General features: G+C 38.7%; 55 protein-coding genes, 1 pseudogene and 1 other annotated feature (1 of these 57 running past the window's edge). Of the genes and pseudogenes, 22 read left to right on the plus strand and 34 right to left on the minus strand.

Annotated elements, in window-relative coordinates; all coding sequences use genetic code 11:
* The first annotated feature begins 338 nt into the window (after positions 1-338).
* Positions 339-2,402 (plus strand): peptidoglycan D,D-transpeptidase FtsI family protein, encoded by a 2,064-nt coding sequence (locus tag ABES02_RS24865; protein ID WP_430140458.1) that lies wholly within the window; start codon positions 339-341, stop codon positions 2,400-2,402.
* A 19-nt stretch (positions 2,403-2,421) separates the two neighbouring features.
* Here ABES02_RS24865 and ABES02_RS24870 read toward each other — a convergent pair whose 3' ends face one another.
* From ABES02_RS24870 to ABES02_RS24880, 3 genes are read right to left on the minus strand one after another with little or no spacing between them, the layout of a single operon-like run.
* Positions 2,422-2,877 (minus strand): (2Fe-2S)-binding protein, encoded by a 456-nt coding sequence (locus tag ABES02_RS24870; RefSeq protein ID WP_430140459.1) that lies wholly within the window; start codon positions 2,875-2,877, stop codon positions 2,422-2,424.
* Positions 2,878-2,906: 29 nt separating this feature from the next.
* Complete coding sequence (locus ABES02_RS24875) at positions 2,907-3,746, minus strand: FAD binding domain-containing protein (RefSeq protein ID WP_430140460.1); 840 nt, start codon at positions 3,744-3,746, stop codon at positions 2,907-2,909.
* Positions 3,746-6,064, minus strand: a complete 2,319-nt coding sequence (locus ABES02_RS24880) for a xanthine dehydrogenase family protein molybdopterin-binding subunit (RefSeq protein WP_430140461.1) — start codon at positions 6,062-6,064, stop codon at positions 3,746-3,748. Before ABES02_RS24880 ends, ABES02_RS24875 begins: the two co-directional genes overlap by 1 nt.
* Positions 6,065-6,200: 136 nt before the next feature.
* On the opposite strand from ABES02_RS24880, the gene ABES02_RS24885 reads away from it, so the two are divergent.
* Positions 6,201-7,742 (plus strand): multicopper oxidase family protein, encoded by a 1,542-nt coding sequence (locus ABES02_RS24885; RefSeq protein ID WP_430140462.1) that lies wholly within the window; start codon positions 6,201-6,203, stop codon positions 7,740-7,742.
* Between the two features lie 143 nt (positions 7,743-7,885).
* Here the strand turns inward: ABES02_RS24885 and ABES02_RS24890 are convergent, their stop codons facing one another.
* Both ABES02_RS24890 and ABES02_RS24895 read right to left on the minus strand, forming a co-directional pair.
* Positions 7,886-8,323, minus strand: a complete 438-nt coding sequence (locus ABES02_RS24890) for an N-acetyltransferase family protein (protein ID WP_430140463.1) — start codon at positions 8,321-8,323, stop codon at positions 7,886-7,888.
* A gap of 357 nt (positions 8,324-8,680) precedes the next feature.
* Positions 8,681-9,295: a LysE/ArgO family amino acid transporter gene (locus ABES02_RS24895; protein WP_430140464.1), complete on the minus strand. Its 615-nt coding sequence runs from the start codon at positions 9,293-9,295 to the stop codon at positions 8,681-8,683.
* 91 nt (positions 9,296-9,386) lie between these two features.
* On the opposite strand from ABES02_RS24895, the gene ABES02_RS24900 reads away from it, so the two are divergent.
* Positions 9,387-9,746, plus strand: coding sequence for a hypothetical protein (locus ABES02_RS24900; RefSeq protein ID WP_430140465.1), 360 nt, complete (start codon positions 9,387-9,389; stop codon positions 9,744-9,746).
* On the opposite strand, the gene ABES02_RS24905 is transcribed toward ABES02_RS24900, so the two are convergent.
* Both ABES02_RS24905 and ABES02_RS24910 read right to left on the minus strand, forming a co-directional pair.
* Complete coding sequence (locus ABES02_RS24905; RefSeq protein ID WP_430140466.1) at positions 9,743-10,372, minus strand: TVP38/TMEM64 family protein; 630 nt, start codon at positions 10,370-10,372, stop codon at positions 9,743-9,745. The two genes, ABES02_RS24900 and ABES02_RS24905, sit on opposite strands and share 4 nt — an antisense overlap.
* Positions 10,373-10,469: 97 nt before the next feature.
* Positions 10,470-11,234, minus strand: coding sequence for a LysM peptidoglycan-binding domain-containing protein (locus tag ABES02_RS24910; protein WP_430140467.1), 765 nt, complete (start codon positions 11,232-11,234; stop codon positions 10,470-10,472).
* A gap of 374 nt (positions 11,235-11,608) precedes the next feature.
* Here ABES02_RS24910 and ABES02_RS24915 point away from each other — a divergent pair, with 374 nt between their 5' ends.
* From ABES02_RS24915 to ABES02_RS24960, 10 genes are all read left to right on the plus strand, one after another.
* The gene (locus ABES02_RS24915) at positions 11,609-12,790 is read left to right on the plus strand and encodes a TIGR04053 family radical SAM/SPASM domain-containing protein (RefSeq protein ID WP_430140468.1); all 1,182 of its coding nucleotides are present in this window, start codon (positions 11,609-11,611) and stop codon (positions 12,788-12,790) included.
* A 219-nt stretch (positions 12,791-13,009) separates the two neighbouring features.
* A complete protein-coding gene (locus ABES02_RS24920; protein WP_430140469.1) occupies positions 13,010-14,353 on the plus strand; it encodes a hypothetical protein in 1,344 nt (447 codons plus the stop codon).
* Positions 14,354-14,361: 8 nt separating this feature from the next.
* On the plus strand, positions 14,362-15,312 hold the full coding sequence (corA, locus tag ABES02_RS24925) for a magnesium/cobalt transporter CorA (protein WP_430140470.1): 951 nt from the start codon (positions 14,362-14,364) through the stop codon (positions 15,310-15,312).
* A gap of 79 nt (positions 15,313-15,391) precedes the next feature.
* The gene (locus tag ABES02_RS24930) at positions 15,392-16,414 is read left to right on the plus strand and encodes a M42 family metallopeptidase (RefSeq protein ID WP_430140526.1); all 1,023 of its coding nucleotides are present in this window, start codon (positions 15,392-15,394) and stop codon (positions 16,412-16,414) included.
* A 155-nt stretch (positions 16,415-16,569) separates the two neighbouring features.
* Positions 16,570-16,719 (plus strand): teichoic acid D-Ala incorporation-associated protein DltX, encoded by a 150-nt coding sequence (gene dltX, locus ABES02_RS24935; RefSeq protein WP_430140471.1) that lies wholly within the window; start codon positions 16,570-16,572, stop codon positions 16,717-16,719.
* A gap of 17 nt (positions 16,720-16,736) precedes the next feature.
* On the plus strand, positions 16,737-18,254 hold the full coding sequence (dltA, locus tag ABES02_RS24940; protein ID WP_430140472.1) for a D-alanine--poly(phosphoribitol) ligase subunit DltA: 1,518 nt from the start codon (positions 16,737-16,739) through the stop codon (positions 18,252-18,254).
* Entirely contained in the window at positions 18,251-19,417 is a 1,167-nt protein-coding gene (gene dltB, locus ABES02_RS24945) for a D-alanyl-lipoteichoic acid biosynthesis protein DltB (protein WP_430140473.1), read from the plus strand. The genes dltA and dltB overlap by 4 nt, the downstream gene beginning before the upstream one ends.
* Positions 19,418-19,422: 5 nt before the next feature.
* Positions 19,423-19,659, plus strand: coding sequence for a D-alanine--poly(phosphoribitol) ligase subunit 2 (gene dltC, locus ABES02_RS24950; RefSeq protein WP_430140474.1), 237 nt, complete (start codon positions 19,423-19,425; stop codon positions 19,657-19,659).
* On the plus strand, positions 19,656-20,858 hold the full coding sequence (dltD, locus tag ABES02_RS24955) for a D-alanyl-lipoteichoic acid biosynthesis protein DltD (protein ID WP_430140475.1): 1,203 nt from the start codon (positions 19,656-19,658) through the stop codon (positions 20,856-20,858). The genes dltC and dltD overlap by 4 nt, the downstream gene beginning before the upstream one ends.
* A gap of 77 nt (positions 20,859-20,935) precedes the next feature.
* Positions 20,936-21,151 (plus strand): twin-arginine translocase TatA/TatE family subunit, encoded by a 216-nt coding sequence (locus tag ABES02_RS24960; RefSeq protein ID WP_430140476.1) that lies wholly within the window; start codon positions 20,936-20,938, stop codon positions 21,149-21,151.
* A 38-nt stretch (positions 21,152-21,189) separates the two neighbouring features.
* On the opposite strand, the gene ABES02_RS24965 is transcribed toward ABES02_RS24960, so the two are convergent.
* Entirely contained in the window at positions 21,190-21,315 is a 126-nt protein-coding gene (locus ABES02_RS24965; protein ID WP_430140477.1) for a hypothetical protein, read from the minus strand.
* A gap of 219 nt (positions 21,316-21,534) precedes the next feature.
* Between ABES02_RS24965 and ABES02_RS24970 the strand changes: the two genes are divergently transcribed.
* Positions 21,535-21,945 (plus strand): hypothetical protein, encoded by a 411-nt coding sequence (locus ABES02_RS24970; RefSeq protein ID WP_430140478.1) that lies wholly within the window; start codon positions 21,535-21,537, stop codon positions 21,943-21,945.
* A 51-nt stretch (positions 21,946-21,996) separates the two neighbouring features.
* On the opposite strand, the gene ABES02_RS24975 is transcribed toward ABES02_RS24970, so the two are convergent.
* The gene (locus ABES02_RS24975) at positions 21,997-22,545 is read right to left on the minus strand and encodes a hypothetical protein (protein WP_430140479.1); all 549 of its coding nucleotides are present in this window, start codon (positions 22,543-22,545) and stop codon (positions 21,997-21,999) included.
* A gap of 291 nt (positions 22,546-22,836) precedes the next feature.
* Here ABES02_RS24975 and ABES02_RS24980 point away from each other — a divergent pair.
* Positions 22,837-24,024, plus strand: a pseudogene (locus tag ABES02_RS24980) (NAD(P)/FAD-dependent oxidoreductase).
* A 188-nt stretch (positions 24,025-24,212) separates the two neighbouring features.
* Here the strand turns inward: ABES02_RS24980 and ABES02_RS24985 are convergent.
* The 7 genes from ABES02_RS24985 to hmpA all read right to left on the minus strand — a co-directional run bounded on the left by ABES02_RS24985 (position 24,213) and on the right by hmpA (position 30,471).
* The gene (locus ABES02_RS24985) at positions 24,213-25,160 is read right to left on the minus strand and encodes a phosphotransferase (RefSeq protein WP_430140480.1); all 948 of its coding nucleotides are present in this window, start codon (positions 25,158-25,160) and stop codon (positions 24,213-24,215) included.
* A 26-nt stretch (positions 25,161-25,186) separates the two neighbouring features.
* Entirely contained in the window at positions 25,187-25,555 is a 369-nt protein-coding gene (locus ABES02_RS24990) for a VOC family protein (protein WP_430140481.1), read from the minus strand.
* 114 nt (positions 25,556-25,669) lie between these two features.
* Positions 25,670-26,650: an ABC transporter permease gene (locus ABES02_RS24995; protein WP_430140482.1), complete on the minus strand. Its 981-nt coding sequence runs from the start codon at positions 26,648-26,650 to the stop codon at positions 25,670-25,672.
* Entirely contained in the window at positions 26,643-27,557 is a 915-nt protein-coding gene (locus ABES02_RS25000; protein ID WP_430140483.1) for an ABC transporter ATP-binding protein, read from the minus strand. Before ABES02_RS25000 ends, ABES02_RS24995 begins: the two co-directional genes overlap by 8 nt.
* A 13-nt stretch (positions 27,558-27,570) precedes the next feature.
* Positions 27,571-28,347, minus strand: coding sequence for an SGNH/GDSL hydrolase family protein (locus ABES02_RS25005; protein ID WP_430140484.1), 777 nt, complete (start codon positions 28,345-28,347; stop codon positions 27,571-27,573).
* A 150-nt stretch (positions 28,348-28,497) separates the two neighbouring features.
* Positions 28,498-29,118, minus strand: coding sequence for a DedA family protein (locus ABES02_RS25010; RefSeq protein ID WP_430140485.1), 621 nt, complete (start codon positions 29,116-29,118; stop codon positions 28,498-28,500).
* A 138-nt stretch (positions 29,119-29,256) separates the two neighbouring features.
* Entirely contained in the window at positions 29,257-30,471 is a 1,215-nt protein-coding gene (gene hmpA, locus ABES02_RS25015; protein ID WP_430140486.1) for an NO-inducible flavohemoprotein, read from the minus strand.
* A gap of 244 nt (positions 30,472-30,715) precedes the next feature.
* Between hmpA and ABES02_RS25020 the strand changes: the two genes are divergently transcribed.
* Positions 30,716-31,564, plus strand: a complete 849-nt coding sequence (locus tag ABES02_RS25020; RefSeq protein WP_430140487.1) for a DegV family protein — start codon at positions 30,716-30,718, stop codon at positions 31,562-31,564.
* A gap of 82 nt (positions 31,565-31,646) precedes the next feature.
* Complete coding sequence (locus ABES02_RS25025; RefSeq protein ID WP_430140488.1) at positions 31,647-32,234, plus strand: YdcF family protein; 588 nt, start codon at positions 31,647-31,649, stop codon at positions 32,232-32,234.
* A 57-nt stretch (positions 32,235-32,291) separates the two neighbouring features.
* On the opposite strand, the gene ABES02_RS25030 is transcribed toward ABES02_RS25025, so the two are convergent.
* On the minus strand, positions 32,292-32,852 hold the full coding sequence (locus ABES02_RS25030; protein ID WP_430140489.1) for a GNAT family N-acetyltransferase: 561 nt from the start codon (positions 32,850-32,852) through the stop codon (positions 32,292-32,294).
* 255 nt (positions 32,853-33,107) lie between these two features.
* On the minus strand, positions 33,108-34,538 hold the full coding sequence (gene proS / locus ABES02_RS25035) for a proline--tRNA ligase (RefSeq protein WP_430140490.1): 1,431 nt from the start codon (positions 34,536-34,538) through the stop codon (positions 33,108-33,110).
* A 48-nt stretch (positions 34,539-34,586) separates the two neighbouring features.
* Positions 34,587-34,803, minus strand: a binding site (T-box leader).
* A gap of 144 nt (positions 34,804-34,947) precedes the next feature.
* Between proS and ABES02_RS25040 the strand changes: the two genes are divergently transcribed.
* Both ABES02_RS25040 and ABES02_RS25045 read left to right on the plus strand, forming a co-directional pair.
* On the plus strand, positions 34,948-35,091 hold the full coding sequence (locus tag ABES02_RS25040) for a hypothetical protein (RefSeq protein WP_430140491.1): 144 nt from the start codon (positions 34,948-34,950) through the stop codon (positions 35,089-35,091).
* Positions 35,092-35,202: 111 nt separating this feature from the next.
* Positions 35,203-36,093, plus strand: a complete 891-nt coding sequence (locus tag ABES02_RS25045; protein WP_430140492.1) for a cupredoxin domain-containing protein — start codon at positions 35,203-35,205, stop codon at positions 36,091-36,093.
* A gap of 52 nt (positions 36,094-36,145) precedes the next feature.
* Here ABES02_RS25045 and ABES02_RS25050 read toward each other — a convergent pair whose 3' ends face one another.
* The 6 genes from ABES02_RS25050 to ABES02_RS25075 all read right to left on the minus strand — a co-directional run bounded on the left by ABES02_RS25050 (position 36,146) and on the right by ABES02_RS25075 (position 41,659).
* Entirely contained in the window at positions 36,146-36,673 is a 528-nt protein-coding gene (locus ABES02_RS25050; RefSeq protein WP_430140493.1) for a PepSY-associated TM helix domain-containing protein, read from the minus strand.
* A gap of 112 nt (positions 36,674-36,785) precedes the next feature.
* Entirely contained in the window at positions 36,786-38,054 is a 1,269-nt protein-coding gene (locus ABES02_RS25055) for a sensor histidine kinase (RefSeq protein WP_430140494.1), read from the minus strand.
* A gap of 9 nt (positions 38,055-38,063) precedes the next feature.
* Positions 38,064-38,735, minus strand: a complete 672-nt coding sequence (locus ABES02_RS25060; protein WP_430140495.1) for a response regulator transcription factor — start codon at positions 38,733-38,735, stop codon at positions 38,064-38,066.
* Positions 38,736-38,827: 92 nt separating this feature from the next.
* Complete coding sequence (locus tag ABES02_RS25065) at positions 38,828-39,994, minus strand: ABC transporter permease (protein WP_430140496.1); 1,167 nt, start codon at positions 39,992-39,994, stop codon at positions 38,828-38,830.
* Positions 39,972-40,682, minus strand: a complete 711-nt coding sequence (locus ABES02_RS25070) for an ABC transporter ATP-binding protein (RefSeq protein ID WP_430140497.1) — start codon at positions 40,680-40,682, stop codon at positions 39,972-39,974. Before ABES02_RS25070 ends, ABES02_RS25065 begins: the two co-directional genes overlap by 23 nt.
* Positions 40,682-41,659: an efflux RND transporter periplasmic adaptor subunit gene (locus ABES02_RS25075; protein WP_430140498.1), complete on the minus strand. Its 978-nt coding sequence runs from the start codon at positions 41,657-41,659 to the stop codon at positions 40,682-40,684. Before ABES02_RS25075 ends, ABES02_RS25070 begins: the two co-directional genes overlap by 1 nt.
* Before the next feature lie 215 nt (positions 41,660-41,874).
* On the opposite strand from ABES02_RS25075, the gene ABES02_RS25080 reads away from it, so the two are divergent.
* On the plus strand, positions 41,875-43,338 hold the full coding sequence (locus ABES02_RS25080) for a TerD family protein (protein WP_430140499.1): 1,464 nt from the start codon (positions 41,875-41,877) through the stop codon (positions 43,336-43,338).
* Between the two features lie 53 nt (positions 43,339-43,391).
* Here ABES02_RS25080 and selB read toward each other — a convergent pair whose 3' ends face one another.
* The 5 genes from selB to ABES02_RS25105 form a co-directional block, all read right to left on the minus strand.
* The gene (selB, locus tag ABES02_RS25085; RefSeq protein ID WP_430140500.1) at positions 43,392-45,275 is read right to left on the minus strand and encodes a selenocysteine-specific translation elongation factor; all 1,884 of its coding nucleotides are present in this window, start codon (positions 45,273-45,275) and stop codon (positions 43,392-43,394) included.
* 71 nt (positions 45,276-45,346) lie between these two features.
* On the minus strand, positions 45,347-46,153 hold the full coding sequence (coaW, locus tag ABES02_RS25090) for a type II pantothenate kinase (protein WP_430140501.1): 807 nt from the start codon (positions 46,151-46,153) through the stop codon (positions 45,347-45,349).
* Positions 46,128-46,658 (minus strand): hypothetical protein, encoded by a 531-nt coding sequence (locus ABES02_RS25095; protein WP_430140502.1) that lies wholly within the window; start codon positions 46,656-46,658, stop codon positions 46,128-46,130. Before ABES02_RS25095 ends, coaW begins: the two co-directional genes overlap by 26 nt.
* Positions 46,659-47,308: 650 nt before the next feature.
* Entirely contained in the window at positions 47,309-47,773 is a 465-nt protein-coding gene (locus tag ABES02_RS25100; protein WP_430140503.1) for a hypothetical protein, read from the minus strand.
* Between the two features lies 1 nt (position 47,774).
* Positions 47,775-48,233, minus strand: a complete 459-nt coding sequence (locus ABES02_RS25105; protein ID WP_430140504.1) for a GNAT family N-acetyltransferase — start codon at positions 48,231-48,233, stop codon at positions 47,775-47,777.
* Between the two features lie 190 nt (positions 48,234-48,423).
* Here ABES02_RS25105 and ABES02_RS25110 point away from each other — a divergent pair, with 190 nt between their 5' ends.
* Together ABES02_RS25110 and ABES02_RS25115 are read left to right on the plus strand one after the other, a co-directional pair.
* Positions 48,424-50,079, plus strand: coding sequence for an FAD-binding dehydrogenase (locus ABES02_RS25110; protein WP_430140505.1), 1,656 nt, complete (start codon positions 48,424-48,426; stop codon positions 50,077-50,079).
* Positions 50,080-50,137: 58 nt separating this feature from the next.
* Positions 50,138-50,458 (plus strand): putative quinol monooxygenase, encoded by a 321-nt coding sequence (locus ABES02_RS25115; protein WP_430140506.1) that lies wholly within the window; start codon positions 50,138-50,140, stop codon positions 50,456-50,458.
* Between the two features lie 196 nt (positions 50,459-50,654).
* Here the strand turns inward: ABES02_RS25115 and ABES02_RS25120 are convergent, their stop codons facing one another.
* The 5 genes from ABES02_RS25120 to ABES02_RS25140 all read right to left on the minus strand — a co-directional run.
* Positions 50,655-53,792 carry an AAA family ATPase gene (locus ABES02_RS25120; protein ID WP_430140507.1) on the minus strand — a complete coding sequence of 1,046 codons (3,138 nt, stop codon included), beginning with the start codon at positions 53,790-53,792 and terminating at the stop codon, positions 50,655-50,657.
* A complete protein-coding gene (locus tag ABES02_RS25125) occupies positions 53,789-54,934 on the minus strand; it encodes an exonuclease SbcCD subunit D (protein WP_430140508.1) in 1,146 nt (381 codons plus the stop codon). Before ABES02_RS25125 ends, ABES02_RS25120 begins: the two co-directional genes overlap by 4 nt.
* 157 nt (positions 54,935-55,091) lie before the next feature.
* A complete protein-coding gene (locus ABES02_RS25130; RefSeq protein ID WP_026575162.1) occupies positions 55,092-55,292 on the minus strand; it encodes a cold-shock protein in 201 nt (66 codons plus the stop codon).
* 371 nt (positions 55,293-55,663) lie between these two features.
* Entirely contained in the window at positions 55,664-56,017 is a 354-nt protein-coding gene (locus ABES02_RS25135; RefSeq protein WP_430140509.1) for an ArsR/SmtB family transcription factor, read from the minus strand.
* A 20-nt stretch (positions 56,018-56,037) separates the two neighbouring features.
* Positions 56,038-57,671 carry the 3' portion of a SulP family inorganic anion transporter gene (locus ABES02_RS25140; protein ID WP_430140510.1) on the minus strand. The gene runs 112 nt beyond the window's last position, so the window shows 1,634 of its 1,746 coding nt (coding positions 113-1,746); the start codon falls outside the window, past its right edge; it ends in the stop codon at positions 56,038-56,040.

Raw genomic sequence — 57,671 nt, forward strand, 5'->3', positions numbered from 1 at the left:
CCCGTACTCCCGCAGGAGTCGAGCGCCCTCCGCTCCAATCAACAGAGTATAAAAATAACAATTTCGTTTAACAGAGCCTTTAAATTAAATTGATTGGTTGGTTAGTAATCTTACTAATCCTACTCATTATAATTTAAAAATTCAATTAAGGGGAAATATTAGAAAATCTTTTAGTTGACAAAAAAATTAGTTTTAAAAAAATCTGTCTACTTCTGTATATTTATCGACCAGTAATTTACGAAATAGGTAATACTTTACATAATTTTACTAGGAAACGTAAAATAATAATAATAATAATAAAGAATAATGTTTACTGGTTGTAAAAGGATGTGAAAATGGTGGAAAACCCAAAAAAGAAAAAATCTCACTTTCCCGTTCGATTGAATATACTGTTTTTTAGTGTCTTTTTCTTATTTTCTATCCTAATATTGCGACTTGGCTTTGTTCAAATTGTTTATGGGGAAAATTTTAAAAGAGATTTAGAAAGAAAAGAAGATATAACAGTTAGTAATCCGGTTCCAAGGGGTAAAATGTATGACCGTGATTTTAAAGTCATTGTTGATAACATTCCGAAAAACGCGATCACCTTTACAAATGAAGGGTTTAGCCAAAAAGAAATGCTTGAAACAGCAGAAAAATTAGCCAAACTGATTGATAAAAAAACAGATAAAGTGACGGTTCATGATCAACGGGATTATTGGTTTTTGAAACATCCAGATCTAGTTGAAGCCAAAATTACCAAAGAAGAAAAACTGTTATATGATGCCAAAAAGCTCTCCGATAGGGATTTATATAAGTTAAAGCTAGAGCGTATTTCTCCTGAAGAATTAAAGGAAACCAATCAAGCCCTTGAAGTGATAGCCCTTTATCGAGAATTTATAAACGGATATAAATACACACCGCAAATTATCAAAAATGAAAACGTAACTGAGCAGGAAATTGCAGCCGTGAGTGAGAATCTCCAATCACTCCCTGGAGTCGACACAACGACAGATTGGGACCGGGCTTACTCGTTTGAAAATACTTTGAAATCAGTCCTTGGAAAGGTAACAAAGTCTGATGAAGGTCTGCCTGCCGACAGATTGGATTATTATTTATCAAGAGGTTACAGTCGGAATGACCGAGTTGGTAAAAGTCAATTGGAACTGCAGTATGAGGATATTTTGCATGGCTACAAATCAAAAGTCAAAAATATTACAGATAAATCGGGAAATGTCATTGAAACCCAGCCAATTACGGAAGGTAAAAAGGGAAATGATCTTGTCCTTACTATCGATATGGATTTACAAATGGCCGTGGATAAAATTATTGAAGAAGAGCTTTGGGCTGCAAAGCAATGGCCCGGAACCAGTTTGACCGACCGGGCGTATGTTGTGTTAATGGACCCTCGAAACGGGGAAGTTTTAGCGATGTCAGGAAAAAAAATTGAAAGAAGTAAAGAAACGGGTAAAGTGGAAATGATTGATGATGCCCTCGGCACATTCACGACAACCTATAACGTAGGTTCTGCTGTGAAGGGAGCTACTGTACTGACGGGTTATAAAACCGGGGCCATTTCTCCTGGAACTGTTTTTGATGATGCCGGGCTGAAAATTCAAGGTACACCCCTGAAAAAATCATACGCATACCTTGGCAAACTAAATGAAATAAATGCATTAAAAAAGTCTTCCAACGTTTATATGTTCCGTACTGCTATCAGAATTGGTAAGGGACATTATGAATATGACAAACCATTAAATATTGACAACTCGACTTTTGATACAATTAGAAAATCGTTTGCCGCCTTCGGGCTCGGAACGAGAACGGGGATTGATTTACCGAATGAACAAACCGGTGTAAAGGGGCAAAGCAATCTTCCCGGCTATTTACTTGACCTTGTTATTGGTCAATATGATACGTATTCAGCGATACAATTAGCCCAGTATGTTTCGACGATTGCCAATGGCGGCTATCGGATGCAGCCCCATGTAGTCAAGCAGATTCGTGAACCTGTGGATGGGTCAAATGAACCCGGTCCTGTTGTAAAAGATATTAATCCCACAGTCTTAAATACGATTGATGCGAAAAAGATATGGATGAACCGGGTACAAACAGGCTTTAGAAAAGTCATGCAGGAGCCTGGAGGTACCGCATATAAATTTTTCAGCGATGTGACTTATTCTCCTGCAGGCAAAACTGGAACGGCAGAAGCTTTTTATGATGGACCGCTACGCAGCCATTTTGGAAAAGAGCCACCGCCAGTTATGAATCTCAGCCTAGTCAGCTATGCCCCGAGCTCAAATCCCGAAGTGGCTATGGCTGTATTAGTTCCGTGGGCATATGCTGGCAAGGAGGATAACAGAGCAAACTTGAAAATCGGCCGCCGGGTTTTGGATATGTATTTTCAAATGAAAAAGAAATAGGGTGCCGAGTGTTGGCACCCTATTTCCTATTTAACACTGATTTGACCGCCTTCTCAATTTCGGCATAACCGGTGCAACGGCAAATATTAGATTCAAGCCACTCCTTGATCGTCTCATCATCTGCATCTGGATGCTGCTCGATTAGGGAATGGCAGTTCATAATAAATCCAGGTGTACAGTATCCGCATTGAAAAGCAAAATTTTCAACAAATGCTTGTTGAATAGGAGTATTTTGCAAGCCTTCGATGGTTGTTACCTTTTTCCCAATCGCTTCCACAGCCAGCATTAAACATGATTTCATCGGCCAACCATCAATGTTGACCGTACATGCTCCACAATCGCCATTCAAACATCCGGGCTTGGAGCCTGTCAGTCCTAACTTCCCGCGCAAGGCATATAAAAGCGTGTCAGCTGACCTGACTGTAACGACCCGATTTTCTCCATTTATATTCAGCGTAATGGTAGGAAATTTCAAGTCTCTCTCACCGTCCCTCTACGAAACTATCAAACTCTTACATTTCCGAGTGCCGCCATTACATCATAGAGCAAATTCTTTAAAACAAATAAACGATATTCTGCCGAACCTTCAACATCATCTAAAATTGGATTTGGTAAGACTTCAATTGCTCCCTCCACCCTAGCCTCAATCGAGAGGCCAGAATTATTTAAAATGGACTCAACCTCCATGCTGCGAAAAGGGAACGGGCATAATCCACTAATAGCCACACGTACCTTCTCAGCAGTTTTTAATGCTGTTATGGTAATAAGCGGATAACCAGTATCCCACTGCTGGCGTCGTTTGATGCTAATATACGGTGCGCTGATTAACCGGTGGTCAGTTGCTAATTGCACTAAAAATTCGCCTCGTTTCAGCCTTAACTGCTCACGAAAAATCTCATTTATGGGGATAACCTTCTTTCCCTCAGGCCCCACAATTAATACCTGACTGTCAGCAAGCAAAAATGGCAGAACAGCCTCCCTGTAAAAAATCTGAGCACAAATATTTCCGCCCAGCGTGATTTTTCCACGGGCTGTATGATCGGCGACTTCACTGGCCGTCTTTGTTAATAACGGAAAAAGATTTGCCTCCTCAATTTCTGTTAGCGTAAGCGTGCTTCCCAGCAGTAAATGATCCCCGCTTATCTGCATGACCTTGCTTTCAGCAATATCTTTAATGTCTATGACCGCCTCTGTATAGGCTAAATCGATTCTTCCAAGCGTAATTAATTCGGTTCCACCCGAAAAAAACATTGGCTGTTGGCCCTGCTGGTCTAAATACTGAAATAAATCAACGGCCTCTTTTAATGTTTCTGGCTTATAATAATCAAAGTCAAATGGAAGCATTACCGAGACTCCTCCTTTGACTTCCAAATTAACTGAGGAATCAAAGGCAAATGGTGAATGGATACCCCTGCTGCCACTGATAAAGCATTTCCGAGGGCTCCCGGCATTCCCATTAACCCTAACTCTCCCACCCCACGGGCTCCATACGGAGAATCTAGCTGTGGGGTTTCAACAAAACCAACTAAGTATTCAGGATTTTCACCGTACCTGAGCGGACGATAGGTTCGCAGCTGCGGATTTAAAACCCGGCCGAGGTCATCAAAATAAAAGGTTTCACGACAAGCAAAGGCTATACCCATACTCATCGCGCCCATGACCTGTCCTAACGCCGCTTTTTCATTTAAAACCTTCCCAATATCGACCACAGTACAGGCTTTTATTACACGGTACGTATAATCACGTTTGTCAAATTCAATTTCCACTCCATAGGCGGCAACCGACCATTCTGGGCCAGGCTTGCCGGCACCTGTTTCTGGATCTAAATGGGTTAAATGCCTTAAAATATACTTCCCTCTACCAATGATTTGACCACCTATGGCATTGCCATTTGGATAAGTGTAGCCATAACCGAGTTCTTTAAAATGGAGTCCAATTGACGGATCATCTCTTAAAAAAACTCTACTATTAGCAATTTCAAGATCTTCTTTTGAAGCCCTTAAAACACAAGAAGCTACTTCCTTCAACTGATTGATAACATCTTCCGCGGCATTCAAAACTGCTCTGCCTGCCATAAAAGTTCCTCTGCTGGCGACCGTTTTAAAATGCTCTGGCATCGTTTGTGTATCCACTTCCATCCGAACATGGATATTATCTACATCCATTTTCAATCGTTCGGCCAGTATTTGTGCGAGGACCGTTTTGGTTCCCGTTCCTATTTCAATGACCCCTGTCATCAGATTAAGACTGCCATCATGATTAAAAGTAATAATAGCTCCTGAGGGTGCATTCGTATCGATGGTTGAGGTCTTCCAGCTGCAGCTAACTCCTTTAACTTTAATAAACCTTTCGTCTATTTCTTTAATTGGCCCTTCGTCCCAATTGATTAATTCCCTTACCTTGACGATACATTTTTGTAAATTCCCAACGTTACTTTTATTTAATCTTACCCTGGTGGGTGTGGTATTCCCTGGTCTAATGGCATTAATATATCTTAATTCAAGTGGATCCATATTTAATTTTTGGGCAAGCAGATCCATTGTTCTTTCAATTACAAATGAGAGTTCTGCGTGGCTGAAGCCCCTAAATGGTGAGGCATAGGGATGATTTGTATACATACAATAGGAATCGCACCAAACATTTTCTATATTATATGGACCTGTACAATCCACCGCTCCTGACCTTGTGACATCAATGGCTTTATCCGAATAGGCACCGCCATCCCACAAATATTGGATTTCAGCTGCCTTGATTTTTCCATTCTCGTCGGCTCCTAATTTAACGGTTGCGTCCAAACCAATATGACATGGGGAGGTAATAATATCTTCTTCCCTAGTGTTAAAAATCTTTACAGGTTTTCCACCCACTTCCTTGGAAGCTAAATAAGCGAGTATCTCGAGCTGAACGGGTGCCTTCCCTCCATATGCTCCACCCACAAATGGAGTATGGACGATAATCTTTCCTAAATCCTCACCGAAATAGTCAGAGATTAATCTTTTAACCATAAACGGCGCTTGTGAAGAGGTCATGATGATAATATTACCGTCCGGCATGATTTCTGCAGTCGCAACCCTTGTTTCCATTGCAGCATGGTCGGAAGGGGCAAACGAAAAACTAGCTTCCACTACACTATCACTTTCTGACCAGCCTTTCTCCATATTTCCTTTGCGAATTTTAATATGGGTAGCAATGTTGGTATCAGGCACCGGATGGGAATCTTCTTCTTTCTTGTACTCACCCAAGCGCTCATGGACAAGCGGTGTATCCTTTTGAAAGGCCTGTGTAGGCGAATTGACAACAGGAAGTAATTCATATTGGACCCTTATTTGATCAGCAGCTGTTTTGGCTTGTACAGGTGTATCGGCGACAACTAAGGCAACCACTTCTCCGTGATATCTGACCTTGTCAACAGCAATCGGCGGCCGGTCACGAATGGCTTCACCTGTTAATGGATAATTTCTTCCTGCAAGAATGGCCCGGACTCCAGGAACTTTCCAGGCATCCGATGTATCGATATCGATAATTTTGGCATGCCCAAAAGGACTGATAACCGTTTTACCAGAAAGCATTTGAACGGATTGATAATCATGAGTATACTTAGCTCTTCCTGTCACTTTATCAAGTGCCTCTTTCCGAATGACACTTTTCCCAATAACCTCCAACTCCACCCCTCCCTCAATTGAGACATATAAATTCCTACCTTATTTATATTAAAGAATAAGCTATTCCTAGAATGGTTAATTTTTCTTTCGCGTCATTCATAGATATTAGTAATATCAACAAAAAGGGGCGGTTTATATGAAGTTAGCAAAATTTAAAGATCCTCTGCCAATTCCCCCTGTATTAAAGCCAAAGTGGAAATCCAACCACTATACGTATTATGAAGTTTCCATGTGGGAGGCAAAACAATCGTTGCACATTGATTTGCCTAAGACCACGATTTGGGGATATGAGGGTATGTACCCAGGACCGACCTTTGAGGTTGAAAAAGGTGAAAAAGTATATGTTAAGTGGGAAAATGAACTGCCCTCCGAGCACCTATTCCCAATTGATCACACTGTTCATGGAGCAGAAGTAGAAAAACCTGAGGTCCGAACTGTCGTACATCTTCATGGCGGAAGAACCGAACCAGCTAGTGATGGTTATCCTGATGCCTGGTTTACAAAAGGATTTAAACAAACTGGTCCCTATTTTCAAAAAAAAATATATGAATACGGAAATCAGCAACGCTCACGTGCTCTTTGGTACCATGACCATGCTATCGGTATAACAAGATTAAATATCTATGCCGGACTGGCAGGATTTTATCTGATTCGAGATGAGAAGGAACGTTCCATGAACCTGCCAAGTGGACGATACGAAATTCCGTTACTACTACAAGATCGGTCGTTCCTTGATGATGGCTCTTTATCATACCCAGAACAGCCAGAAGATAGCGTTTCCGGCATCCGTCCTTCCATTGTTTCTTCTTTTTTTGGCGATAAGATTCTTGTTAATGGAAAGGTGTGGCCTTATTTAGAAGTAGAGCCGCGGAAATATCGATTTCGGTTATTAAATGGGGCTAATGCCCGCTTTTTTGGATTAACCTTGGAATCAGGGCAAATGTTTTATCAAATAGGCACAGATAGTGGTTTTCTAGAGCAGCCTATCGGTGTACCTAGGTTGCTGCTGGCACCTGCAGAGAGAGTGGACGTCATCATTGACTTTACTAATCTTGAAGGGAAATCTATTCTATTAAAAAATGATGCACCAACACATTTTCCAATTGGTGATCCGGTTGATCCTGATACAACTGGGATGGTTATGCAATTTAGGGTAAAAAAACAACTTTCAACCATTGATACCACTATGATTCCATCCCATTTGACCCGGTTTAAAAGAATGTCAGAACAGGCAGAATGGGTAACTAGATTTTTAGAATTAAGTGAGGAAAAGGATCAATACGGAAGACCGTTTTTCCTTCTGGATAAAAAGAAATGGGATGATCCGATAACGGAAAATCCCATAGCTGGTACAATTGAAATCTGGAATTTTGTCAATACGAACGGGGATGACCATCCTATTCACATCCATCTCGTTCAGTTTCAAATTCTCGATCGCCGGCCTTTTGATGTGGAATATTATAAGAAGACAAAGCAATTAATATTTACTGGCGCACCAATTCTACCGGATGTAACAGAAAACGGATGGAAGGACACGGTAAGATGTCCCCCAGGGCACATTACTAGAATTGCCATGACGTTTTTTCCCTATATAGGACAATATGTATGGCATTGCCACATGCTCGAGCATGAGGATTATGAGATGATGAGACCGTATCGTATAATTCCACAGAGTTAGTCTATATTTAGAGGCATTTCGTTTAATTTTTTGGATCTGTTAATGTTAAATTTTGATTTTTGATTAAATGTTGGGAACCCATTTTATTGGTTCCCCCCTTCTCAATAAACCCGCCTATTAGCTGTTAAATAATGATAGTTGTTTTAAATGGGCATACTCATTGTAATGGTTCTATTTTTGAATCCCAATTTTTCATACAGTTTAATCGCTTGATTTCCTGCATATACACTTAAACGAACCTCTGAATATCCATCTTGTTTAAGATGTTCGATAGCAGTCTCCATCAATCGTTTTGAAATTCCATTTCCTCTAAATTCTTCTAACACAAACAATTCATAAATAAATCCATATATTTTTTCAGTAAATTGGTCTTTACTTGACCCTATAAGAATCCAACCCATTAGATTATCGCCTTCAGCTGCTAGTAAATAATAGCTTCCTTTCAGCAATAATGGTTCAATAAGTTGTTTGACTTTTTCATCTGACAGTTTTGCCTTGCCTAATGTACCATCGAAAAAGGCTTGTGGTGAAAGTGATAAAACCTTTTTATATTCCGAATCGTTTGGTTTTCTTATTTCCATAAATTGAGTTCTCCTCTCCACCTAATAGAAAACCTCGGGACTATTTTCCCATTAATTTTTTTACTACCTCTTTCGGACTCCAGCAATCAAATTTATAAGCAGGTTTTGTATCATAGCCTAACCGGCTACACAGGTACCGCATTCCGTCAGTTTTTTTCTCCGCTTTAAAATGTTTGCAAGTAGCACAACAATGAAAATCCTTCACTTTTGTCACCTTTCTTAAACTATTAAACTTTCCTTCATAGATTGTTCATATTTATCTATTAAGATATAAATAGGTTCACGAAGAACCTAAACCTCCGCCCCCCTTTATATAGATATTTGTTTGGTACCCGGCAGTTTTGCCGGGTAATTTTTTTATTCCGGCAAAATCGAAAAAATAAGAAAAATGGCTGTCCCCCACATAATCAACGCAGAGATTTTATTTAATATTATGATAAAACGTCCTGAGTGATCCAATTTTCCCGTTAACCTTCCTGCAACGGCGAGGCTAAAAAACCAAATCCACGAAACAAGAATACAAACGAGCATAAAGGCTAATTTAACGGCCCCCATATATGATAAAGAACTGGTTCCGATAACACCAATCGTGTCCATAATCGCATGTGGATTCAATAAAGAAATAGACGCTGCAAAGGCAATCTGTTTACGGGGTGTGAAGGTTGTGCCGGTTGTCCCTTCCGCTTTCGGTTTACTTTTCCAAGTTGAATAACCCATATACAAGAGAAAAAGGACACCAATGAGGAGAATAGTCACCTTTATCCACGCGACTCCTAAAACGACTGCCGATACCCCAAAAACGGCTAATGAAATCAAAACCGTATCACAAATGGAAGCTGTCAACACAACCGGTAGGACATATACCCATTTTGACTGCGTAGCCCCTTGATTAAAAATAAACACATTTTGGACTCCCAGCGGCAGGATGAGTCCGAATGCCAAGATAAATCCATGTACTGCTGCACTAATCATAAATAACTCCCCATATGTAAAAAGAATCTTAAGGCTAAAGTATACTTCTATCCATCTCTGTCAATAACAATACCAATCAATCCATTCAGAGGTGTTATACTTGAAGGGTATTTATTTTATAAATGACCGAATTTGTATAAATGGTCGATCCAAGGAAGAAAGCCAAAGGCTGCAGGAACAATCGATAAAAAAATATATCCATAACCAAAAAATAGAAATTGTAAGACTCAATCCTTATCAACTAAATGAATTTTATACCATTCCCCATGCTCTTTTGTACGATTTGAAAAAGGAAAAAAGAGGATTCGATTGCTTTATTCATTACTCCACTGATGTTATGGAAGATTTTATTTATAGCTATCCTGCAAAATGGCTAATTTTAAAAAGCTTTTTTAAAGAAATCATCCTTGTTGATAACCTAACAAATGTAAATGTACAAAAAATCATTTAATCGATTGATTTGCTTGCCGTTCTACGATAGACAATGACAAAATTGATAACGAAAATAATTAGAATATAAACGCCATATAGTCCGAAAGAAAATAGCTTGCTGCTAGTAAATAGACTTCCAGCAAACGACAATAAAAGAATATTCGGCAGTTTTCCAAGCGCCGAAGCGATAAAAAAGGTAAGCCATTTTACTTTACTTAATCCGCAAACAATATTCACCACCGGAGCTGGAATTATTGGGATTAACCGGCATACTAGTATTGCAACGAAGGAGTTACGGTTTAGAAATTCCTCATATTCCCGGACTTTCTGATGTTTAGATAATTTCTTTTGCGCAAGATCCCGGAAGCCATATCTACTTAAGAAAAAGAGGCACATCGTTCCGACCATTGCACCAGCTAGACAAATATACGCACCTTGGAACGTTCCGAAAACACCCCCTATCATCCCAGCTAAAATTGGAAAAGGGATTACAGGAAAAAAGACACAAATGGCTACAAGCAACATGCTAATAAAAATAGAAAAGGTCCCGCCCTCTTTTATTAAATGCAGCAATTCATCTTTTTGAAAAAAACCAATTGCGATTATCAAGATTAAAATACTCAAACTTACGATTCTCTTAATCATTAGCCCTCTCCTCTTTTATTCTATTCTTCCAGTATACTAAATTTTCAAAAAAAGAAGAAGAACCCGTTTCTTTTGCGAAAAGGGTCCTTCTTCTTTTTTAAAATGCCGTTCTTGCCCCTAAATACCTTGGCTTCCAATAGGTATTTGTCATGTCAGCGATAGCTACACCATGGGAACCAGCTTGAATAAATTTATTATCACCTAAATAGATGCCAACATGTGTTGGTCCTGGTGCATACGTTTCAAAAAATACTAAATCACCTGGGTTTGGTGTGCTGATTACCTTCAATCCTGACCACTGGGTTGCTGCTGTACGCGGAATTGTTATTCCAACTTTATTGAAGACATAGCTAGTAAACCCGCTGCAATCAAAACCAGCCGGGGTATTTCCGCCCCATAAATAAGGAGTTCCGATATATTTTTTAGCTTCATCTATCACCATTTGAGACTTTGAAACAGATGGTGCCGGTATTGGTGTTTGTGCATTAACCTTTAAAACTTGTCCCACATAAATCGTATCTGATGTTAGGTTATTAATCGATTTAAGCTGTGCCACGGAAAGATTGTAACGGGTTGCTATCCCCCATAGTGAATCTCCTTTTTGCACAGTATAAGTAGAATTGGTTGTTTCATGACTATGCGGAGCTAGTAATGATAGTTTTTGATTTAAATAGATATTATCGCTAGTAAGCTGATTCCATGCTTTTAAATCAGCAACAGATACCCCATTTGCCTGCGAAATTTTCCAAAGAGTATCCCCTGATTGGACTGTATAGATATTTTCGTGCGCATATGCGGACCCACCAAAAGATGTAAACAAGATGCCGGCAGCGGCTGCGACTGTCAGTAGATGTTTTTTCATGGATGGTTACTCTCCCTTAATTTGTTGGTATTTATATCATAAAGGAGACTTATGCCTGTTTAATATGGGAAAGATATGGTTTACATTACAATACATCCCTAGGTTGGAAGTTTATTCACATATTTCCACCATAGAAATTGCCCTTAAAACCTAGTCCATACAAGGGTTAGGGTAATTTTTTCGAAGTGTTTACAAGATGTTTTTGTAACAAAATTGTAATAAATATTCGATACAACCCTATGATTAGAATTGTCGTAATGAATGTAGAAATATTGTAACAAACCAACCATGCACTCGGTAACGGGAAAATTATAATAAACCTATAGAAACAATTTATATGTTTTTAAAAATAATAATGAATCTTGGTGATGATAATGCAAGGAATTAGTAAAGGACATCCTCATGCAGCTGGACACCCACACGGAATGGGCAAGACGATTGACTACGATCAAAACCCATTTATCGTAATATGGGAAGTAACCAGAGCATGTCAACTTAAGTGCGTACACTGCCGAGCCGATGCCCAACTCACTCCGGACCCACGGGAATTATCCCATGAAGAAGGAATCAATTTAATTGACCAAATTTACGAAATGGATAATCCAATGCTCGTGTTCACTGGCGGGGATTGCATGATGAGGGAGGACCTATTTGAACTCGCTGATTACGCCATCAAAAAAGGCATGCGTGTTTCGATGACACCGAGCGCAACGCCTAATGTAACAAAAGAAAAAATGAAGCAGGCCAAAGAGGTAGGTCTCTCACGCTGGGGCTTCAGCCTTGACGGTCCAACACCAGAAATTCACGACCATTTCCGCGGGACCCCTGGATCATTTGATTTAACGCTTGAAAAAATAAAATACTTAAATGAATTAGATATGCCGCTGCAAATTAATACGGTTATTTCAAGATACAACTATGACCACCTTGAAGAGATGGCAAAGCTTGTTGGGGAATTAAAAGCCGTTATGTGGTACATTTTCTTACTCGTTCCAACTGGTCGCGGCCAATTGGATGCTTGTATTAGTCCCGCGGAGCATGAAAAAGTTTTCCGCTGGTTGTATGAACTAAGCAAAACAGCACCATATGACATTAAAACAACAGCTGCCCAACATTATCGCCGTGTAGTCTTACAGCAAAAACAACGTTACCATTTAATTGAAAAAGGTGAAATTCATTACGAAGATTCAATTACAACCGATTTTGCTTCGATGCATGACGGCTTAAAGAGAGCACCAAAAGGCGTAAACGATGGAAACGGCTTTGCCTTCGTTACCCATATTGGTGAAGTGGTGCCAAGCGGCTTACTGCCAATTGTAGCTGGAAATGTTCGTGATACTCCGCTTGCTGAAATTTATCGGGAATCCAAGGTTTTTAAAGAATTGCGTCAACCTGATAACTATAAAGGCAAGTGTGGTGTCTGCGAATATAACAAAATTTGCGGAGGGTCCCGTTCAAGAACCTATGCTGTTACAGGAGATTACTTGGAAAGTGAGCCATTCTGCGTTTATATTCCACAAGCAATGCGCAATAAAGAAATATCATCAAATGTATAAAAAAATGAGGCATTCCAGTTTTGGAGTGCCTCATTTTTTCATTCAATTAATCCTGTATCCTTTAATGCTTCTTTGGTGGACTGTATTTTATTCAATGGCATGTCCTTACCCCTAACTAACTACTTTCGTCATAATTTCCCTCAAAGATGGAATTTTATTCTAATATTTCGGGAATGTTGTTTTTAGGTACCTTTATATAGTTGAAAGGAAAAATATTGAATGAAGCAAACCGATAGAAACAAAAAACACGTATCAGCGGCACTTTTTCATTTTATTCTGCCTATTTCATATAAGGGAGAAACATTTAAAAACTTAATCTTGTTTCTACAAGAGAATCAATTCACCCGATACATATTATCCAAATCACAAAATGAATCAGGATATTATGGAACTTATCAAGTCTCTCACGATGATATGGAGACCTTTTTCCTCCCGTTAACATCTCAATATCTTTTCCCTGCATCTGAGGATGAAATAGGATTCCAAAGATATACCAAAGGATTTAGCTTGAATCGGTTGTTGATAGCAGACCATTTAAATATTCCATTTAAAATCCATTCTATAGATTTGATCATCTGTCCCTATGAGCTTGGATTTATTACAGTGCGAGCAGAAATAAATGATATCCCTTTTTCACATGCTTTAGAGTTTGCAAATAGTTTTCGGAGGAAAAATTTTGAGGACTTGCTTCCAGATTTATCGGCTTTTGTTGATTGGGATTCTCCTCCCCCTTTTTTCGAGCCTAACAAAATGCAGATTCAATCTCTCATTCATTTAACAAATGATGAGTCCATTGATGAAATCGATCTTTTCCGTTCCATTACATTATGTAATGGCGACCTAGGTAATAATGAATATATAATCAATTACGTAAATGAACACAGCTATAACCGATGGGCTCCAAATACATATATAGGTCTAAATGACCACTGTTTTACTTTTCTATCAAATAACGGCTTAGACACAAAAGCCAAGAACTTTTTCGGGGAATTTTACTATCTGCAACTTATCCATCTTTTTAATAAATTGGTTTTCTTAAAAATTGCCTATAACTATTCAGCTATTCACATCGAGAAGGATTACAATGCTATTGAAAAATTGATCTACTTTATTAATTCATTTACCTCCAATTTTTTCTTTATTGAATATCCGGCAAAAATAGAAGGCCAAGAACTCTTTAAACTATTTAAAAAAGCCTATAATGTTGACGAGTTGTATACCAACACAAAAGAAACTCTCTTTAGTTTATTTAAATATGAAGAAAATTCTGTGACGAAAAAAGACAGTATGCTCCTTTTAGTTTTAACAATTTATACTGTTATCTGTGGGATTTTCAGCATCAATCTATTTACAAAGGATTTAGCTGGAAAAATAAATTGGTCCCATTTTAAGCACTATAATCCTTTCGAATATTTCGCAGTCTTTATAGTCTTTAGTGGTATAATCGTGGTAGCGATTCTAGGAATCCAAAGTCTATTTCAAGTGTTTCAAGAGCGAAAAAATAAAAAACAATGGGATGAACAAGCTGTGCTTTCATCTAAGATTCCCAAAAATAGAAATTAGGAGTTATTATGTTACGAACGATAGCAATAAGTAAAAAAAATGAGCTAATCAAGGATTTAGACATGATGAAAGTCATTTCGGGAGATTTTAAGTGGTTTTGGATTGACTTTGATCAGCCCACTGAGGAAGAAGTTGAATTACTCAGAGACCCACTTTCCTTTCACCCATTAGCAATTGAAGATTGTATCCATCGTTTACAAAGGCCAAAGCTGGATTATTATGGAGATTATGCCTTTTTTGTTACCCAGGCACTCAACCAAGAAACATTGATAAGGGAAGAAGTCAATTTCTTTTTAAGTGGTCAGTATATCGTTACGTTTCATCATAAGCCATCAAATGAAATAAACGACGTTTGGAATCGAATCCATTCGGCCACTAATCATAAAAAGTGGGATCCTTCTCACGTTCTATATAATGTCATTGATAAAATGGTGGACAACTATTTTCCACTCGTCTATCAAATTGAGGATCGTTTAAGCGAGATTGATGAGAACTCGAAAGGAAGGTCGATGGAAGTATTATTAGAAGATTTATTTGATATACGACACCATCTCCTTTCATTACGGCATACCATAACACCCATGCGCGATCTAATTTATCGGATATTAAATTCGCAGCGGATGACGGATATTCAAGGGAAATTGGTGTACTTCTCTGATATTCATGACCATCTTCTTAAATTGGCGGAGATGATCGAAGCCAATCGCGAACTGACAACTGATATTCGGGATAGTTACATTTCGCTCAACTCTCACCAAACGAACCATGTTATGAAGGTGCTTACTGTTATTACCACTATCTTTATGCCAATGACATTTATTGTGGGTTTGTATGGAATGAATTTTCGCTATATGCCAGGATTAACCTGGAAATATGGTTTTTTCACCACTATTGCAGTCATGATTCTAGTTGCGATTGGGATGTCAATGTGGTTCAAGAAAAAAGGCTGGTTTAAATAACACAAAAATTTGATAATTAGGATGGATGTAAATTCAGAAAGGGGAACATTCTGTGCCAAATACGAAAACATCAGAAACCATGAAATTATTAACCGACTTAGTTTCTATTCCAAGCCCGTCCGGTAATACAAACAAAGTCATTACTTTTGTAGAAAAATTCCTCTCAGAGCTGCAAATTGAGACGAAAAGAAACCGCAAAGGTGGATTAATTGCTACGATTGAAGGTAGGGATCAAAGCCGCCAACGTATGTTGACCGCTCACGTGGATACACTCGGTGCAATGGTAAAAGAAATAAAATCAAATGGCAGACTCAAAATTGACCTAATTGGCGGATTTAAGTTCAACTCTATTGAAGGAGAATACTGTCAAATAGAAACAAGCAGCGGCAAAAAATATACTGGGACCATTTTGATGCACCAGACGTCTGTCCACGTCTATAAGGATGCTGGTAAGGCAGAGCGCAATCAGGATAATATGGAGATCCGGATTGACGAAAAAGTACATAATGCAGCCGATATTCGGGCACTCGGGATTGAAGTTGGCGACTTCGTTTCCTTTGATCCGCGCGTAGAAGTAACGCCAAGTGGATTTATTAAATCCCGCCATTTAGATGATAAGGCAAGCGTCGCCATCCTGCTTCAATTAATCAAGCAGATAAAAGCTGAAAATATATCACTACCATATACCACGCATTTCCTCATTTCGAACAATGAAGAGATTGGTTATGGAGGCAACTCCAATATTACCCCAGAAACTATTGAATATTTAGCCGTGGATATGGGTGCGATGGGCGATGGGCAATCGACAGATGAGTACACCGTTTCTATCTGTGTAAAGGATGCAAGCGGACCTTACCATTATGGATTAAGGAAAAACCTAGTGGGTCTTGCAGAGGCAAATAATATTGAATATAAATTGGATATTTATCCGTTTTATGGCTCCGATGCTTCTGCAGCTATCCGAGCTGGACATGATATTGTCCATGGACTGATTGGACCTGGAATCGATTCATCCCATGCCTTTGAACGCACTCATGAATCATCACTTGAAAATACAGCTAAGCTTTTGTTCCATTACATCCAATCGGATTTAGTTCTTTAAATATCCCAAAAGGCCAAGTGTCACAACTTGGCCTTTTTTTATTTATTTTTATAAATTGATAACTTAAATTTAATTCTTTTCTCATTTGTTTTTAATGCAACAAAATCAAAACGGAATTATGATATGTAAGTCAGTGGGAAAAAAGGGGGAATACCATGTTTCAAAGTTTTAAAGCATTCATGACAAATCAAAAGGTAAAGTGGTTCGCCCGCTTTTTCTATTATTTACTGATCCTTCTTTTATTATTTTTTATGTACGGTTTTAATGATGCAAGTGCCGGTGCTTATATATACAACGACTTTTAATGTGAGGTAGTTAAACCATGAAAATATTAAACACCATTAGAGACCTTGCTCGAACACAGCCAGAAACCTTAGCCTATATTTCTCCAAAAACGGAAATCACCTATTCCGAGCTTTGGAGATATTCAGAACAGGTAGCTACTAATCTATTTAATCAAGATCTTAAAAGACATTCACCGATATTGATTTATGGTCACATGGAAGCTTCTATGATTATTTCCTTCTTAGGATGTGTAAAGTTAGGTCATCCCTATATCCCGATAGATACATCCATTCCAATGGACCGTGTGGTAAATATCATTAACAATGCCGATGTAGAATTGGTCATCAATTGTTCTGGGCAAGAGATGGACTTGGATATTTCTGCTCTTTCTATCGTATCTTTCGAAGAAATTCAGTTGCTTCAACCAGCGGTACAGCAAATTGATTCGACAAACTGGGTAAACGGCGATGATAATTTTTATATCATTTATACGTCAGGCAGCACTGGGAACCCAAAGGGAGTTCAAATTTCTGCGGATAATTTAGATAGCTTTGTGAATTGGATGACAAATGATTTTCCGATTCATGGACCTCATCGTTTTTTAAATCAAGCACCATACTCTTTTGACCTATCAGTAATGGATATTTACCCTGCCCTTGTCAGCGGCGGAACCATTTTTGCGATCACAAAAGAAATGATTGCAAAACCGAAACTATTATTTGAAGCATTAAACCATTCTAAAACGGAAATTTGGACCTCCACTCCCTCTTTTGTACAGATGTGTTTAATGGATCCTTCCTTTAATGAGGATTTACTGCCAGAGCTTGCAGTGTTCTTATTTTGTGGAGAAATACTCCCTGTTGACATTTGTCGGCAATTACTGGAGCGGTTTCCCAAGGCAAGAATATTTAACACTTATGGACCGACAGAGGCGACTGTAGCCGTTACATCGGTTGAAGTAACAGCTGAAATGTTGGATTCCATTCCATTTCTACCAATTGGCAAACCGAAAAATGATACGCAGCTATTATTTTTAGATGAACATGGAGAGGAAGTTCAAACAGGTGCACTCGGTGAAATGGTTATTATCGGTCCAAGTGTCAGTAAAGGATATCTTGGTCAGCCTGAACTAACCGAAAGAGCTTTTTTTGAATATAAAGGCCAACAAGCATACCGTACCGGAGATTCCGGCTGTAGAGATAATTCAGGCCAAATTTTTTATAAAGGCCGGATTGATTTTCAAATCAAACTGCATGGCTACCGAATGGAATTAGAAGAGATTGAATACCAGATTGCCAAATCAACATTTGTGAAAACAGCTGCTGTCATTCCTATTTATCAAAAGGATAGAATTGAATATTTACTGGCAGCGATAATCCCTAACAAACATGAATTTGAAAAAGAATACCAGTTAACGAGTGCGATAAAAAAAGAGATTGGCGAGTTCCTTCCGGCTTATATGATTCCAAGAAAGTTTTCGTATCAAAAAGAGCTTCCAATCACGTCTAATGGAAAAATGGATCGGAAGGCCATTAAGGAAATGGTGTTGAAATGACACCATATGGTTCATTCACATTCTTTTTCATCCTAATCATACTTTTGGCTCCAACAGTTGTTCTAGGTTTAAGAGGAAAAAGATTTCACACCTATAATATGATTGCAACAATCATCGCACTTGGTCTAATCTTCTCTTCCTCTCTTCAACAGGCTGTTGCCTTGATAGTATTTACCATTTGGCAGGTTGTTTTAATTAAAGCTTATTTAGCTTATCGAAGAAATTCTAATAGCAATGGAATTTTTTATGGAGTTGTTTTTTTATCGATTCTTCCCTTGGTTGTTTCGAAGGTGTTGCCATATTTATCAAATGTGAACCTAATTGGATTTCTAGGAATTTCTTACCTTACTTTTAAAGGTACTCAAATCATTATGGAGATAAGAGATGGCCTTATTAAAAAGGAACTGCCGCTGTTTCAGTTACTATATTTTATTTTGTTCTTCCCGACCATTTCATCTGGACCAATTGATCGATATCGCCGTTTTGAAAAGGAATTAGAAACTCAAATAAAGGGAGACCAGTATAAGCAGCTACTTTACGACGGTATTAACAAAATCTTTCGCGGGTTTTTATATAAATATATTATTGGTTATTCGATAAATCATTTTTTTATTGCTAATCTGAGATTTATCGAACATAGCCATTTCCAGCATCACCTCTATTATATGTATGCGTATAGCCTATATCTCTTTTTTGATTTTGCAGGGTATAGTGCTTTTGCGATTGGTGTCAGCTATATCATGGGAGTTAAAGCGCCAGAGAATTTTAATAAACCCTTCATCAGCAGGAATATTAAGGACTTCTGGAACCGCTGGCATTTGAGTCTCTCCTTTTGGTTTCGAGATTATGTATACATGCGGTTTGTCTTTTGGATGACAAAGAAAAAATGGATAAAAAACCGTAATCTCGTATCAAATCTCGGCTATATTTTACTTTTTCTAATCATGGGAATCTGGCATGGTCTTGAAATTCAATATATTCTCTACGGAATTTATCATGCCTTACTCATGGTTTTATATAATTCGTTCGAACGATTTAATAAAAAACATAAATGGTGGCCAAATAATAAATTTACCCATGTGGCGGCCATTATTATCACTTTTCATTTCATTTGCTTTGGATTTTATATTTTCTCAGGACAATTATTTCAAAAGGGAGTTTGATCACCATGGAATTTAAAAATGAAGTCATCACATTACTAGCGGAAATCTGTCAGGACGATATTGTAAAAGAGAACCCAGATATTGATTTATTTACTTCAGGATTATTGGATTCTTTTGGTACAGTCGACTTACTTGTTCAAGCTGAAGAAAGGTTCAATATTCTTGTTCCGATTACGGAATTTGATCGTGATGTTTGGAACACACCAAATAACATTGCCAATCAATTGGCTGATAGAAGATGAAAAAACCTTTATTTTCACCGATCTTAATAGCTTTTCTTGTATTGGCTATCATAATCGCAATACCAAATAAATGGATAGAGAAGTTCATTCCGAAAACAAGAGTCACCCAGGCGGCTACGGAATTAAATCCATTTATGTTTCAAGGCAAGTATATTCAGCAGAATATGCTCGAGAATCAGCATTATTTGCCAATCTATGGTTCATCTGAGCTAGCAAGACTGGATCGATTCCATCCAGCCAACTACTTTAAGGAAACGAAGGAAGGATTTACACCCTTTCTTGTTGGCCGTGGTGGAACAGAATCCTTGATTCATTTGTTAAATTTCGCGGAACATACGAAAGATCTAAAGGGAAAAAAACTTGTTTTTGTCTTGTCTCCGCAATGGTTTCAACCAAGAGGAACTGATGAATCTCATTTTGTTCCCAATTATTCTTCCTTACAGGGGTATGATTTTGCTCTTAATCAAACGATCGATCCAGTAATTAAGAAAAAAGCGATAATGCGATTGCTTACTTTTTCACCCATTGAGAATGATCCCATTCTATCTACCTTATTAAAAGCTGAAATGACAAATGATACTATGACAAAACGTGAGGCTGCTCTTTTGCGTCCCTTAGCAATAGCCTATCGTAATTTACTGATAAAAAAGGATCTTTATTATACGCTAGCAGGAGGAATTTCTCATAAACGGGATATAAACGCAAAAGTTCGAGATAAGTCTTGGGGCCAATTAGAAGTTCAAGCAGAAAAAATGGGAGTCCACAATTCCACCAATAACCATTTTTATATCAATAACTATCAGTACAACAAAATAAAAAAAATGGTCCCTTCATTGAGGAATTCGAAGGTTGACGCCTCTTATGGTGTATCCCCTGAGTATAGCGATTTTCAACTTGTCCTGGATTTACTGAAGGAATCTGGGGCAAAACCTTTGTTTATATCAGTACCAGTAAATGGCACATGGTATGATTATACTGGGTTTCCCTTGCAAGGGAGGAAGTCTTATTACACACGTATAAAGAATCAAATTGAATCAGAAGGTTTTCAAATTGCCGATTTCTCGAACCATGAATATGACCCCTATTTCATGAAGGATACGATTCATATAGGTTGGAAAGGCTGGGTCTATACAGATAAAGCTATAAAAGACTTTTATGATGGGAAAAATGCTGACAATGAAGTAGCCCAAGTAAAATAGTAATAATACTAGAATAGTTTTAGTAAAACAGTTATAATAGTCAGGACAATTACCACTCATCGCTAGGAGATGGAATCATGTTTTCAAATATTGGTGTACCGGGATTAATTTTGATTTTAGTCGTTGCTCTGGTCATCTTTGGACCTAATAAGCTTCCAGAAATTGGACGCGCGTTCGGCAAATCGATTCGTGAGTTTAAGAAAGCAACAGAGGGAATCGCTGACGATATCAAAGAAGAAATAAAAGCAGATATTAAAGAAGTGGAACAAGAAAAGATTGATTTAAAAAAATAATCTCAATTAAAAAACATCCCCTAAGGGATGTTTTTTTTTTATTTTCGGGATTTCTCTGCCATTGCTTGGAATTGATTCATTAGCTTTTGTCTGGATTTTTTATTTCGAAGTAAATAGGCTGCGCCTAAACCAACTGTTGCCATCATTAATTTTTTTCTATCCATTTTATTTCCTCCTCCTATATGTATCTTTTTTAAAATTCCCTTTTGATCATAAATTAATATCTGAAATTATTTACATTTTTTTCAATATTTCGCATTACTAATATTTACGAACTAGGTATTTTGTTGTATTCTAAAAATACATAATAATAGAATTTTCAGAAAAATATACAACTAGAATTCACATCCTTGCTCCTCATTATATATAAAGAAGGTGTTAAGGTGTATTTACACATTATTATCGCGATTAGTTGTTGGTTAGCTGGTGTTTTGATTCCCTCGTTACCTGAAAAATATATGGTCACATTCATGCTGATGGGGTTTGTTGCCCTTCTCCTCTTTTTTAAAGATGCAATTGGATATGTTAACAAACAATTTCTCATTCAAGTGGAAGAAGCAGAAAATGAATCCGAGACAGATCTCCATTCTTTTCAAGGAAAATTCATGATGATTCGTGATGAAGATTCACCATTTTCAGATGAATTCACCTATCTTATTTTTCAGAATGGACAAAGCGAAGTCCCTTTATTTTGCCGAAACCTTAGAATTATCCAAAAAGCCGCCATGGCAAATAACGAATTAATTGTTTATTATAAGAATAATATTCTCGTTAAGGTCGAAGAAATTGAATAAACACAGAAAAAAGCCAATTCGCGTGAATTGGCTTTTTTGTCTGTTTGAAGCTTATTTTTTCAATAAATCTTTTATTTTTTGGTTATGTTCCTTACTTTGTTGTAACAGTTGGTTTAGTAGTGCTGCCGCCTGTTTGTTATCCTTTTTCTCTACTGCAAGCTCTAATTCATGGAACGTTTTCCAGTGTCCCATCTCTTTACCGCCGTGTGCCTGTTTGATGAATTCCTCTTTTGTTATTTTTCCTTCATCAAATTTCTTCTTAAGATCTTGCATTTTTGCCATCTTTTCATTTTTCCATTGCTCACGTTTTTTGGCATTTTCAGGGCTCATCCATTGAGTATGCAGTGCTTTTCTTTCCTCAAGAACCTTTGTCCATTCAGCTTTCTTTTCTGGTGTATATTGGTTTACCCAAGCTACAAGTTTTTGCTCTCTTTCCTGCATCTGGGCTTTCCAATCTCTGTGCATGTGATGATGTTTACCCTCTTGGCAGTCACATGGGGCGTTTTCCTTCTGGTCAACCGGTGTATGTTCATGAGCTGCTGCTAGACCAGGAACAGACAATAGTAAACCCAAGGACAAACTTAACAATTTTAATTTCATACGTATCGCCTTCCTCACTTTTATAATTAGAAGAATAAACCAGTTTTATATCGGCACGGAATTATGTTGCCCAGTTTCACAAAAAAAATTTACCAATTTGACAAAATTTTAGTGAATATTGACTTGAGTATTTTATGAAAGTGTCGTATTCTATAAACATAGAAGGTATGTGAAATGTTTCACATAAAATATAGGGCGTTAGCTCTATTTTTTAAAAGTTGTTATGTGAATTGTTTCACAATTAAATCATAGATAAAGCCTCATAAAAGGGAAGTCAGGAGTCAATTAAAGATGAATAAACCAAAAATTGTAATCTTAGGTGCCGGATACGGCGGAATCATTACAAGTAAAAAATTAGAGAAGCTACTTACATCTGGAGAAGCGGATGTTACCCTCATAAATAAACATGATTATCATTATGTGACAACACAACTACATAAAATTAGTGCAAGAACTGCAGCAGACCGCCAAATTGCCATGTCAATCCCAGAACTTATTGACCAGCAAAAAACTTATTTTAAGAAAGGCACTGTTTCTTCCATCGATATTAACAACCAGGAGATTCACCTTGAAGGTGGGGATACTGTTGAATATGATTACTTATAAGTAGCATTAGGGTTCGAAGTTGAAACGTTTGGAATTCCTGGTATAAAAGAAAATGCATTTGAAATTAGAAGCTTTAGGAGTTCTAAGGCCATTTACCATCAAATTATTAAGCAATTTAGTCTATATAAAGAAGATCAAGACCCTTCCCGCCTAACCTTTGTTGTGGCAGGGGGCGGCTTTACAGGAATTGAAATGCTTGGAGAACTAGCTGATGGTCTTCCAAAGCTATGTAAAGAGCATAATGTCCCATTTGAGAAAGTTAAAATTGTTGCAATTGAAGCAGCACCATCTGTAATTCCTTTTTTTTCCAAGGAATCTGTTCAATATACAACTGAAGTTCTAGAAAGAATGAATGTGGAACTGCACATGTCAACCAAAATTTTAGAATGTACTCCTGAAAAGGTCATTTTAGAAAACAACTTGGAGGTTCCGACCAGGATCCTAATCTGGTCATGCGGGGTGAAAGGGAACTCTATCATTCAGAATTGTGGATTGCCAATTGTTAAAGGCAAAGTCCCTGTAGACCGCTTCCTTCGTGTTAAAAACATGCAAAACATCTTTAGTATTGGAGATTGCTCTTTATTCATGAAGGATGAAAAGTCTGCATTACCTCCTACCGCACAGGTCGCCATACAAGAAGCCGACGTTTGCGCAAAAAATATCGCAGCCACTCTAAGAGGTCAAAATTTAATGCCATTTGAGTATCACCACAAGGGTTCAGTCGCTTCCATTGGAACGAAGGCAGCTGTCGGTAAAGTAGGTAACCTCAGACTTTCCGGTTTATTTGCAGCCTTTATGAAACAGGTCATTGAAGCTCGCTACCTCTTTAATCTTGGTGGTCCCGCTCTATTATTAAGCAGCATTTTGGAGTAAACCGTGAACCTGTAAAGGTTACAGCAAAACATAATTAATTTCGATTTTGATCCAGGGCAGCGGACTTCCCCCTTCCCATGTTCAGCTGCCTTTTGATTAGAATATATCCTAAGTAAATGTCATACCTTAAATCCCCCAATTTAAGGAGAACAGCCCCATTCCTAATTTTATGGATTGGGGCTGTTTGTTTAATAAATGGGAAAAAGGATTTTAGCCAACTCTTTAAAATTTCTAGCTTTATTAGCTTTATAGTTTTGTGACGTAAAATAATTAACATCACTAAAACGATGGAGAATGGTATAGGTCATTAATTTTTTTTGGAAAGTATCGGTTAATTGATAATTTTGAAGTCCATATGACTCTAAGAAATGTTGGATAAGTGATTGATTACTATTAAACATAAATAGGATTGGTCCTAACAAGTCATAATCAGCATCACCCAAGAAACAATCTGCAAAATCGATGACACCAGTAAGCTTCCAATTCCCATCCCTTTTGTTTACCAGTAAGTTAAACGGTGTATATTCTCCTGTAAGCAGTTTTTTAGCAGGATCCGTGTTAATATATTTCTGTTCCACATATCTTTCTAAATCTGCGAGCAAAGATTCCTTTACCCCCAATTCTTGGTGGTATGTCTTCATATTTTTATATTGATTCTGGATGAAATCCTTCCAATCTATTTGCAAGTTTTTTAATCCAACAATCGGAACTTCATGAAATTCTTTTATCGTCTTACCTAAATCTATACTAAGATTCGTTTTTTCTTCATTGGTTAACTGATCCCATATATCAATTAACAGCTCTCCCTTAAGCTGTGTCATGATTAAAAAATTCCAGCCTTGAAAGCTGCCAAAATTAACGAGTCGTGGCGTTTCGACAAGTTTTATTTTTCCTTCGAGATTAGTCAACACTTCCAATTCCCTGGTGAATTGTCCATTTTGATGCTTGGGATACAGCTTGATAACATATTGACTTCCACCGAAGCTATAGACGATATTCGCTCCATAATGAAATCTTTTGATGTCACTTGGTGAGAATTCTTCTTGGATAAGTATTTCCTTTATGATTGAATCCCAAAAGGAGTCAGCCCCTTTAATGGATCCATATTGTTGAATACTAATCTCCGATAATAGCATTAAAAATCTCTACGTAAATTTGACTTTTATACCCACTCTAAAAATTCTATACGGTTGCCAAACGGGTCATGGACATGAATCCGATTAGCTCCTGGAAGATTATCATCTGCTGTAAAATCGACATGCTTTTCTTTAAGACGTACCTTTAATTCCTCAATATTTTCAACTACAAAAGCAGGATGGGCTTTTTTAGCAGGAGAGAATGGCTCCTCCACTCCAATGTGAATTTGGAACGTACCGAATTCAAACCAAACCCCGCCACGTTTTTTTAATTCCTCGGGTTTTTCCACCTCAATTAAGCCAAGAACCTCTCCAAAAAATTCCCTTGCTGCTTCCTCACATCCTCTAGGTCCGGCAAGCTGTACATGGTCGATTTTTTTAATAACAAACGGCATAATGACCCCTCCAATTCTTCATGAATACTCTTTTATTTTATAAAATTAATAATTTTCTATCAAATATTAGTTAAAGAAAAAACTATCCCCGCCCTGAACGGAAATAGTCTTTTCTTAATAGACATCTTTTTTGGTAAAAACCCAAAACGATACGAATAAGGCGACTGCCCACCAAACGAACAGAACCATCATTGAGAATGAAAGATTCATTCCTTCGATGGGTGGTGCTGTGCCTTTCATATAATCAGTCAACCTTAAATTAACCATAAAAAAATATTTAGCTGATTCCCATGAAGAAACCATATTGCTTAAAATCGCACCTGAAATTAAAGCGGCTAACATGACACCCATTCCAGCGGCTGTACTGCGAATCAAAACAGAAAGCATAAAGGATAATGTCCCTACTACAATGGCAACGAACCAGACAAGTCCAAAATCCATCAATAAAAATTTCCACAGACTTAAGAGCTTTACATCAGTTGTACTTAAACCCGTATCGGTTACATTAAATCCGGTTAAAATCGGGGCTCCCCAGCCCTTATAGCCAAACACCACTCCAGAAATGGCATAAGACAAGATTCCAGAAATGGCAATGACTAAGGACACCGCCAAGCAAAGGGTTATATATTTACTTAATAGCACTTTCCACCGTTTTACCGGCCTGGTTAATAACAATTTAATCGAGCCAAGGCTGTGTTCTGAAGAAACCAAATCACTGGCAATCACCATCACCATCAAAGGTATAAATAAATCAATCGAGCTCTCTAGAAAAATTCTCATGAATGTAGGAGCGCCAGGTTCAGCAGGATTGATGTCGTGATCCAGGTAGTATTGCTGCTGTTGTAACGAAATTTGTAATTGTTTCTTCCATTCATCTGAAATTCGGCTGCTGCTTAAGCGGTTCGTTGTATCTACGATTTGCTGTTGTAAAATCGTGCGCCAATCACTTGTCCCTAATTTTTCGCGCTGCGTTTGAACCTGCTTATACTGGGCATATGTAAATAACATAACAAGAACACCTATGATGATGGCAATGACGATCAGGCGTTTTTTTGCAATCAACTTCATCATTTCATTTTGTATCAATTTATTCAATCGTATCACCCCCTGTTAATTCGAGGAATAAGTCTTCGAGGACAGGCATTTTTCGATTGAACTCAATGACAGAAACTCCTGCTTCTACAAGCTTTCTATTCCATTCGGGAGTCTTACGTTCATCGAATTCCGTTAAAATGGAGCCATCTTCTTTAACTTCTATCGATGTTAATGAACGTAAAACTTGCTTTCCTTTTTCCAACGGCTGCACATGCCAAACCACTCTTTCTCGATTGGCAAGCAGCTGCTGAACCGTATCAACCCGAATAATGGTTCCTTTTGAAATTATAGCAACCCGGTCACATAGTAGTTGAATTTCACTTAATAAATGGCTGGATACAAGAACACTTAAACCCTCCTCAACAGCCAGAAATCGGATAAACTGTCTCATTTCACGTATTCCCGCAGGGTCTAAACCATTTGTTGGTTCATCGAGAATTAAGACTTTGGGCTGCCCGAGGAGTGCCTGTGCAATTCCTAGTCTCTGTCTCATCCCCAATGAGTAAGTTTTCACTTTATCATGAATTCTTTCAGTTAAACCTACTAATTCTGTTACTTCCATAATTCGCTCTTCCCCAACGCCTTCTAGCATTCGAGCAAAATGAAGAAGGTTATTATAACCTGATAAATAGGGATAAAGTTCAGGATTTTCCACGATACAGCCTAGGCTTGACATCGCCTCTTTGAAATGATTTTCAATATTGTTGCCACAAATTTGGATACTGCCAGAGGTGGGTTTTATTAATCCGACAAGCATTCTGATAGTGGTTGTTTTTCCAGCACCATTAGGTCCCAAGAAGCCAAATACTTCCCCTTCACGTAAATCAAAAGTCAAACCCTTAATTATCTCTCTTTTACCAATCACTTTTTTTAAATCCTTTACAGATAATGTAATTTTTTTCTCCACTAGATTCCTCTCCTTACCAGGTGAGCAATGAGGCGACTCGTTCAGCTATTAAACGGTACCCTTTTGAATTTGGATGAAACTTGTCTGAATAAAGATAATCATTTACCTTTAGTTCAAATAAATCAAATGTAGGGACAAACACGATTTTTGGAAATGCTGCACTGACCTCTGCACTGTCATAATTCCAATGACGAACGACCTTAGACATTTCTTTTCCCTGTTCTAACTCTATAAAGGGATTGTATAACCCAATAAAAAACACATTTGCGTTGCTATTGTTTTTCCGTATCTGTTCGAAAATAAACTTTAAATTATCAAGATACTTTTTTTCGATTGTAGCGATGTTTCCTGCATTAAAATCGATTAATCCCTGTCCGCCTCTAAACAGATCGTTTCCGCCAATCGTTACTAACACCATATCCGCTTTTTGAATTTGCCTTTGTATTTCCTTTTGCTCGACTTGCTTCCTGAGTTGGTCTGATCTTTGCCCATTAATACCTAGATTGGTTAATTGAACAGGACGCTTTGTTTTTCCCTTAATTTCATCAATTAAGTCTCCGACGTAACCCTTACCTGTCTCGTCCCCCGTTCCTCTAGTGAGCGAATCTCCTAAAGCTACGATTGTTAATCCTTTTTTGTTTTCAACCTTCTTTGAAACGGTATTTGTCTCCGGAACCGTCTCCGGTTTCCCAGCATAGTAATCTCCCACTGCCCAGCCAAGCCCGATAAGCCAGATGAGGCAAAATAATACTGAAATGACAGTGATGGAGCGTATGACATTTTTATTCAAAAAACTCATCCTTTCTGGCCTTTTCTATTATTTAATCACAGTTGTCCAGCGAATCAAACTTTCATGACCTCCATGATTGAAAGTTCAATATTTATTAACATTTTAAAAATAAAAGGAACCCACATATGGATTCCAAATTGAATAAACTGATCATTTTACCTGCTTTGTTCCAGTTTTAAGGTTTCTTACTTGTAGTTTTTTTAATAAATATAGCCCGACTAATATTAAACCTATAATAAGACAAGACAATATTAAATATTTCTTCATCATACCGTGAAAGATTATCTCCCAATTCGGACCGAGCATTTTCCCTAACAAAATGAAGGAAGATACCCAAAGAAATGAGCCCAGAAATAAATAAATAGAAAATACTCGAAAAGGCAACCGTGTGATTCCTAAAAAGTAGCCTGTGATATGTCTAACCACTGGGATAAAAAAGACAATAATTAAAAGCTTGTTCCCATATTTATTAAACCATAATGACGTGGATTGAATCTTTTCTGGTCGAAAACGTAGCTGTGGACCATATTTTTCAAAGAAAGGCATTCCTAGCTTTGCTCCAATAAAATAGGTAATGATCATTCCAACTACACAACCAGAGGTAGCAGCAATGATGCAGCCTATCCAGTTTAGTTGTCCCTGAAAAGCAAGAAATCCGGCATAGCCCATCATTGCTTCCATTGGGACAGGGAGTGCAATAATGCCAAGTACTAATGAGAGAAATAGGACGAGGTATCCATATTCGTTCATAAAGGATAGTAAAATCGCCAAGTTCCATTCCACCTCTTCCTATGTCATTTTTATATTTATAATGATATTTTATCCATTTTTCGCTTATATAGTAATCAGATACCTTTTTTCCTTATGAAAAATGCCGATTTCCTGATTGGAAACCGGCAACCCTATCTATTATTTTTCTAAATCTCCCTTTGGTCCAAAGAATTCATAATGAATTCTTTCATCATTTACCCCTAAATCTTTTAAGAAGCCATTAATAGCTTTCATAAATGGTATTGGACCACAGAAATAAAAATCAGCATTTTCAATTGCAACTTTGTCTTTTAACCATTCTCGGGTTACATATCCTTCCACATCGAAGCATTTGTTCTTACGATCTTCTTCTGTCGGTGAATCATAGAAGAAATAGGAAGTTACGTTATCAAGCTGAGCCAACTCTTCTACTTCATCCCTAAGTGCATGGACATTGCCATTTGCTGCGGCATGGACGAAGGTAACCTTGCGTTCAGGTTGAATCTCGACCACGGTTTTAAGCATGCTCATCATCGGCGTTAATCCGACTCCGCCGCTTAAAAATACAACTGGTGTTGTTTTATTGGTATCGAGGATAAAATCACCTGCAGGAGCACTTACCTTTAAAATGTCCCCTTCTTTTACTTCATCATGTAAGTAATTAGAAACCATACCATCAGGACATTGAAGACCAGATTCACGCTTTACACTAATTCGATAGTAATCTTTACCTGGTGCATCTGAAAGGCTGTATTGACGAATGTGTGTAAACTTCTCGCCTTCAATTTCTAACTTAATACTGATATACTGCCCAGGAATAAAGTCCGCAATTTCTTTTTTATCTTCTGGTTTTAAGTAAAATGAAGTAATAACGTCACTTTCGATTACTTTCCGGTCTACCACGAAGTTACGGAAGTCTTCCCAACCGCCTTTCTGGTTTTCGGCTTCATCGTACATTTCTGCCTCAACACTAATAAAGGCATCCGCAATGATGTTATAGGCTTGGGCCCATGCATCAATAATTTCATCCGTTGCCGCATCACCTAACACATCTTTAATCGCTAATAAAAGATGTTTTCCGACGATCGGATACTGCTCTGGCTTAATTCCAAGACTTCTATGCTTATGAGCAATTTGTTTAACAACTGGAAGAATCGCTTCAAGGTTATCAATATACATGGCAGCAGCATAAACCGTTCCAGCAAGTGCCTTTTGCTGTCTGCCCTGTTTTTGGTTGGCATGGTTAAAAATGTTTAATAATTCAGGATGATTTCCAAACATTAGCTGATAAAAGCGAGTTGTGATTTTTTCTCCGTGTTGTTCTAATACCGGTACTGTTGATTTAATAATTTCAATGGTTTTTTTGTCTAGCACTATAAACACTCCTTACTTATTTTCCCTATATCCATAGTGATTATATGGATAAATTCACAGCGACTAAGTGATTCAAATCACACTTTATAATCTTTAAGTAATTTTCGAAAAGATATTTCACAAAAAGTTCACTTTTAGCTATGACAAATGTAACTAGTCATATCGTGACCATTTTTATAACGTTAAATCAAGTAGAAGTTTAGGAATTAATAAATCGGATAAACCATTGAAGGATGAGTATTATATGAAGAAAGCCAAAATTGCATGGATCACCGACACAACTGCATCATTAAGTAAAGAATTTATTGAGCAACATCAAATCCACGTCATCCCATTGCACGTAGTGATTAATGACGAATTTTATAAGGAGACAATCGATATCTCCGAACAGGAATTTTATGATCGAATGAAAAATGAGGACGGGAAGTTTCAATCATCTCAGCCCTCCATTAATGATTTTGTAGAACTGTATCATAAATTAAAGGAAGATTATGATTTTGGAATCGCCATCCATGCCTCAAGTACTTTAACTGGTACTTATCAATCATCTGTTATGGCAGCTGGAATGGAAGATTTTGAATTGTATGCGATTGATTCACAAATTGGTTCTTATCCACTTTCCTTTTTAATCAAAAGAGGTATTGAACTGGTGGGGCAGGGGTTGGATGTTAACGAAGTGATCGCCAATTTAAATGATTATCGTAAGGACAGTCGATTATATTTAGTACCTTCCAATTTAGATCAACTTCACAAAAGCGGGCGAGTATCTGGCGGTCAAAAATTATTAGCATCTCTATTCAATATCAAGCCAATTTTAGCCATTGAAGACGGGGCTGCAACAATAAAAGATAAAGTTCGCACTGACAAGAAATCCCTAGCCTGGCTAGTTAATAAATTAAAAGAAGACCTAGAAACAAAAACAGTTCGAAAGGTAGCCATTGTACTTGCCAACGATCTACAAAGGGCTGAAGAACTTGATAAAATGGTCAAAGACACCTTTCCTAATATAGATACAGAAATATTAATGCTCATTACAGTTGCAGGAGTGCATACGGGTGTAGGTACACTGGGACTTTCGTGGGTTTGTGAGTAAAGGACTGATATTCACAGTCCTTTTTCTTATTTATCTTGTATAATAATTTATATTAGATAAAAAAAGAAATGGATTTGAATCGATGAAAAAGAAGAAAAGTGGGTTTTTATTGATTGGAGTTTTTATAGCTTTTGGACTTATTTATGTTGGATTTTTACAATTTAAAATCAGTCAATATAGCAATATGGAAGCACCTAAGAATGCAGATTATTTGATTGTCCTAGGGGCAAGAGTTAAAGGGACTGTTCCTTCACAGGCATTCGCCAGCAGAATAGATGCCGCTGCTAATTATTTAAAGGAAAACAAGAATACGATTGTTATTGCTTCAGGGGGACAAGGTCCAGGAGAGCAGATTTCAGAAGCGGAATCGATTAAAAGGGAATTAGTTAAACAAAATATTAGTGAATCTAGGATTATATTAGAAGATCATTCCACTGATACTTATGAAAATATTCGTTTTTCTAAAAAGCTTATTCCAAAGGATGCAAAGAATGGTGTGGTGGTAACGAATACTTTTCACATCTACCGAGCAGTCTCAATAGCTAATAAGCAAGGCCTAGATTTACAGGGACTTCCGGCAAAAACTCCATGGACGGCCGTATTGAAATCGTATTCGCGCGAATATTTGGCGATTACGAAATTCTATTTGAAAACCTACATACTAGATTAAGTGATAAATAAGATGTAAAAGAGTACCCGAAAAATGAAGGGCACTCTTTTTATATGCCTATTTTACTTTAGAATAGACACAGGTATCTCTTAATTCATTTTGGTCTGCCGATTTGGAATCATTTTTCAAAATACCCTCTAATGTGAATCCTAATTTTTCAGGGATCGCACTGCTTTTGGTATTTTTTGAATCGCAGCGGATTTCAACGCGTCTAGCATTTAGCTTTTCAAAAGCAAATTCCGTTATTGCCTGAACTGCTTCTGTTATGTACCCTTTTCCACTTTGACGCGAATCTATCCAATACCCAATCTCAAATTTTGGAACATCCCAGTTGATTCTATGCAGTCCGGATGAGCCAATAAATTTGCCTGTTTCTTTATCAAAAAGATGCAAGCGTAAGTCTTCTCTTGTTAGAAATTTTGCATGGGCATCCCTCATATTCGCCTCAACATCGTGCTCAGTTTGCTCATGATGTGCCCAAGGCATCCATGGTTTCAGTTCCTCTAATGAAGCTTGCATCGCTTCGTAAACAGCAGAGCCGTCACCAGGCATTGGCTTGCGGATTATCAATCTCTCTGTGTAAAATTCTTCTGGAAAATCAATAAGTATAGGTTTCATTCGTTTAGCCCTCCTCCTAAATATTTTTAATTCGCTATAAATTTGGGTATTCCTTTTTTCGAAAAGCGATTCGCCGATATATATGCTAGATTCGCCGATAAAATGAAAAATTCGCCGATAAACCGGTCAGATTCGCCGATAAACTCCAAAAATTCGCCGATAAAAATATTCACTGGCATCTTGCGGCTTATTTTCAAAGCATATTTCTATAAAAAAGGTCCTTCCGGAAACGGAAAGACCTCTCATATTGCTCTTTTAATATGCTTTTGCCCAATAAACCATCTGTTTCGCTTCTTTACCACAGCAAACACATTTGTCAGAAAGATTTTCCTGTTCAAATGGGATGCAACGGGATGTTGCAGTCGTATCTTCTTTAATTTTTTCCTCACAAGCTAATTCGCCGCACCACATTGCTTTGATGAATCCTGGCTGTGAATCCAATGATTCCTTTAATTCAGGAAGCGTCAACGCTACAGATGTTCTTTCCTCGCGATGCTTTAATGCTTTGTTATATAAATTGCTTTGAATGTCATCTAGTAATTCAACTAACTTCGATTCTAATTCATTTAAAGGAACAATTACCTTTTCTAAGGTATCCCTTCTTACTAATACAACTTGCTTGTTTTCAATATCCTTTGGACCAACTTCTAAGCGAACTGGAATTCCCTTCATCTCGTACTCATTGAATTTCCAGCCTGGCTTTTTATCACTGGCGTCGATATCAACACGAGCAACAGCCCCAAGAGACTTTTTCAAATCATATGCAAAATCAAGAACGCCTTCTTTATGCTGAGCAATTGGCACAATCATCACTTGAGTTGGCGCCGCTTTTGGCGGAATCACAAGGCCGCGGTCATCACCGTGAACCATGATTAAGGCGCCAATAATTCTTGTGGTAAAGCCCCAAGATGTTTGGTGAACATACTGCAGCTTTCCTTCTTTGTCTGTGTACTGAATTCCAAACGCTTCAGCAAAACCTGTACCAAAATGGTGGGAAGTTCCTGATTGCAATGCTTTTCCATCATGCATTAAGCTCTCAATTGTAAAAGTAGCTTTTGCACCGGCAAATTTTTCTTTTTCGGTCTTTTGCCCTTTCACAACCGGAATTGCAAGGATTTCTTCACAAATGGCTGCATAAACATTCAGCATTTTAATCGTTTCTTCCATTGCATCCTCATCTGTCGCATGGGCGGTGTGGCCTTCCTGCCATAAAAACTCTAATGTCCGAAGGAATGGACGGGTAGTTTTTTCCCAGCGAACCACGTTAGCCCATTGGTTATACAGCTTAGGAAGATCACGATAAGAATGAATGATATTTTTATAGTGCTCGCAAAATAGAACCTCTGAAGTTGGACGAACCACTAATCTTTCAGCCAATTCTTCAGAACCGCCATGTGTAACCCACGCCACTTCAGGTGCAAACCCCTCAACGTGATCCTTTTCTTTTTGAAGCAGGCTCTCAGGTATAAATAATGGCATATACACATTTTCATGCCCGGTTTCTTTAATGCGGCGGTCTAGTTCATTTTTAATATTATCCCATAATGCATAGCCGTATGGGCGGATAATCATCGAACCGCGGACGCTTGAGTAATCGATTAAATCTGCTTTTGTTACTACATCTGTATACCACTGGGCAAAATCCTCGTCCATGCTGGTTACATCTTTTACAAATTCCTTTGCCATTTTTGACACCTCATTATTAAAATTAAATAGAAAAAGGCCTTGATCCTAAAAAGGGACCAAGGCCTGGCGGTACCACCCTAAATTCATAAAGCAAAATTGCTTTAAACTCTTTGCATGATAACGGATTTTATCCGCATGTATCTTCAAAATATCCGATACAGAACTCAGAGGCAGGTTCAAATGACTGTCTTAAGAAACCTCGCACCAATGGTTTCCTCTCTTGATAAGACCTTTTCAGTTTACTAATCCTCGTCAATGTTTCAATAGTATTTTTTGAAAATTATATATGTCCCATTGCAAAATGTCAAATTATATTTTGGCATATATTTCTTCAATGGCCAAAAAACTGCTTTCAACTTATAACTAAATCAGTTAAAATGCAAATATTAGAAATAATGGGGTGATTCGCATGAAGAAAGATAAGGATGAGCTGGATCAAGAAAATGAAGAAAAAGAATTATTGCTTGAACTTATTAGAATGCAAAATGAATCCCTAAAACGTATTTTTAAAAATACTATTGATAAAGAAAAAGAAAATAACTCACAGCCCTAATATTCATAAAACGTTCAATTGCTGATAACTCCATCATGAATATTTGCATTTATAATATTCTTATGTTGTTTAATCAAAAAAACAAGTAACGACATAAGAGGAGACAAAAAAATGAATATTTTTTCGCTGATTTCAGCAGCCCTTGTTGCGATTGGTACCGGCTATTCAATTTTTCTAGTTTACCGTCATAAACGCAAACTGCAAGGTACGCCAGGGGTCATGATTAGCATGGTTATTGCGGTGATTACAGGTCTTCTTTCAGGGAGTATCATCGGAATCCTTTCTGGGGAGACATTTCTTGTCGTAGGAGTCAGTATGATTATTGGATTCGTCATTGGTTTCTTGGCAGGACATCCAATTGGAATATTGGCGATATTGATGGGCTCGATTGCAGGATTGATGGGTGGTATAAATGGAGCGATTTTGGGAGTATTTCTTCAATTCATTAACCCGACAATTTTATTAGGTATTTTAGTAGGTTTTTATATTCTCATCATCGGTTTTGTCATTGTTTATATTTTTGTTACGACAAATAATAAGTATTCGATTAATACCGAAGAGCTCTCACCATATGCCATTATTGGGGCTGGCGTCGTGCTCGTATCCTTGTTTTTATTTATGTATTCGAGCGATATGGTCAAAATTCCTGGTAAAGCAGAAAGCGCAGAAGCCCAAACAACTCAGAATTCAAGCAGTCAGGATATGCCTAAAACAGAGGTTGATGTTACAAAGGAAAGCTCACCAAAAGTGAAAATGCTTGTAACGGATAAGGGCTATTCACCTAATGTCATCCGCGTTAAAAAAGGGGTACCAGTGGAGCTAGTAATCGAAAATCCACTGGAAAATAGTTGTTTATCCACATTTATGATTCCAGACTTTAATATTACCAACGTGAATCTTAAGACAGGTATCACGAATCTCACGTTTACTCCTGACAAATCAGGAGAATTTACCTTCAGCTGCGGTATGCATATGTTTAAAGGAACAATCATTGTAGAATAGATACGGGAAAGGAAAAAGCACACGAGCCGAAATAGTGTGCTTTTTCTAGGTTTCAATCTACTAATACCTCAAAATTTTCTTGTTGACGCTTTCTTCTTTTTCGATCAGCGCTAAGAACTTTAAGTGATAGATAGATTCCTGAACTAGTTAAGAATATCATGGCAATTGCCGTTAAGTCGATCAACCATTTGATATTTGTGTTTCCTATTCTTCCTTCATGGAGACCTCTTATCGTGCTTAGGAAAGAGCCCTGCCCCATTCCTTCACCGCGTATTCTGCCAGCGAAGTTTCCATTTCCCCCAAACCCCGGAGGTCCTTGGAATTGACCATTTGACTGGCCTTGCATTTGACCGTTGGCTTGTCCGGAATCTTGAGGATTACCTTGACCTTGATTGAATTGACCTTGATTAAATTGCCTTTGGTTAAATTGTCCCGGCTGGAAATTCCCTCTCCCTCCCTCAAACTGTGATTGACCAATTAACCATGGCTCATTCATGAGTAAACCAGTAATCGACTCCATAAAGATTAAAACAGAGGCAATTAAGCCGATGCATAAATGCGCCCTTCTCATTTTTTTCATATTGATTGGACTCCCTTCGTGTTTTCGTGCTGTACATTATGTGCTTGTACAAAATTAATAAGCTAATTATGAAGGAGGTTCCTTAAGATTTTCTTAAAAAAAGAACCCAAAATTAATTTTTTTGGGCTCTTGGAAAAATTATTTCAATTGTCGTTCCCTTACCAAGGGTACTTTGCACTTTTGTCTTCCCGTGATGTTTTTCAATTATCCATTTAGCAATCGATAACCCAAGTCCTGTTCCTTCAGCAGCCGTCCGGGCCTTATCACTTTGGTAAAAACGGTCAAAGATTTTCGGAATGTCTTGTTCAGGAATGCCTATACCGTTATCTTTTACCTCAAGGATGATTGAAGAATGAGTTTGTTTACAGGAAAGGAGAATATCCCCGCCTTCATTCGTGTATTTCATGGCATTATCTAACAAAATAACAATCAGCTGGTGAATCCTTTCCTTATCCGCCAAAAAAGTAACTGGTTCGTTGGCTTCTAAGCGCAGGGACTTTTCTTGGTACATGGCGATTTCTTCATAGTGCTGAATAATTTCCTTTAAAAGATCATTCAATTGGAATGAATCTTTCTTCATTTCGATTTGATCGGAATCGGACCGAGCAAGTGTTAAAAGATTCGCCACCAACTTGGACATTCGTCTTGATTCGGTTGAAATGGCCGAAACATCAAGAATTTTATCCTGTACCGTGGCATTAGGGCTTCGGAACAATAAATCCGTCTTCGCCTGGATTACCGCGAGCGGCGTCCTTAACTCATGTGAAGCATCGGAAACAAATTCTTGCTGCTTCTGCCAGGCTTTTTTTATCGGAACAAGCGATCTCCCTGCTAAGAAATAACCTGATGCGATGGCGCAAAGCACACCTATTCCACAGCCAACTAGGATGATGATAAGGAGCCTATCCAATAATTCCTTTTCCGAGTTGACATTCCGAATGAATTGGACCTTTATTTTTCCAAGTTGAGGATGTTCAACCTCGAAAGCGATAAATCGAAACGAAAAATCCTCTACATCGACATCTTGTAAAACGTTCAACTTTTTGGGGCGAATCATTTTCTCATTATCTTGGAAAAGTTCAGACTCTCGGTTTTGTTCAACCAAGAGTTGATTTTTCTCGTTCCATATTAAAGTGGTAATCCTCGGGTCTCTCCGCATGAATCTTGGCACCTGACCACCATCACCATCACGAATATTCCCAGGCCCAGCAGGCTCCTGCTGGTTTTGAAAATGATTAACCGATTCTAATAAAGACTCGTTAACATCCTTATATAATCTATTTTCAGTATAAAAATAAATAATACTTCCAAGAATGCTGATTAACACAATAAAAACCAAGGAGTTTAACAATGTCAGTCTAATATGTGTTTGACGAAACATAAAGTACTCCTATTCTTCGTTAAGCATATAGCCTACGCCACGAATGGTTTTTATGTCCGAATGATACCCATATGGTTCCAGTTTTTTTCTAAGATGGTGCATAAACACTTCAACGATCGCAATTGTCGTATCAGAATCGAACCCCCACACTCGGTCATAAATTTGTTCTTTCGTTAAGATGACGCCTTTGTTTTGAATCAGATATTCCAATAACTCGTACTGCTTGGTCGTAAGCTTAATAGAATCACCATCAACAAGGATATCTCTCTCTTTCCCGAGGAGCTCAATTCCCCGGTACTGAATCGTTTGATTTGTCGTTAAACTGCCGCTTCTTCTTAACAGGGCCCGGATTCTTGCCTTAAGTTCAGCTGCTTGAAATGGCTTAACTAAGTAATCGTCACCGCCGCTATCCAATCCTTTTACACGGTCCTCTAAGGAATCCCGGGCGGTAAGAAACAGAACGGGTATTTTGATCCCGTCTCTTCTAATTGTTTGCAGGACTTCAAATCCATCAATTTCAGGAATCATGACATCGAGAACAATGGCATCATGAATATTTTGCATCGCCAAAAATAAAGCGTCCTCACCGTTGGATGCCTGATCCACTTCAAACTCATCTGATAATAACTCAACAATTGATTCTAATAAAGGAAGATTGTCTTCTACAACTAATAAACGCATATTGATCTCTCCAATTAATGAGGGCATATTTTCTATATCATTATATAGTAAACAAAGCGGTCGCAGCATACACGAGTCCGCTGTTTACCAAATTATTCATATCGAAGGGCTTGGATTGGGTTCAATTTCGATGCTTTATTAGCAGGGAATACACCAAACACCACTCCGACAACCAATGAGAATAAGAATGATAATAGGATGACGGATGATGTAAAGGAAACGGTTAAACTTAAAATCGACGATAATAGTTTCCCAATCCCTACTCCAGCCAAGATACCAATCAGTCCGCCAACACCACTTAAAACGACTGCTTCAATGAGGAACTGAAGAAGAACATCACGTCTTTTGGCCCCAATTGCTTTTCGAATTCCAATTTCCTTCGTTCGTTCTGAAACGGAAACGAGCATGATATTCATTATGCCAATGCCGCCAACCAGCAAGGAAATGCTGGCAATACCGCCTAACATCATGGTCATCGTATCTATTACAGAACTCATCGTATCCATTAAATCTTGCTGATTTGTTACACTATAGGAATCACTTTTGTTAGGATACATCGAGGCCATTGCCATTTCGACCTCATTCATTACATAATCCATTTGATCTTCGCTTTTTCCTTGTAAATATACTTGATTAATCGACGTGCTTTTCACTAAACGCTGTCCAGTACTAAGCGGGACAAGCACGACATTATCACCGCTTTGTCCTAACGAGCTTCCTTTAGAAACTAACACGCCAACTACTTTAAAGGAGGTCCCTTCAATTTGGAGATACTGCCCGACTGGGTTTGTACCTCCAAAAAAAGTAGAAGCCGTTTCTGAGCCAATAACTGCTATCTTTTGTCGATATTCAATATCAAGGTCGGTAATGAAACGGCCCGCACTAACCTTGGTATCACGCACTGTGGAGTAAGCCGCATTCGTTCCAGTTAACGTTACCTGGGAAGTGGTTCTATCCTTTTTAACATTGACACGACCGGAAACGACTGGAGACACGGCTTTGACCCCATTCAATTTACTTAGTTCGCTAATTTTATCTTCTGTTAAAGCTAAATCTGTCCCAAAGGTATTAATCGTTAATAGATTAGTTCCTAGCTGATTAATCCTGCTGGTAACGTTTTGTGCCGAACCTTGTGCAATAGATACAAGGACAATGACCGAGGAAACACCAATGATCATCCCCAGCATCGTTAATGTAGACCTCAGTTTATTACTTTTAATGCTGCGAAGGGCCATTTTAATAGATTGCAAAATTCCCAACTAGTTCACCCCCGTTCACTTGCAATTGACCATCTTGAATGCTGACCATGCGATTTGCTTGCTTGGCAATTGCTAAATCGTGGGTAATTAATATGATCGTATGGCCCAGTTCGTTCAATTCCTTCATGACGTGCAAAATTTCTTTGCTTGTTTTACTATCCAATGCACCGGTTGGCTCATCGGCGAGCAGGATTGCGGGATTGCCAACAAGGGCCCTGGCAATGGCGACCCGCTGCTGTTGACCGCCTGAAAGCTGGGTCGGCAAATGACCCGCACGCTCTTTCAGTCCAACCTTGCTTAGTCCCTCTAAAGCCCTTTCCCGACGCTCCTTTGCCGGAACCCCGCTATATAACAAGGGTAGTTCGACATTCTCAATAGCTGTTAGTTTTGTTAACAAATTAAAATTTTGAAAAATAAAGCCGATTTTTTGGTTTCTGATCGTTGCTAATTGATTATCATTCATTTTGCCAATGTCCTTGCCATCAAGGAGGTACTTGCCTGCCTGAGGCCTATCGAGGCAGCCAATCATGTTCATCAGAGTGGACTTGCCGGAACCAGAAGGACCGATGATAGCTAGAAATTCACCCTTTTCGATATCCAGTGATACATTATTTAAAGCGTGAACCGTTTCACCGCCAAGTTTATAGGTTTTCATTAAGTTACTTATTTGAATAATTGGTTTCCTCATTAGTTTCCACTCCTCCCACTAAATTGTCCTTGTCCACCTCCGTTACGGTTCATACCGCCCATGTTGCTGAAACCGCCCATGCCGCTGCCAAAACCGCCGCCTTGCATCATTCTTTGGCTATTATTAGTGGAACTTCCTGTAGCTAATTGAGGCAATTGAACGGTTTCTCCTGCTACAACACCTTCGGTAATTTCCACATAATCCTCATTAGCCAAACCTGTTTTAACGTTTTTTTGCTCGCTTCCAGTACTTTGATCCGTTGAGTCTGAAGAGGAAATAATGACATATTTTTGATTATTCGAGGTGTAAATAGCATCCAACGGCACATAAAGGGCATTTTCTTTACTAGCCGTAAGAATACTTGCTTCTGTGCTCATTCCTACTTTAAGGTTGTCAGGTTTATCAATATGAATCGTCACATCAAAGGTAGACACGCCATTTGTTGATGTCCCTTCCTCTGACACAGTTGTAACTTTTCCTGTGTAGGTTTGATCAGAAAAGGCATTTACTTTTAAACTAACTATTTGCCCAGTTTTTATTTTTGGAATATCCAGCTCGTCAATTTGAACAACAGTTTGTAAATCTTTGTAGTTTGTTAAATGGGCAACAACTTGTCCACTGGTTACTCGTTCTCCGGCAGTAACAGCAAAAGTAGTAACGATTCCATCAGCAGGTGCTGTAATCGGATCACTGCCGTCGGTAAAGGTGATGAGTTCGTCCCCTTTCTTTACTTCCTCCCCTGCCGCCGCCAACACTTCATCGATTTCATTATTATCTATTGTTGACTTGATATCTTCACTGGTAACGGGTTGTACAGTTCCGGATCCACTGATTTTCACCTCAAGTTTGCCTTCTTGGACAACTGCAGTCCTCACTTTTGCAGTCGTGGTTTGCGCATTCGTTTTTGAAGCATACCATTGATAGCCAACAAAACCCACGACTAGAACACCTAATGCTATGTAGATCCATTTTTTCATATCACTTACTCCTTTTCTAATCCAAGCACCGGGGCATGGACATAATAAATTTGGAATAAGACTATTATTCAATTCGTTCCTTAACTTTTCCTTAAAGGAATGTAAATGAAACTTTTCAGAATGTTAAACGTACATATTAATATTGAAAAAGAAATTTTTCCCTTTTTGGAAAATAGATTTATACTATCCATAAAAAAAGATTAGGAGTGAAAAGTGTGGGTGTTACTCTTAGCAAGGGGCAAAAGGTGGATTTGACTAAATCTCACCCTGGCCTGCAAAACGTTGTCGTGGGGCTGGGATGGAATATTAATCATCTTGGTTCTAATTATGATCTAGATGCTTCTGCTTTTTTATTAGGACCAACTGGCAAAGTAAACAGCGATCAAGATTTTGTATTTTACAACAATCCTTCAGGAGGAAATGGTTCCATCCTTTACAGCGGAGATAATCGGATTGGTTCTGGAGTTAGGGATGACGAACAAATCAGGATCGATTTAAACAAAGTCCCTGAGCATATTCACCGGATTGCTTTTACAATTACGATTCATGACGCCCAAGTGAAACGGCAAAATTTCGGACAGGTTTCCGATTCTTATGTCCGTATTTTTAATGAACTGACGAATGAGGAATTATTAAGATTTAATTTAGGTAGGGATTTCACAGTTGAAACGGCGATTGTTGCTGCAGAACTATACCGTCATAATGGAGAATGGAAATTTAATGCGATTGCCAGTGGATTTCAAGGTGGATTAGCGGCATTATGTCGTAATTTTGGAATTACAGTGGACGATCCACCAGCTGTCGTACCATCCACACCAACCCATGTTCAGCAAAATTACCAGCAGAACCAGAACAGTTCTTCATCTTTTCAGCAAAGTAATCCGAGCCAGCAAAACCAAAATCAATATGATCCATACAGGCAAAGTCAAAATAACCAACATACCTTTCAGCAGCCCATTCATCTGCAGCCTGATTCATCATTCAGGCAGCCTGCTTATGGCTATCCAGCACAATCGTCTCATGCTTCTTCTCATCATACATATGGCGGTGATGAAATCATTTGTCCACGCTGCCACTCTTCGAACGTAAGGACAGGTAAGAAGGGGTTCGGTCTTGGGAAAGCCGCAGTCGGAGGATTGATCCTTGGTCCTGTAGGACTCCTAGGCGGTTTTATTGGAAAAAATCAATTAAAGTTTACTTGCAACAACTGTGGAAGCACTTGGTCCCCTTCTAATACAGATTATATGGAATGGGCCAATACTCAAAAAAGGAAGGCGCAAGAAATATTTAATCGCTATAAAAGCCAGGATGTCCTCGATGCAGTTGTAGCGGCCTGTGCATTAGTTGCCATGGCTGATGGGTATTTGGATGCTTCTGAACGGCAAAAGATGCTCGATTTTGTCCATCAAAGTGAGGAATTACGAGTTTTTGATACTACTAAAGTCATTCAAAAATTCAATATGTTTATTTCTAAAATGGAACATGACCGCATGTCGGGCCGTGCAGAAGCCTTCCGTGCTCTTGGAAAAATTAGAACAAAACCTGAAATCGCCCGTCTAGTCGCCAGGTATTGTATCGCAATAGGTTATGCTGATGGTCATTTTGATCAAAATGAACAACAAATGGTTGCCGACATCTGCCGTGAGCTTGGACTAAATCCAACTGAGTTTCTATCCTAATGTCAAATTGAAAAGGCCTCGAAATCCAGCAAGGAATCGAGGCTTTTTCCTATTTATTTTTTCCATACCCGCTTATTTTCCACTCGCTTGGTATGCCCCATTGCATCCAGCCTTTCTAAAAAAGGGATCATGTATTTCCGTGAAAGATCCAGCACATCTTTCGCCTCTCCCACTTCAAACTCAGAACCCGTTTGACTCCGAAGTCTTTCAACAGCTGCTTTAAAAACCTCTCCATGATAAGCAAACTGCTCATCTAATGGAACAATTAGCTGCTGGTCCTCAAGGAACCGCAGTAAATCAAAAACAAGGTTGTCAGGAATACCGGCTGCTCCAAAATAGTCTTTTAAATAACGAACCTTTAATCCGTCCTTGTTTAGTTCCTCCAGCATATTTTCTGTCCGCTTCGCCCAGCTTTTCGGCACATGCGGAACAAAAGTCGCTAACGATACAAACTGTTCTTTGCGTTTAAAAATACTATTCGCAATCCCATTTTCGACGACGAAATCCAATAAGGTCTTAGGAAATCTTTTTTGCATCGTTTGTAAAAGTTCTGCTTTATTTATTCCCATTTTCATTGGATTGATCTGATGATAATCCTGCAATCTATCAAAAATATCCTCTTCAATTGCATTGATTAATAGCTGAAGTGTATATTCCTTCCCATTGTATAAAACAAATTCTTCATCACGTAAATGACCGGTTAAAGTTGCTTCATCAAGTGCAGTCCGCTTAATTAACTCAGATAATGGCAGGCTTTTAGCTTCGACCAATGCTGCCGAAATCCGTTCTTTCGGTGTTCCTACTTTTTTCTTTTCCAATTCATCAATGGTTTGATTACCAAATCGATATTTATGGCCCCTTGGGTCAATAACCCAGCCACCGCCTATCGTCTCTTGCGGGCTTGGCCTTCTTAGGATAAAACGGTCTCCTCTTTTCGTGAGAATCTCATCTTCAAGCCTTAGCTGACAAAGGATTTCCCCATTCTCTTCCTTAATCTCGTTGCGGTCAAAGAAAACGATTCTTCCCATAACTTCTGCTGTTCCAATATGTAGTTTAATCGGCATTCGTTGTTTAACCAAATGCTCGAGTTCTTCAACAACACGAATGGCCACATCAATAGTTTTTGTAACAATAAAATGTTCGGAAGAAACCAACACATCCCCGCGCTCGAGGTCTTCTTTTGAAACACCTGAAAGATTGATAGCCGCGCGTTGTCCAGCATATGCTTTTTGTGCTGATTTATGATGAACTTGGATCTGCCGGGCACGGACTTCTATCCCTTGTGGCATAATTAGTAAACTCTGCCCTTCTTCAACACTTCCCTCATAAACGGTCCCGCGGACAACGGTTCCTTGGCCTTTAACGGTAAAAACCTGGTCAATTGGCAAACGGAATGCACCTTTAGCATCGCGCATCTCTTGTTCTTTTAACCTCTTGATAATTAATTCTTTCATTTCCTCGATTCCCTTATGGGAAAGGCTGTCAACAAGCACAAAAGGAGAATCCTCGAAAACTGTGCCAGTCAGTTCTGTTAAAATATCATCTTTGACTAGATCAATAAATTCCCCGTCTACCCGGTCAATTTTCGTAATAGCCACTAAACCTGTTTTTACACCTAAGAATTTTAATATATCAAGATGTTCACGCGTTTGTGGCATCACTCCTTCATCTGCTGCAACAACCAGCACGACTAGGTCTATTCCTGCCACTCCAGCAATCATTTGCCGGATAAACCGCTCATGTCCAGGAACATCGATGACAGAAATTTGAATCTCATCATCTTCATATAATGGAGCAAATCCGAGCTCAATCGAGATTTGACGTTCTTTTTCTTCCTTTAAACGGTCGGTATCGACATTAGTAAGTGCCTTTGTTAAGGAGGTTTTCCCATGGTCGATATGTCCCGCCATTCCAATTGTAAAGTATCGTTTTTCCAAGTTTGCCACCTACTTTATCGGTCTACCTCTCTACTGTAGCTTTTATGAAATCATTGTTCAAGCGAACATTTTTAGACAAAATAAAAAGCCCCGATCGCCCCGCAATATTCCCCTTTATCTAGGTAAATAGTCTTTAGCCCTAATCTTGACAAATAGTATTCTAGAGTTGTCTTGAAAGAATCATTTCCAAGCAATGTGCTGCCGATAAGGACAACTTCTTTAACCTGATGAATGGCGGCAGCCTGTAAGGTTAAAAGGACTATGGTTTCTGCAATCATATTCACTACAGCCGCTATTCTGTCGGCAGCCGAATGTTTCACTTTTAGGCCCTTGGCAAAATTAGCCGCAGTTAAATGGCCATCAATTGGTGGTTCGGCAGATTCATATATATCCTTTACAAGGAGGTCAATATTCTCTTTATCTCCTTGTTTGGCAAGGTTAATCAGATCATGAAATTCCTCATTTTTGGTTAACAGAGAGCCTAGCCCAGTAAATGTGCCTCCACCCATTCCGCTCCCAAGAATGCGTTCATACTTTTCTCCAGCAACTAGGTACCAGGAAGTCCCCGTTCCAATGTTAACGAGTAAAAAGGGATGATCGCTTTTTTTGCATTCCTCAAGCAATAAAATCCGTGCACCTTCACATGTAGCTTGAAACTCAGGAACGGATACCGCGCTTTGAAAAAAATTTTGTTGAATCAGATGGGCTTTTCCACCCGTCACGGTTACTTTTACATTTGGTGCAGTAATGTTTAACCAGGTTATCGCTGCACTAAGTTGGTTGATGGGGTACTTTTTATAATGAAGTTTATTATTTTCCTGAAAAACAAACTTAACAAGTGATCCGCCTGCATCAATGCCTGCTTTTGGTTGTAGCAAACCCAACACCTCCATGAACATATTGGTAAGGTTTAAGTATTCTAAAGAATAGAACAAAAAGAGATTGAACAAACAGATAGATACAAATCGAATAGATCATATTGTATCCGTCTTTATAGTGAAAAACACCCAACTTATGGTAAATCCATTCGGTGCCTAATGAAACAGCTGTTGAAGCCATGATGAAAAACACTAGGTGATGATCACGAATTTGAAGTTTCTGATAAAGAAATAAGAAAATATATCCAGCAGGTGGATAAAGGAGATAGACAGGTATATCCATAAAAGTATATGCCGGACCGTCCATAATATCGTATAAATCAATCGGTGTTGCTCCAAACGAGTTATCAAAAATGCTCGAGATCGTTAAGGAGTATAAAAAAATAAAAACAATCATTTGCTTAGAAAAAATTTTGGGAAGCAAGAAGTAGATGCCCCAGGAAACAATCACGGCAGCTAGGACAAAGTAATCATTTAGTCCAAATCCTTTTTCTGTCCACATCATCCCCTTTTCCCTCCTTCAGTCCTCTAAACCATTTCATTGCAATGATCATAAAATATAAAAAAAGATAATAATATCCTATGGTAAAAACATGATTCCATTTCTTGAAGCTATACAATTCATTGTTAAGATTGAATTTATCAAGAAGTAAAATGAGAAGACTATAAATTAAGATGAAGACCAACTTTTTAAGTTGAGAGTAATTCATTATGATAAGTGTGAAATATGAGAGACAAAATGGAATAAACACACTGCGAAAAAGAAGAAAAGCAATATATAATTTTGGCTCTGTTGTTGTTTTCATCCATTTAAATGTCTCAAACAGCCCTAAATAAGTATGTGTATTTATGAGGCAGCTTAAGAAAACAAGAAAAGTAACTTCCATTTTTGTGCCCCAGCTTTTTTTTCGATTAAAAGTGAGCAATCCCACCATCAGCCAGCTTATGACGAAATAAAAGGTAATGACCATGAAATCTCCTCAATTGAACAGTTTCCTGTCATAGTTAGTTTTATCATTTCCTTATTTTTAAAAAATACATTTGCTTGAACCAAAATTACATTATTTTTAAATAACAAACCCTACTATCTTTCTCAATTTAAACAACTAAGGAGCCCAAATTGGCTCCTTTAAATTTTAATATGGGAGGACCATATTAAATTGCTATTGATTTTAAATCGTTCAAAAGCATTTCTTTTTCATTTTCGTTTTCAACTTTTTGAGCGTATTCAATAGCTAGCTGTAAATGCAATTTTGCAGGATCACTTTGGGCTAAAAGGACATTGGCACGGGTTAATGCTTCATACGCATATCCGATGTAAAACGGTTCAATATTGCTTTCTAAACTAATATCTAAGCAGCGTTCTGCATAAAAGTATGCTCGCTCGCCATTACCAACTGTTGCATAGACTCTTGAAAGCTGCCAATATCCAATTGATAGATTTTTAGGAGTATGATTGTCTACCTGTGTCCAATGCCAGAAAGAAGAATGAGCAAGATGAAGCATTCTTTCTTCCTCTTCTTTCGTCCTGTCAGTCATATCCAATAAATCCCAGGTTGCATTAAAGCATTTTACAGCTAATTGTTTGTGTGAGAAAGTAGATTTGTCTTTTACTGTCATTTCATCCATCCTTTCTTTTTTCGAAATTACTGATAAATAAACCAGGAACAACTTCTATGTCACCGACTAAGTGAAAACCATTTTTTAGATATAAATTTTTTGCAGGAGTGTTATCTTTCCCGGTCGATACATTAATCACTGTATAGTCTGAAAGATTAATCTCAACACAAGCCAATAGTTCTTGCGCAATTCCTTTTCGCAAATGATTGGGATGGACAACCATACGGCAAATCGTGACTTTTCGTTCTTTATTCGTGAAGGAAATAGCTCCTGCTAACTCATCCCCTACAAAATACCCAATGAAGGTTTCGCCACAATTTTTTAATTCTTCTATCGTCTCAACCAAAGGCGGTATTTCGTAAAAATTAATTAAGTCTGCCTCAATGCGGTAAGATGCTCTTTGTAATTCATATAGTTCCTTTACTAAGCGATCATCTCGAAAATTAATCTCTTTTATCATGGTTATTCCTTTCTATTGTTGTAAATATTCATTTAGTATCTTTCTACATTTATTCCAAAAATACCTTTCTAAATGACACCCAGACTATTATTAATATCAATCCATTTACTTGTTTTTTTAGTTTTATCGAAAAACACAGACTTTTCTGTTAATATTAAGCTACTATTGTTACTTTAAGGGGGAAGTAATTTTGAAGTTTGACGTAATCGTTGTCGGTGCTGGACTGGCCGGGTTAGTGGCAACCGCTGAGCTTGCAGATGCGGGGAAGAAAGTGCTGCTCTTAGACCAAGAGCCCGAAGCCTCGCTAGGCGGGCAGGCCTGGTGGTCGTTTGGAGGACTATTTTTAGTAGATTCACCTGAACAAAGAAGGATGGGAATTAAAGATTCCCGCGAACTTGCTTGGCAAGACTGGTTAGGTGCAGCCGGATTTGACCGTGAAGAAGATGAGGATTATTGGGGCAAAAAATGGGCGGAAGCCTATGTTAATTTTGCTGCTGATGAAAAACGTGAATGGTTGTATAGCATGGGAGTTAGGTTTTTTCCAGTAGTAGGCTGGGCCGAGCGCGGTGGATATCTTGCTGAAGGCCATGGAAATTCGGTGCCTCGATTTCATATTGTTTGGGGAACTGGTCCCGGACTTGTTAAACCGTTTGAGGAAAGAGTTCGGGCGGCAATGGCGAAGGGCCTTGTTGATTATCGTCCCCGCCATCGGGTTAATGAATTACTTAAGGAAGATGGTGCTGTGGTCGGCGTCAGAGGTGATATTCTCGTTCCAAGCCCTGCTGCCCGTGGTGAAGCAAGTTCGCGTGAAGTTGTCGGAAATTTTGAGTTTCATTCCCAAGCCGTCATGGTAACAAGCGGCGGAATTGGCGGAAATCATGAAATGATTCGAAAAAATTGGCCATCCCGTTTAGGTGAAGCACCTAAAAATATGATTTCTGGTGTACCAGAGCATGTGGACGGCCGGATGCTTGCTATTACAGAGGACGCTGGCGGACGGATTGTCAACCGAGACCGCATGTGGCACTATACAGAAGGAATTAAAAACTGGGACCCTGTCTGGCCAATGCATGGGATCCGCATCCTCCCCGGTCCTTCGTCTATTTGGCTCGATGCAAAAGGAAAGCGTTTTCTAGCACCCAATTTCCCTGGTTTTGACACCCTGGGAACACTGGATGCCATCATGAAGACGGGTTACGATTATTCATGGTTCATTTTAACCCAGAAAATCATTGAAAAAGAATTTGCTCTCTCAGGTTCGGAGCAAAATCCAGATTTAACAGGGAAAAGCATTAAAAAAGTATTATCTCGAGTACTTCCAGGTCCAACAGCGCCAGTTAAAGCGTTTATGGACAAAGGGGAGGATTTTGTCATTGCCAATAGCCTGCCTGAACTCGTCGCTGGAATGAACAAGCTAACTGGTGACCATTTACTTAACCATGATGAAATCGAGCGGCAAATTCTTGCAAGAGACCGAGAAATTGACAACAAATTTACAAAGGATCTGCAAATAACAGCGATGCGCGGTGCACGAAATTATCTTGGGGATAAACTAATCAGGGTGGCTCCTCCTCATAAAATTCTTGATCCCAAAATGGGACCGTTGATTGCTGTTCGCTTAAATATTGTCAGCCGAAAAACACTAGGAGGTTTGCAAACAGATTTATCTGGAAGAGTTCTTGGTGCTGCTGGGGAGCCTATTCCTGGTCTTTATGCCGCTGGTGAGGTGTCAGGATTCGGCGGGGGCGGGATTCATGGTTACCGCTCATTAGAAGGGACTTTTGTAGGAGGATGCCTATTCACGGGAAGGCAGGCAGGCCGAGCACTGGCAAAGGAATTAAAGTAGGACTGTGAATTTTTAAATTGAGTGTTATTTTAGTATCAAAAATGATGGAGGTATACGAATGTCTGCATTAGTATTCATGGCGCTTTATCGGCCAAAGCCAGGTAAAGAAATGGAATTGAACGAAGTTCTTAAAGGTCATATCACAACCTTACGGGAAGAAGGATTAATCACTGATCGTGAGTTATTAACGCTTCAAGCAGATGATGGTACCATTATCGAAATTGCTGAATGGAAATCTAAAGAAGCGATAGATACTGCACACCAATCCCCGACCGTTATGGCCGTTTGGAATCAAATTGGTGAACTAGCAGAATTGACAAGTCTCTCAACACTCGCTGAAGCCCAATATCCGTTTCCGAACTTTAAAGCACTAAAGTAAGATAAAGTGTGATATTCCTATTTGAGAGTTTAGGAAGTCCCTTTAAGATTGCTCTATCGGACAAAACACTATTAAATCCAATGGATTTTGTCCCATAGAAATATTTCTAGGACCAAACCCTCACAATTCAACTGACAAGGATTAAAAAAAAGAAGTGAGATTTCACTCCGAGTGAAATCTCACTTCTTTCTTAATTTCAGTTTGTAAACAAAAACTCCGTCGTGCTACCTGTCTGCCCAGCCCTGACCTCGAGTCGGACATCAATTCGTTCTTTTAATTCAGGAACGTGTGAGATGATACCCACCAAACGCCCGCTGCTTTGGATATCCATTAACGCTTCAATCGCTTGATCAAGCGATTCTGGGTCAAGTGTACCAAAGCCCTCATCAATAAACATGGTCTCTAATGAAACGCCCCCTGCATAATTTTGGACGACATCTGCCAGTCCCAACGCTAAAGATAAGGATGCCTTAAAACTTTCGCCGCCCGATAACGTTTTAACGTGGCGCTCCTGGCCGGTGTATTGGTCAAAGACAAGCAGCTCCAATCCGCTCTGAGCATTTCCTTTTGAACGGTCCGTTTTTCTTAATAATTGAAAACGTCCTGACGTCATTTTTCTTAATCTCATATTGGCTTCCCGCAAAATATCATCAAGGAAGGAAGCGAGCACAAAGCGTTCAAAGGTAATCCGGAAATTATTTTGGCCTTTGGCAATATCGGATAGATGACCGATAAGCTTATACCGTTCTTCAAGGACCTTCATATTGTCATTCAAACGTTCTATCTGGCTGTAGATTCCCTCATTATCCCGTTTTTTCACAAATAGATCTGTGCGCTGATTAGTAAGAGTTTCAATTTCACTGCTGACCCTGTTTACTTCGAGTTTAAGTCCCTCTACATCCGGAGTTTTCACGTCTTTTAACAGCTCTGTTAATTCTGTCAAACGATCTGTTACAGAGCGCAATTCTTCCCGATATTGGCGAATTTCCGTTTCTAACAGACGGATATCTGTTTCACTAAGTTTGGACGAATGGTACATTCCAAAGGTATCGAAGCCCTGTTCAGAGAGTCGATTTTTAAACATTTCACGTTCTAATTTAAGTTCATTTTGTTTTTCAACAAAGTGCATTTCTGCATCTTGCAATCGTGCTGATTCAGTCGCAAGCTTTTCTTTTGCCGTCTGCATGCGCTCCTGGGCTGCTTCTAACAATTTTAGTAATTTTTCATGATGCTTCTTAGAAGCAGAAAGTTTATTTTCATATTCAGCCTCTGAACGAAGATTCTCTGGAATCACACTCATCAATCTTGTTAAATTGGTTTTCTTTTCTGTATACCCAATGGTTAATTCAGTCACTTCTGCCGTCAATTGCTGAAGCATTTTTTGTAAATCCAGCTTTTCGGATTCTCGTGTTAATAACTCTTTCTTCATACTTTCAAACTGCTCAATTTGATTAGATAGTTTCCTTTGTACTTGAATAAGGTTGTTTTTAGCAGAAGTAACATCAGACTTTACGAACGATAAATCACTTTCAACAAAATCTCCCCGGTGAGTCGTGATTACCTGTAATATTTCCTCCATCGCTTCCCGCTGAACTTTCTCAGCCGATTGGCTTTGATATAGGGCTGCCTCATCAGCAGATTTTTCTTTTTCCCATTTCCCTACCTGCTCTTTAGCTGTCTTCATTTCCTGTTCATTCGGAATAGCATCATCATTATTAAGCGCAGGTGCTGGATGATGTTCGGAACCACAAACAGGACATGCCTCTCCCAATTGAAGCCTTGATGCTAAGAGCGACGCCTGGCCATGGAGCCATTTATTTTCCAACACTTCCACTAGCGACTTCGCATCCGCTAATCTTGCAGAAGTATTCTCATACCGATCTGTTATTTGGTTAAGATTTTGCACAGCTTTTTGATGTCGAACGTTTAGTGTTTCATATTTTTCTATACGCTCTAATTCTGCTTCAAGCTTTTCAACCTGGCGTTCATTTTCAAGGAAAGTAATCTTGCCTTTTTCAATTTCTTCCTTTTGCTGCTGTAAAAATTTAATTCTTTCATCCAATTTTTCTAGATTTCTTTCTGACTGGTTCTGCTTATCCTTGGCAGTTTTTAATGACGCTTCCACTCGCGCAGCCTCTTTAACCATGGCAGCAAACGAATAAACATCCTCTTTCATATTCAAAAGTCGATTTACTTCCTCTAGTGCTTCCTTCCGCTCTCCTTCTCGCTCAACCTCTTTTTGGAGTTGTCCTTCGTATTCATTTAGCAAAACTTTTAGTTTTTCAATCTCGCTTTTCATCGTAAGAACATTAGCACCAAGCTGGTCTTCTTCCTTTTTCAAGCGATGGCAAAGTGCTTCTTGTTCTGCTAAAACAGCTGCTCTTTGTGCCCTCTGGACCTGCTTTTCTTTTTCTACATACGATTCTTCATGAGAAATTAACTGAGCTCTTTGATCTTTAAGCTTCTCTTTCGTTTGCAGCTGATTAAGGATCGCTTCGGCTTCGAACAGCTGATTCTTTAATTTGTCTTGCTCCTGAGACTTGTCCTTCAATTGGCTGTTTAGCTGTTCGAGCCTATTACCCAACCCTTCTATTTCAGCTTGCAGGAGCGGCATGATGATCGTGTCATTCACACTGTCTGCGTTTAAATAATCACGGAGTTCTTCATTTACAACTGCATGAATACGGCGAATGGCTTCCCCACGTGCTTGTACTTGGTCTTCAACAGACCTTTTCAGCTCAGCTGCTTCATCCTTCAGTTTTTCTTCAACCAATTTATAAAACTGTGTATGGAATAGTCTTTGCAGGATGACTTCCTTATCTTTACTGTCTGACGTTAATAGCTTGCGGAATTCGCCTTGTGGAATCATTAGAATTTGCCGGAATTGATTGGCATCTATCAGCATAATCTCTTTGATCTTTTCTTCAACATCCGTTATTTTGGACGCGACGAGTTTTTTCTCGCCAGTATCATCCCAAACATGTAATTCGGCTTTCGCTCCGATTGGAGTAAAGCCGTCCCCTTTGTCCTTTTTCTTCTGCTGCTGAGGTGATCTGGTGATCGTATACACCTTGTTTCGAAGTGAAAAATCTAGAGATACCTCTGTTAAAAGCTCATCTTTGGCAAATTGACTTCTAAGGTCAGGACCGTTCCGATCCTCTCCACTCGCTTTTCCATAAATAGCATAACTGATTGCATCGAAGATCGTTGTTTTACCCGATCCCGTTTTTCCAGAGATCACAAACATCGTCCGATTGCCTAACTTGGTGAAGTCAATTATTTCCGTTTCTGCATAAGGGCCAAACGCCTGCATGGTAAGTTTTAATGGTCTCATTTCGCCATTTCCCCCCTTAGCACTTTTTCAATGACATCAACCATTGCCTCTTTTTTATCTAGACTAAACTCAGCTGTAGTCATTTCCGTGTAAAATTGCTCAAACAACTCTATCTCCGACTTCTTCTCACTTCGTTTGGCATTAAAAGACTGCTTTTTCTTTAAATCCGTCACATCGATTTTTCGCTCGAGGTGAAGAACATTCGGGTAAACTTGTCTGAGTTTATTAATCGGATCAATGAGGGCGCCCTCATCTAGCAAGGTTATTTTTAAATAATCATGAATCAGTTCTTTTTCATAAAAGTGAGGATCAAGTAATTCTTCTAAATGTCCTTCCAGTTCACGCATATCATGTTTTGGTGTTAGAGAACGATAGCGATGGGTAAAATGACCTTTATCATCCATTTCAATGATCGAAATTGACTTTTTCTGTTTGGCCTCGGAAAAAGAGTATTTTAACAGGGATCCAGAATATTTCACCTTTTGATGGTTTATCGCATCAGGACTGTGCAAGTGGCCAAGTGCAGTATAAGAGAAAGGTTCAAACAACTCAGCACCAACGCAACCAGAGCCCCCTACCGATAACATCCGTTCGGAGTCAGATGTTTGCCCTCCTAATACAAAGGCATGTCCAACTAGGACGTTCGGTTCATTAGGATTTAGTGTTTCCTCCATTTTTCCAATGAGAGCTTTCATGGCATCCTGATGAGTATGGATGGAATCATCCCCTAAAAGCTGTCTGACGACCCCTGGTTCAGCGTAAGGGACGAGATAAAAGTTCACTCCATTGATTTGAACGGGCTTAAAGCTGTTAGAAAGTTTTCCTGATAAATAGAACTGGCTATGCTTGTACCACGAACTGCCAAATGAAAGCCGTTCAGCACTATCGTGATTTCCGGCAATGGCAACGACAGGCGTTTTCAAATCAACATTTATTTTAAAAAGAATATCATCAAGTAACTCTACTGCATCAGTTGGTGGAACTGATCGATCATATAAATCACCAGCGATAACAACGGCATCCGGCTTCTCTTCTGCCACCATATCCACAAATTGTTCAAGCACTTCCCGTTGATTCTCTGTCATATAAACACCATGGACCAGCTTGCCTAAATGCCAATCCGCCGTATGGATAAATTTCATTTCCCTCACCCCACTGCATTTTTTCAATACTTCTATTATAGCAAAATACCATTAATTAGGGCCCTGGAAATAGTAGCAGATTACTGGAATCTCGCTAACTATAACAATAAAAAACAGCCCGGCACATGTCCGGGCTGTTATAATTGGTTTTTTTAAATTACTTTTTAGTTACGTTAGCAGCTTGTGGTCCACGAGCTCCTTCAACGACTTCGAAAGAAACTTCTTGACCTTCTTCTAAAGTTTTGAAACCTTCAGATTGGATTGCAGAATAGTGAACGAATACATCGTTTCCGTCTTCTGCTTCGATGAAACCGAAACCTTTTTCTGAGTTAAACCATTTTACTTTACCGTTTTTCATGTGAAAAAATCCTCCTATTGGCTTGCGTCAAGCCGTGTGTAAAATTCACCAAATTACAACGCGATAGCTTTACTTCAGTTCCTCATCCAAACAACGATTAAAACTTTGAACAAGCTTGTAACATAAATCTAATCTCGTGCAACGGCTGTTTAAAATTTATCATTTTTAGGCATTTATGTCAAGAAAGTCACTGGTGACAGGAACCTACACTATTCTACATAACTACCAATATCTGTTTAGAATATACCCCTTTATTATGAATCTCCAAATCAACTATTCAAGTATAATGTCATATTTTGTCGAAAAATAATTGTAATCGTTTTCTTACGGGAAATGGGTTACCATTAATTCAAGTAGAAAAGCCCAAGAAATTAATTCTTCGGCACAACGGTTACCTCTTCATCTTCTTTAAATTTATCCAATATCGTAATAGTATCAACAAGATGATTATTAAAGATTTGCCTTGCAACGGCTAATAATTCAATAATCATGGGATCTTTCAGTGTGTAAATAACCTTATTCCCTTCTTTTGTTCCAGTAACAATATTTTTTGCTCTCAATATGGTTAGTTGTTGTGAAACTGCCGAACCTTCACTGCCAACAAGGGTTTGAATTTCATTTACGTTTTTATCCCCTTCTGCTAAAAGTTCTAATATGCGAATTCTCAAAGGATGCGCAAGCGCTTTAAAAAATTCCGCTTTAAACTGCTGCATTTCAAGATTCATTCTTCCACTCCTAGTGTTTTTTAGATGGTAGCGGTTAGTCCCTTTCTACCCTCTACTGCCTCAGCCACAGATAACTGTTTGCATTCCCTGAATGCAAAATGTTTACAGCCAAGGCACTTATTCTTATTGATTTGTTCGAGACCATATTGGATGGCCTCTCCAGTATGCTCAAAAAAATGTTCCTCGCCAATTGTTTGATACAAGCCTGTTCGCTTTAGAACACTTTCCGGCTGTGCATTCAATCCAGATATTACTACTATACCATTTTTCGAAAAATGATGAACAATACTAGAAAGATTTGCTTCTCCTGTTGTATCAATCAACGGAACCTTACTCATTCGTAGTAAAAGAATTTTCGGTCGATAGTTTATCGTACTCATAATCGTTTTTTCAAATGTTTCAGCTGCCCCGAAAAATAACGGACCTTCGACATTAAAAATACTGATTTGTGGGCAGTCATGCGTATCGGATACCATTCCAGTCTCGACTTTTTCATGCTTATGTTTTCGATTTGGCAATGCCTTCGCCGTGATCATCAAGTCGCTCATCCGTTTTGTAAACAGGATAGCCGACATAACAAGACCCACCTCAACGGCCGTAGTTAGATTCACAAATACGGTTAAAATAAAGGTTACTAATAGGACAAGTGAGTCTGTCGATTTTGTTTTTAAAATATAAGCAAATACTTTTCTTTCACTCATATTCCAAGCAACGACCATCAAAATTGGTGCCATACTTGCAAGAGGAATATAAGAAGCGTATGGTGCAAAAAATAACAAAACAAGCAAGACAACGATTCCATGGATAATCCCAGAAAAAGGGGAAACTGCTCCATTTTTTATGTTCGTGGCGGTACGGGCAATTGCTCCAGTTGCCGGGATACCTCCAAATAATGGGGTGATCATATTGGCAATCCCCTGGCCAATGAACTCTTTGTTGCTATTATGACGGCTGTTCGTCATCCCATCAGCAACCACCGCAGATAGCAGGGATTCAATCCCGCCAAGCATGGCGATGATAAAGGCAGGCTTTAATAGTTTGATAACTAACTCTATATTCATGTTAGGTATATGGAGTGCAGGCAGTGTGCTTGGAATTTGTCCATATGCCGTTCCGATTGTTGCTATATGTGTTGGATAAAACAAGGTTGCCACAAGGGTGGAGAAGATTAAGCCGATTAGCGGGCCCGGAACCTTTGGTGCAATCTTTGGTGTTAATATGACAGTTATAAGGCAAATGAGTGCTGTGATAATACTAAAAACATTCGTTGAATTTAGATGTAGGATGAGTTCCTCTATGTTGCGAATAAATTCTTCGTGCTTTTTGATTCCCTCTAAACCTAGGAAACTTGCTAACTGCCCAGTGAAAATGGTTACGGCGATTCCTGCCGTAAAGCCAATTGTAACTGGTCTAGGGATGTATTTAATGAGTGACCCTAGTTTAAAAACCCCCATCAAGAGAAGAATGACCCCTGCCATAAATCCGGCGATGAGGAGATTCTCGTAGCCGTAAGTCACGACTACGCCAAATAAAATGGGAATAAACGCACCGGTAGGACCACCAATTTGATATTTCGATCCTCCAAAAAGGGAGATGAGAATCCCTGAAACAATGGTCGTATAGATTCCATACTCTGGCTTCACTCCTGAAGCGA

This window comes from Neobacillus pocheonensis (assembly GCF_050477905.1).
Classification (GTDB): Bacteria; Bacillota; Bacilli; order Bacillales; family Cytobacillaceae; genus Neobacillus; species Neobacillus pocheonensis_A.

Excerpts from the sequence above, each read along its gene's own strand:
- ABES02_RS25045 (WP_430140492.1), top strand. The coding sequence starts at position 35,203 with ATGAATATTTTTTCGCTGATTTCAGCAGCCCTTGTTGCGATTGGTACC.
- ABES02_RS25030 (WP_430140489.1), bottom strand. The coding sequence starts at position 32,852 with ATGAAACCTATACTTATTGATTTTCCAGAAGAATTTTACACAGAGAGA.
- ABES02_RS24915 (WP_430140468.1), top strand. The coding sequence starts at position 11,609 with ATGCAAGGAATTAGTAAAGGACATCCTCATGCAGCTGGACACCCACAC.
- ABES02_RS24985 (WP_430140480.1), bottom strand. The coding sequence starts at position 25,160 with ATGCTATTATCGGAGATTAGTATTCAACAATATGGATCCATTAAAGGG.
- ABES02_RS25120 (WP_430140507.1), bottom strand. The coding sequence starts at position 53,792 with ATGAGACCATTAAAACTTACCATGCAGGCGTTTGGCCCTTATGCAGAA.
- ABES02_RS25095 (WP_430140502.1), bottom strand. The coding sequence starts at position 46,658 with ATGATGTGGACAGAAAAAGGATTTGGACTAAATGATTACTTTGTCCTA.
- ABES02_RS24930 (WP_430140526.1), top strand. The coding sequence starts at position 15,392 with ATGAAATTATTAACCGACTTAGTTTCTATTCCAAGCCCGTCCGGTAAT.
- ABES02_RS24975 (WP_430140479.1), bottom strand. The coding sequence starts at position 22,545 with ATGAAATTAAAATTGTTAAGTTTGTCCTTGGGTTTACTATTGTCTGTT.
- ABES02_RS24965 (WP_430140477.1), bottom strand. The coding sequence starts at position 21,315 with ATGGATAGAAAAAAATTAATGATGGCAACAGTTGGTTTAGGCGCAGCC.
- ABES02_RS24905 (WP_430140466.1), bottom strand. The coding sequence starts at position 10,372 with ATGATTAAGAGAATCGTAAGTTTGAGTATTTTAATCTTGATAATCGCA.
- proS (WP_430140490.1), bottom strand. The coding sequence starts at position 34,538 with ATGGCAAAGGAATTTGTAAAAGATGTAACCAGCATGGACGAGGATTTT.
- dltC (WP_430140474.1), top strand. The coding sequence starts at position 19,423 with ATGGAATTTAAAAATGAAGTCATCACATTACTAGCGGAAATCTGTCAG.
- ABES02_RS24920 (WP_430140469.1), top strand. The coding sequence starts at position 13,010 with ATGAAGCAAACCGATAGAAACAAAAAACACGTATCAGCGGCACTTTTT.
- ABES02_RS24890 (WP_430140463.1), bottom strand. The coding sequence starts at position 8,323 with ATGGAAATAAGAAAACCAAACGATTCGGAATATAAAAAGGTTTTATCA.
- ABES02_RS25020 (WP_430140487.1), top strand. The coding sequence starts at position 30,716 with ATGAAGAAAGCCAAAATTGCATGGATCACCGACACAACTGCATCATTA.
- ABES02_RS24885 (WP_430140462.1), top strand. The coding sequence starts at position 6,201 with ATGAAGTTAGCAAAATTTAAAGATCCTCTGCCAATTCCCCCTGTATTA.
- ABES02_RS25040 (WP_430140491.1), top strand. The coding sequence starts at position 34,948 with ATGAAGAAAGATAAGGATGAGCTGGATCAAGAAAATGAAGAAAAAGAA.
- ABES02_RS25075 (WP_430140498.1), bottom strand. The coding sequence starts at position 41,659 with ATGAAAAAATGGATCTACATAGCATTAGGTGTTCTAGTCGTGGGTTTT.
- dltB (WP_430140473.1), top strand. The coding sequence starts at position 18,251 with ATGACACCATATGGTTCATTCACATTCTTTTTCATCCTAATCATACTT.
- ABES02_RS25125 (WP_430140508.1), bottom strand. The coding sequence starts at position 54,934 with ATGAAATTTATCCATACGGCGGATTGGCATTTAGGCAAGCTGGTCCAT.
- ABES02_RS25100 (WP_430140503.1), bottom strand. The coding sequence starts at position 47,773 with ATGACAGTAAAAGACAAATCTACTTTCTCACACAAACAATTAGCTGTA.
- dltX (WP_430140471.1), top strand. The coding sequence starts at position 16,570 with ATGTTTCAAAGTTTTAAAGCATTCATGACAAATCAAAAGGTAAAGTGG.
- ABES02_RS25060 (WP_430140495.1), bottom strand. The coding sequence starts at position 38,735 with ATGCGTTTATTAGTTGTAGAAGACAATCTTCCTTTATTAGAATCAATT.
- ABES02_RS25050 (WP_430140493.1), bottom strand. The coding sequence starts at position 36,673 with ATGAAAAAAATGAGAAGGGCGCATTTATGCATCGGCTTAATTGCCTCT.
- ABES02_RS24875 (WP_430140460.1), bottom strand. The coding sequence starts at position 3,746 with ATGCTTCCATTTGACTTTGATTATTATAAGCCAGAAACATTAAAAGAG.
- ABES02_RS24910 (WP_430140467.1), bottom strand. The coding sequence starts at position 11,234 with ATGAAAAAACATCTACTGACAGTCGCAGCCGCTGCCGGCATCTTGTTT.
- ABES02_RS25135 (WP_430140509.1), bottom strand. The coding sequence starts at position 56,017 with ATGAATCTTGAAATGCAGCAGTTTAAAGCGGAATTTTTTAAAGCGCTT.
- dltA (WP_430140472.1), top strand. The coding sequence starts at position 16,737 with ATGAAAATATTAAACACCATTAGAGACCTTGCTCGAACACAGCCAGAA.
- ABES02_RS25130 (WP_026575162.1), bottom strand. The coding sequence starts at position 55,292 with ATGAAAAACGGTAAAGTAAAATGGTTTAACTCAGAAAAAGGTTTCGGT.
- ABES02_RS25115 (WP_430140506.1), top strand. The coding sequence starts at position 50,138 with ATGTCTGCATTAGTATTCATGGCGCTTTATCGGCCAAAGCCAGGTAAA.
- corA (WP_430140470.1), top strand. The coding sequence starts at position 14,362 with ATGTTACGAACGATAGCAATAAGTAAAAAAAATGAGCTAATCAAGGAT.
- dltD (WP_430140475.1), top strand. The coding sequence starts at position 19,656 with ATGAAAAAACCTTTATTTTCACCGATCTTAATAGCTTTTCTTGTATTG.
- ABES02_RS25025 (WP_430140488.1), top strand. The coding sequence starts at position 31,647 with ATGAAAAAGAAGAAAAGTGGGTTTTTATTGATTGGAGTTTTTATAGCT.
- ABES02_RS25070 (WP_430140497.1), bottom strand. The coding sequence starts at position 40,682 with ATGAGGAAACCAATTATTCAAATAAGTAACTTAATGAAAACCTATAAA.
- ABES02_RS24990 (WP_430140481.1), bottom strand. The coding sequence starts at position 25,555 with ATGCCGTTTGTTATTAAAAAAATCGACCATGTACAGCTTGCCGGACCT.
- ABES02_RS25055 (WP_430140494.1), bottom strand. The coding sequence starts at position 38,054 with ATGTTTCGTCAAACACATATTAGACTGACATTGTTAAACTCCTTGGTT.
- ABES02_RS25105 (WP_430140504.1), bottom strand. The coding sequence starts at position 48,233 with ATGATAAAAGAGATTAATTTTCGAGATGATCGCTTAGTAAAGGAACTA.
- ABES02_RS24960 (WP_430140476.1), top strand. The coding sequence starts at position 20,936 with ATGTTTTCAAATATTGGTGTACCGGGATTAATTTTGATTTTAGTCGTT.
- ABES02_RS24895 (WP_430140464.1), bottom strand. The coding sequence starts at position 9,295 with ATGATTAGTGCAGCAGTACATGGATTTATCTTGGCATTCGGACTCATC.